At 51.9% G+C, this 57,671-nt stretch carries 50 protein-coding genes and 3 pseudogenes (2 of these 53 only partly in view); 9 read left to right on the forward strand and 44 right to left on the reverse strand.

The features are described 5' to 3' along the window. From F3I47_RS09510 to F3I47_RS09520, 3 genes and pseudogenes are all read left to right on the forward strand, one after another. Window positions 1-2,350: the 3' portion of an efflux RND transporter permease subunit gene (locus F3I47_RS09510; RefSeq protein ID WP_047063008.1), read on the forward strand. It extends 734 nt beyond the left edge of the window; only the last 2,350 of its 3,084 coding nucleotides appear in the window; its start codon lies off the left edge, out of view; it ends in the stop codon at window positions 2,348-2,350. Between the two features lie 402 nt (window positions 2,351-2,752). Beyond that, window positions 2,753-3,445: pseudogene (locus F3I47_RS09515) on the forward strand (MipA/OmpV family protein). Between the two features lie 171 nt (window positions 3,446-3,616). After that, entirely contained in the window at window positions 3,617-4,579 is a 963-nt protein-coding gene (locus tag F3I47_RS09520) for an MBL fold metallo-hydrolase (RefSeq protein ID WP_047955838.1), read from the forward strand. A 139-nt stretch (window positions 4,580-4,718) separates the two neighbouring features. On the opposite strand, the gene F3I47_RS09525 is transcribed toward F3I47_RS09520, so the two are convergent. From F3I47_RS09525 to F3I47_RS09560, 8 genes are all read right to left on the reverse strand, one after another. Continuing rightward, window positions 4,719-5,753, reverse strand: coding sequence for a hypothetical protein (locus F3I47_RS09525; RefSeq protein WP_047955837.1), 1,035 nt, complete (start codon window positions 5,751-5,753; stop codon window positions 4,719-4,721). 152 nt (window positions 5,754-5,905) lie between these two features. Then, entirely contained in the window at window positions 5,906-6,523 is a 618-nt protein-coding gene (locus F3I47_RS09530) for a membrane integrity-associated transporter subunit PqiC (RefSeq protein WP_047063014.1), read from the reverse strand. Continuing rightward, window positions 6,520-8,181: an intermembrane transport protein PqiB gene (locus tag F3I47_RS09535; RefSeq protein WP_047955836.1), complete on the reverse strand. Its 1,662-nt coding sequence runs from the start codon at window positions 8,179-8,181 to the stop codon at window positions 6,520-6,522. The genes F3I47_RS09530 and F3I47_RS09535 overlap by 4 nt, the downstream gene beginning before the upstream one ends. Then, window positions 8,178-8,801, reverse strand: a complete 624-nt coding sequence (locus F3I47_RS09540; protein ID WP_047063016.1) for a paraquat-inducible protein A — start codon at window positions 8,799-8,801, stop codon at window positions 8,178-8,180. The genes F3I47_RS09535 and F3I47_RS09540 overlap by 4 nt, the downstream gene beginning before the upstream one ends. Then, the gene (locus tag F3I47_RS09545; RefSeq protein ID WP_047955835.1) at window positions 8,798-9,457 is read right to left on the reverse strand and encodes a paraquat-inducible protein A; all 660 of its coding nucleotides are present in this window, start codon (window positions 9,455-9,457) and stop codon (window positions 8,798-8,800) included. The genes F3I47_RS09540 and F3I47_RS09545 overlap by 4 nt, the downstream gene beginning before the upstream one ends. Before the next feature lie 18 nt (window positions 9,458-9,475). After that, complete coding sequence (locus tag F3I47_RS09550) at window positions 9,476-11,023, reverse strand: DHA2 family efflux MFS transporter permease subunit (RefSeq protein WP_072208238.1); 1,548 nt, start codon at window positions 11,021-11,023, stop codon at window positions 9,476-9,478. 20 nt (window positions 11,024-11,043) lie between these two features. Beyond that, window positions 11,044-12,204 (reverse strand): HlyD family efflux transporter periplasmic adaptor subunit, encoded by a 1,161-nt coding sequence (locus tag F3I47_RS09555; protein WP_047063019.1) that lies wholly within the window; start codon window positions 12,202-12,204, stop codon window positions 11,044-11,046. A gap of 14 nt (window positions 12,205-12,218) precedes the next feature. Beyond that, entirely contained in the window at window positions 12,219-13,655 is a 1,437-nt protein-coding gene (locus F3I47_RS09560; protein ID WP_193067290.1) for an efflux transporter outer membrane subunit, read from the reverse strand. 60 nt (window positions 13,656-13,715) lie between these two features. Between F3I47_RS09560 and F3I47_RS09565 the strand changes: the two genes are divergently transcribed. Beyond that, window positions 13,716-14,366 carry a TetR/AcrR family transcriptional regulator gene (locus F3I47_RS09565; protein WP_052768068.1) on the forward strand — a complete coding sequence of 217 codons (651 nt, stop codon included), beginning with the start codon at window positions 13,716-13,718 and terminating at the stop codon, window positions 14,364-14,366. A gap of 371 nt (window positions 14,367-14,737) precedes the next feature. On the opposite strand, the gene F3I47_RS09570 is transcribed toward F3I47_RS09565, so the two are convergent. From F3I47_RS09570 to F3I47_RS09615, 10 genes are all read right to left on the reverse strand, one after another. Then, window positions 14,738-15,667: an NADP-dependent oxidoreductase gene (locus F3I47_RS09570; RefSeq protein WP_047063021.1), complete on the reverse strand. Its 930-nt coding sequence runs from the start codon at window positions 15,665-15,667 to the stop codon at window positions 14,738-14,740. Between the two features lie 25 nt (window positions 15,668-15,692). After that, complete coding sequence (locus F3I47_RS09575; protein WP_223812791.1) at window positions 15,693-17,042, reverse strand: alpha/beta fold hydrolase; 1,350 nt, start codon at window positions 17,040-17,042, stop codon at window positions 15,693-15,695. Continuing rightward, on the reverse strand, window positions 16,987-17,856 hold the full coding sequence (locus F3I47_RS09580; protein ID WP_047063023.1) for an aldo/keto reductase: 870 nt from the start codon (window positions 17,854-17,856) through the stop codon (window positions 16,987-16,989). Before F3I47_RS09580 ends, F3I47_RS09575 begins: the two co-directional genes overlap by 56 nt. Window positions 17,857-17,910: 54 nt before the next feature. Then, the gene (locus tag F3I47_RS09585) at window positions 17,911-19,155 is read right to left on the reverse strand and encodes a S9 family peptidase (RefSeq protein ID WP_080346974.1); all 1,245 of its coding nucleotides are present in this window, start codon (window positions 19,153-19,155) and stop codon (window positions 17,911-17,913) included. Between the two features lie 52 nt (window positions 19,156-19,207). Then, the gene (locus F3I47_RS09590) at window positions 19,208-19,882 is read right to left on the reverse strand and encodes a TetR/AcrR family transcriptional regulator (protein ID WP_047063024.1); all 675 of its coding nucleotides are present in this window, start codon (window positions 19,880-19,882) and stop codon (window positions 19,208-19,210) included. A 111-nt stretch (window positions 19,883-19,993) separates the two neighbouring features. After that, a complete protein-coding gene (locus F3I47_RS09595) occupies window positions 19,994-20,821 on the reverse strand; it encodes a biotin-dependent carboxyltransferase family protein (RefSeq protein WP_223812790.1) in 828 nt (275 codons plus the stop codon). After that, window positions 20,802-21,692 carry an allophanate hydrolase subunit 1 gene (locus F3I47_RS09600; RefSeq protein ID WP_047063026.1) on the reverse strand — a complete coding sequence of 297 codons (891 nt, stop codon included), beginning with the start codon at window positions 21,690-21,692 and terminating at the stop codon, window positions 20,802-20,804. Before F3I47_RS09600 ends, F3I47_RS09595 begins: the two co-directional genes overlap by 20 nt. Then, complete coding sequence (locus tag F3I47_RS09605) at window positions 21,682-23,079, reverse strand: acetyl-CoA carboxylase biotin carboxylase subunit (protein ID WP_047955834.1); 1,398 nt, start codon at window positions 23,077-23,079, stop codon at window positions 21,682-21,684. Before F3I47_RS09605 ends, F3I47_RS09600 begins: the two co-directional genes overlap by 11 nt. Window positions 23,080-23,095: 16 nt before the next feature. After that, a complete protein-coding gene (locus F3I47_RS09610; protein WP_047063028.1) occupies window positions 23,096-23,347 on the reverse strand; it encodes an acetyl-CoA carboxylase in 252 nt (83 codons plus the stop codon). A gap of 29 nt (window positions 23,348-23,376) precedes the next feature. Continuing rightward, the gene (locus F3I47_RS09615) at window positions 23,377-24,144 is read right to left on the reverse strand and encodes a 5-oxoprolinase subunit PxpA (protein ID WP_200900453.1); all 768 of its coding nucleotides are present in this window, start codon (window positions 24,142-24,144) and stop codon (window positions 23,377-23,379) included. A gap of 146 nt (window positions 24,145-24,290) precedes the next feature. Between F3I47_RS09615 and F3I47_RS09620 the strand changes: the two genes are divergently transcribed. Next, window positions 24,291-25,208 carry a LysR family transcriptional regulator gene (locus F3I47_RS09620; protein WP_047955833.1) on the forward strand — a complete coding sequence of 306 codons (918 nt, stop codon included), beginning with the start codon at window positions 24,291-24,293 and terminating at the stop codon, window positions 25,206-25,208. A 214-nt stretch (window positions 25,209-25,422) separates the two neighbouring features. On the opposite strand, the pseudogene F3I47_RS09625 reads toward F3I47_RS09620, so the two are convergent. Then, window positions 25,423-25,660, reverse strand: a pseudogene (locus tag F3I47_RS09625) (Arm DNA-binding domain-containing protein); the annotation flags it as partial. A 408-nt stretch (window positions 25,661-26,068) separates the two neighbouring features. After that, complete coding sequence (locus tag F3I47_RS09630) at window positions 26,069-27,904, reverse strand: CHAT domain-containing protein (protein WP_047955832.1); 1,836 nt, start codon at window positions 27,902-27,904, stop codon at window positions 26,069-26,071. 1,517 nt (window positions 27,905-29,421) lie between these two features. Between F3I47_RS09630 and F3I47_RS09635 the strand changes: the two genes are divergently transcribed. The 3 genes and pseudogenes from F3I47_RS09635 to F3I47_RS22710 all read left to right on the forward strand — a co-directional run. Beyond that, window positions 29,422-31,206 carry an ATP-dependent endonuclease gene (locus F3I47_RS09635; protein WP_021575214.1) on the forward strand — a complete coding sequence of 595 codons (1,785 nt, stop codon included), beginning with the start codon at window positions 29,422-29,424 and terminating at the stop codon, window positions 31,204-31,206. Then, window positions 31,193-33,010, forward strand: a complete 1,818-nt coding sequence (locus tag F3I47_RS09640; RefSeq protein WP_047955831.1) for an ATP-dependent helicase — start codon at window positions 31,193-31,195, stop codon at window positions 33,008-33,010. Before F3I47_RS09635 ends, F3I47_RS09640 begins: the two co-directional genes overlap by 14 nt. Window positions 33,011-33,184: 174 nt before the next feature. After that, window positions 33,185-33,274 (forward strand): annotated as a pseudogene (locus F3I47_RS22710) (hypothetical protein); the annotation flags it as partial. Window positions 33,275-33,442: 168 nt separating this feature from the next. On the opposite strand, the gene F3I47_RS09650 reads toward F3I47_RS22710, so the two are convergent. The 4 genes from F3I47_RS09650 to F3I47_RS09670 form a co-directional block, all read right to left on the reverse strand. Beyond that, on the reverse strand, window positions 33,443-33,745 hold the full coding sequence (locus tag F3I47_RS09650) for a hypothetical protein (RefSeq protein ID WP_126981310.1): 303 nt from the start codon (window positions 33,743-33,745) through the stop codon (window positions 33,443-33,445). A gap of 1,257 nt (window positions 33,746-35,002) precedes the next feature. Next, on the reverse strand, window positions 35,003-36,982 hold the full coding sequence (locus F3I47_RS09660; RefSeq protein WP_047955829.1) for an exonuclease SbcC: 1,980 nt from the start codon (window positions 36,980-36,982) through the stop codon (window positions 35,003-35,005). Then, on the reverse strand, window positions 36,979-37,485 hold the full coding sequence (locus F3I47_RS09665; RefSeq protein ID WP_047955828.1) for an ABC-three component system middle component 4: 507 nt from the start codon (window positions 37,483-37,485) through the stop codon (window positions 36,979-36,981). Before F3I47_RS09665 ends, F3I47_RS09660 begins: the two co-directional genes overlap by 4 nt. Beyond that, complete coding sequence (locus F3I47_RS09670; protein ID WP_047955827.1) at window positions 37,482-38,690, reverse strand: ABC-three component system protein; 1,209 nt, start codon at window positions 38,688-38,690, stop codon at window positions 37,482-37,484. Before F3I47_RS09670 ends, F3I47_RS09665 begins: the two co-directional genes overlap by 4 nt. Window positions 38,691-39,115: 425 nt before the next feature. On the opposite strand from F3I47_RS09670, the gene F3I47_RS09675 reads away from it, so the two are divergent. Continuing rightward, window positions 39,116-40,060 carry an ArdC family protein gene (locus F3I47_RS09675; RefSeq protein ID WP_047955826.1) on the forward strand — a complete coding sequence of 315 codons (945 nt, stop codon included), beginning with the start codon at window positions 39,116-39,118 and terminating at the stop codon, window positions 40,058-40,060. Between the two features lie 193 nt (window positions 40,061-40,253). Here the strand turns inward: F3I47_RS09675 and mobC are convergent, their stop codons facing one another. The 20 genes from mobC to F3I47_RS09770 all read right to left on the reverse strand — a co-directional run. Further along, entirely contained in the window at window positions 40,254-41,000 is a 747-nt protein-coding gene (mobC, locus tag F3I47_RS09680; protein WP_047955825.1) for a MobC family replication-relaxation protein, read from the reverse strand. Between the two features lie 9 nt (window positions 41,001-41,009). Further along, window positions 41,010-42,869 carry a type IV secretory system conjugative DNA transfer family protein gene (locus F3I47_RS09685; RefSeq protein WP_047955824.1) on the reverse strand — a complete coding sequence of 620 codons (1,860 nt, stop codon included), beginning with the start codon at window positions 42,867-42,869 and terminating at the stop codon, window positions 41,010-41,012. Window positions 42,870-43,568: 699 nt separating this feature from the next. Next, a complete protein-coding gene (locus F3I47_RS09690) occupies window positions 43,569-43,871 on the reverse strand; it encodes a TrbM/KikA/MpfK family conjugal transfer protein (protein WP_047955823.1) in 303 nt (100 codons plus the stop codon). A gap of 60 nt (window positions 43,872-43,931) precedes the next feature. Continuing rightward, on the reverse strand, window positions 43,932-44,951 hold the full coding sequence (gene virB11 / locus F3I47_RS09695; protein WP_047955822.1) for a P-type DNA transfer ATPase VirB11: 1,020 nt from the start codon (window positions 44,949-44,951) through the stop codon (window positions 43,932-43,934). Further along, window positions 44,941-46,248, reverse strand: a complete 1,308-nt coding sequence (gene virB10 / locus F3I47_RS09700) for a VirB10/TraB/TrbI family type IV secretion system protein (RefSeq protein WP_047955821.1) — start codon at window positions 46,246-46,248, stop codon at window positions 44,941-44,943. Before virB10 ends, virB11 begins: the two co-directional genes overlap by 11 nt. Then, entirely contained in the window at window positions 46,245-47,135 is an 891-nt protein-coding gene (gene virB9 / locus F3I47_RS09705) for a P-type conjugative transfer protein VirB9 (protein WP_185939365.1), read from the reverse strand. Before virB9 ends, virB10 begins: the two co-directional genes overlap by 4 nt. Next, a complete protein-coding gene (locus F3I47_RS09710; protein WP_047955819.1) occupies window positions 47,132-47,815 on the reverse strand; it encodes a virB8 family protein in 684 nt (227 codons plus the stop codon). Before F3I47_RS09710 ends, virB9 begins: the two co-directional genes overlap by 4 nt. Next, window positions 47,808-47,948: a hypothetical protein gene (locus tag F3I47_RS22335; protein WP_047955818.1), complete on the reverse strand. Its 141-nt coding sequence runs from the start codon at window positions 47,946-47,948 to the stop codon at window positions 47,808-47,810. The genes F3I47_RS09710 and F3I47_RS22335 overlap by 8 nt, the downstream gene beginning before the upstream one ends. 89 nt (window positions 47,949-48,037) lie before the next feature. Continuing rightward, entirely contained in the window at window positions 48,038-49,069 is a 1,032-nt protein-coding gene (locus tag F3I47_RS09715; RefSeq protein WP_047955817.1) for a type IV secretion system protein, read from the reverse strand. 71 nt (window positions 49,070-49,140) lie between these two features. Next, complete coding sequence (locus F3I47_RS09720) at window positions 49,141-49,416, reverse strand: EexN family lipoprotein (RefSeq protein WP_047955816.1); 276 nt, start codon at window positions 49,414-49,416, stop codon at window positions 49,141-49,143. Between the two features lie 11 nt (window positions 49,417-49,427). Further along, window positions 49,428-50,156 (reverse strand): type IV secretion system protein, encoded by a 729-nt coding sequence (locus F3I47_RS09725; protein WP_047955815.1) that lies wholly within the window; start codon window positions 50,154-50,156, stop codon window positions 49,428-49,430. Between the two features lie 22 nt (window positions 50,157-50,178). Next, window positions 50,179-52,926 (reverse strand): VirB3 family type IV secretion system protein, encoded by a 2,748-nt coding sequence (locus F3I47_RS09730; protein WP_047955814.1) that lies wholly within the window; start codon window positions 52,924-52,926, stop codon window positions 50,179-50,181. 11 nt (window positions 52,927-52,937) lie between these two features. Beyond that, window positions 52,938-53,216, reverse strand: a complete 279-nt coding sequence (locus F3I47_RS09735) for a TrbC/VirB2 family protein (protein ID WP_047955813.1) — start codon at window positions 53,214-53,216, stop codon at window positions 52,938-52,940. Then, complete coding sequence (locus F3I47_RS09740; protein WP_047955812.1) at window positions 53,213-53,857, reverse strand: lytic transglycosylase domain-containing protein; 645 nt, start codon at window positions 53,855-53,857, stop codon at window positions 53,213-53,215. The genes F3I47_RS09735 and F3I47_RS09740 overlap by 4 nt, the downstream gene beginning before the upstream one ends. 72 nt (window positions 53,858-53,929) lie before the next feature. Then, a complete protein-coding gene (locus tag F3I47_RS09745; protein ID WP_047955811.1) occupies window positions 53,930-54,151 on the reverse strand; it encodes a hypothetical protein in 222 nt (73 codons plus the stop codon). Window positions 54,152-54,546: 395 nt separating this feature from the next. Next, entirely contained in the window at window positions 54,547-54,756 is a 210-nt protein-coding gene (locus F3I47_RS09750) for a TraR/DksA family transcriptional regulator (RefSeq protein WP_047955810.1), read from the reverse strand. Continuing rightward, on the reverse strand, window positions 54,746-55,333 hold the full coding sequence (locus tag F3I47_RS09755) for a DUF2857 domain-containing protein (protein WP_047955809.1): 588 nt from the start codon (window positions 55,331-55,333) through the stop codon (window positions 54,746-54,748). The genes F3I47_RS09750 and F3I47_RS09755 overlap by 11 nt, the downstream gene beginning before the upstream one ends. 53 nt (window positions 55,334-55,386) lie before the next feature. Next, complete coding sequence (locus F3I47_RS09760; protein ID WP_041165340.1) at window positions 55,387-55,581, reverse strand: AlpA family transcriptional regulator; 195 nt, start codon at window positions 55,579-55,581, stop codon at window positions 55,387-55,389. A 349-nt stretch (window positions 55,582-55,930) separates the two neighbouring features. Next, window positions 55,931-56,848: a hypothetical protein gene (locus F3I47_RS09765; protein WP_047955808.1), complete on the reverse strand. Its 918-nt coding sequence runs from the start codon at window positions 56,846-56,848 to the stop codon at window positions 55,931-55,933. Between the two features lie 259 nt (window positions 56,849-57,107). After that, window positions 57,108-57,671: the 3' portion of an MFS transporter gene (locus F3I47_RS09770; protein ID WP_047955807.1), read on the reverse strand. 621 nt of this gene lie beyond the right edge of the window; only the last 564 of its 1,185 coding nucleotides appear in the window; the start codon falls outside the window, past its right edge; the stop codon is at window positions 57,108-57,110.

Here is a 57,671-nt window from a genome sequence, read left to right on the forward strand (position 1 = left end):
CGCGTTGTCCAACGGCAAGAGCTTCAGGTTGGACCAAATCGCGACCATCGTCGATGGTCAGGCCGACCCCACGCAGGCGGCCCTGCTCGATGGCGAGCATGTGGTCGGCTTCAGCGTGTACCGCGCCAGGGGCTTTGACGAGGTACGGCTGGCCGAGGGCGTTCGCGAGGCCCTGGCCGGCCTTCAACAGGCCGACCCGGCGCTCAGCCTGACTGAGATTTCGGGGTCGGTCGGCCAGACGCTTGAGCAGTATGAGGGCTCCATGGCGATGCTGTACGAGGGGGCCATCCTCGCGATGATCGTCGTCTGGCTGTTCCTGCGCGACTGGCGGGCGACGCTGATAGCCTCGACCGCTCTGCCGCTGTCCATCCTTCCGGCATTCGCGGCCATGGCCTGGCTGGGCTTCACGCTCAACACCGTGACGCTGCTGGCGCTGGCGGTGATCGTCGGCATCCTGGTCGATGACGCCATCGTGGAGATCGAGAACATCGAGCGCCACCGGCACAGGGGCAAGTCGGTCCGGGAAGCCGCAGAGGACGCCGTGACCGAAATTGCCCTGGCGGTGATGGCGACCACAATGAGCCTGGTGGTCGTCTTCCTACCGACGGCCATGATGAGTGGTATCGGCGGCCTGGTGTTCAAACAGTTTGGCTGGACCGCCGTGATCGCCGTGCTCGCTTCGCTGCTGGTGGCGCGCCTGCTCACACCCATGATGGCGGCCTACCTGCTCAAGCCCGAGCCGATCCCCGAGAAGGAAGATGGCCGGGTCATGCGCTGGTACATGGCAACGGCGCGCTGGTGCCTGAAGCATCGCAAGACGACCCTGAGCGGAGCGGTCATCTTTCTCGCGGCTTCGCTCGCCCTGGTGCCTTTCATCGAGACGGGCTTTATCCCCGCCTCTGATAGCGGCAGCACGACCCTGAGCATCGAATTGCCGCCAGCCAGCTCGCTGGAGGACACGTTGGCGGTCGCCGGGTCGGCCCGCAAAGCCATCGGCGATGTTGACGGCATCGCCCATGTTTTCGCCACGGTGGGCAAGGCGCAAAGTGCCGGCCCCGGTGGGGCGCAGGCGGGCGAAGTTCGGCGCGCGTCGCTCACGCTCACGCTGGGGCCGCGTAATGATCGCCCTTCGCAGCAGGTCATCGAGAAAGCCGTGCGGGAACGCTTGCTCGATGTTCCCGGGGCGCGCTTTGCCATCGGCGGCGGCGGGCCGGGCGAAAAGCTTACGATCATCCTCGCCAGCGACAATGCCGAGGCACTTAAGGCGAGCGCGGATGCGGTGGAAGCCGAACTGCGCGACGTCAAGGGCCTTACTGGCATTGCCTCGACGGCCAGCCTGGAGCGCCCGGAGATCATCATCCGTCCCGACCCGGAGCGCGCCGCCGAGCGCGGCGTGACGACCGAGGCGATCGGGGACGTAGTGCGGGTGGCAACCAGAGGCGATTTCGACGCTCAGGTGGCGCGCCTGAACCTCGACAACCGCCAGGTCTATATCCGCGCGCGCATTCCCGATGCCGCGCGGCAGGACATCGACACGCTCGGCAACATGCGCGTGCCGGGGCGCGACGGGTCGGTGCCGCTGGCAAGTGTCGCCAGCCTGACTGTGCAAAGTGGCCCCGCGCAGATCGACCGCCATGACCGTCTTCGCAACGTCACCATTTCGGCCGATTTGGGAGGTACCGCGCTCGGGACGGCGCAGGCGGCTGTGGCCAACCTGACTTCGATCAAGTCCCTTCCGTCCAGTGTGAAGGTGATTGAGGCCGGCGACGCGGAGATCGTTGCCGAACTCGGCGGGGGCTTTGCCATGGCGCTCGTGGTCGGTGTTTTGTGCATCTACTGCGTTCTGGTGCTGCTGTTCAGGGATTTCCTTCAGCCCATCACCATCCTCTCTGCCATTCCTCTGTCCATAGGTGGCGCGTTCCTCGCGCTTCTGGTCACGCGCAGCCAGTTGAGTGTGCCTTCGATGATCGGTCTGGTGATGCTTATGGGTATCGTCACCAAGAACTCCATCCTGCTCGTCGAGTACGCGGTTATCGGTATACGCGAGCGCGGATTGCCTGTTCACGAGGCGCTGCTGGATGCGTGCCACAAGCGTGCCCGTCCCATCGTGATGACCACCATCGCGATGATCGCCGGCATGTTGCCTATCGCGCTGGGGTTAGGTGCGGATTCTAGCTTCCGCCGGCCGATGGCCATGGCGGTTATCGGCGGCCTTATCACATCGACTGCCTTGAGCCTGCTGGTCGTGCCAGCCGTGTTCCTGTATGTGGACAGGATCGAGAAATGGCTGGCATCGCTTGGTTTTTTTCGACACACCGTACGCGCTACCGCTGACGAGGTTGAGCGATGACGCAACTAACCTCGTCACGACTCAACAGTCCTGCAATTCACTCGTCACATCGAAACTTGATGCGCAGCGCCTGCACTGACCCGTGCGGGACGACCCAGTGTCGTCCGGACGGTATGGAAATCAGGCAGACGGTGCAGTGCGGCCGTCTGCTGGTGATGGTCCGCGAACTCATCGAGATGGCCCGATGGCGTGGTCCGCGAGCTGCCATTCCCCAGTACAGGGGAGGCATTTTCACGTTTTCCTTAAAAGGGATCAATCATGTCATCTCGTCCTCAATGCGCAGTCCGCCTGCGCCGGCAGCCGTCTTACGCTGCGCTACCGATCCTGGTCGCTGGCATTTTTTCAACACCCGTTGCATGGGCTCAGACCGACGATACGAATAAGTCGGCGAGAGGTCAGGCGATGCCCGAAGCCGGACGCAGTGAACCGACGTGGGGGATTGGCGTTGCCGGTGGCATACAGTACCGCGTCTACCGCGACTTCGACGACCGCGTTCGAGGCTTGCCAATGATTACCTATGAGAACAAATGGATTCAGGTGGCCGGGCCTGTCCTGGACGTCAAGCTTCCGTCGGTCGGGCCGGTGTCATTCAGGCTGCGTGGTCGGTACATCGGGGAAGGCTTCGATTCGGGCGATTCCCCATATTTCGCGGGCATGCGCGATCGAGACTCCAGTTTCTGGCTCGGCGCCGCCGCCATCTGGCGTACCGGCATTGCCAATTTCTCTGCTGAAGTGCTCACGGATGCCATGAGCAACAGCGGGGGGATGCGGACGACGCTGCAGATCGACAGGCGATTTACCGCAGGCACAATCGGGCTGGCCCCGCGGCTGGCGGCCGAGTGGGTGGATGGCGAGTACGTGGACTATTAATACGGCGTAAGGTCAGACGAGGCACGGAGCTGGCGCCCGGCCTACGGCGGTAGTTCCGCGCTCAATACCGAAATCGGGCTTCGCGTGGACTGGCAGCCCGTGTCCAGTCACACCATGTTCCTCGACATGGGCGCCAAGCACATGGGCAGCTCGATCCGCAACAGCCCGCTGGTGGAAAAGAGCACGCAGTATGGCCTTGGTCTCGGCTACCTCTATCGGTTCTGAGAAGCGATTGATGGCATCGCCCGTTGTTGGCGTTTGCCGGGTATCGCATTCGACTCGAAATGAGGGGGATGCAACGTATTGGGAAGGTCTTCTGGAACACCGATTGGTGTGTTCATCGAGCGACTCATGCCATAGGCGTTCATCCTCATCGTCAATGTGGAAGGGGTGGCTATGGCAATTTTCGGCAAATCCAGACGTTTCAGGAATCTTGACGGGAGCGAAGCTCCCGGCACCGTGGTGCCGGCATTTCGGATGCTGGTCGTCGATAGTCTTGCAGGCCGGGGCCGTGGTGTACCGAGAAAGGCTTCGGTGCCGTGTGTGGTGCCCGATCTCGTCGCGATCGCCACTCCACCGGGCACGGGTGAAGGCGCGCGCCTGACCTGGATCGGGCATGCGAGCTGGCTGGTGCAGATCGAAGGGAAGTCGTTCCTCGTCGATCCGGTCTTCGGTGAGCTTGCCCTGGGGCCAGGGGGGCGGAATGTTCCGGCTGGCCTGCGCCCCGAGGATCTGCCATCCATCGACGCGGTGCTGATCAGTCACAACCACTACGACCATCTCGACCTTCCATCCGTGAAGAGCGTCGATGCCCCGGTGATCGCCGGCCTGGGCATGGCGTCGTTCCTCGCAAAAAAAGGGATTTCCGCAAGCGAGTTGGACTGGTGGCAGTCCATCGACATCGGCCCCGTGAGGGTGACTTTCGTGCCCGCCCAGCACTACAGCCGTCGCGGCTTGACCGACGTAAACGAAACGCTGTGGGGCGGATTCATTCTCGAGGGAGCTTCCGCCTGCATCTACCATTCGGGCGATACGGGCTACTTTGACGGGTTCCGGGAAATCGGCCGCCGTTTCCCGGTGATCGATGCTGCACTTTTGCCCATCGGCGCCTATGAGCCGTCCTGGTTCATGCGCCGCCAGCACATGAACCCCGAGGAGGCTGCCCGGGCCTACAGGGATCTTGGTGCCGGGTGCTTCTTCGCCATGCACTGGGGGACTTTCAAGCTGACCTACGAGCCGCTAGACGAACCGCCGGTTCGCCTGGCAGCAGAGTGGGAGCGCCTTGGACTTCCCGCATCGGAAAAGCGGGTTCTTGCCGTTGGCGAAACCGCGGACGTGTGGCGTTATCCGAATGACTAATCTCATACCCGCCGGGCAGTCAGCGCATTGTCGTACAGACAGAAAATGAGTAAGGCCTTGACGATTTCCGCTGGCAGCCCGGTCCCCACGCTTTCTTGGCGGAAGCCTGGGTGGATCCTGCAAGCCCTGGCGTCCCACGCTAGTCTGGCAATGCGGTATGCACCTGACGTAAATCCACCCGGCCGATTGTCCCCCTGATGCGTCCCAGCCACAGGGTGCCCTGAATTTCGACTGCGCCGCTCGCCAGAGGAAAATCCGCGCAGTCAACCAGCGGCTGCACGCTCATTGTTTGTGGGTCAATGCGTAGCACGCGCGCATTCCCGCACGCAGCACCTTCCTTCCCGGAGAAATACTCAACGATTTCCCGTAGGGTGCCTTGCTGGCCCGCGAGCAAAAGACTACCGTCCGGCGCCCAGTGTACATTGTCGCTGTGGAAACCGGTTTGAATTACATGTTTCTTCGCGGCACCGGCTCTGAACGAAAAGCGGTTAAAGGTCTGGCGGACAGAATCTGCGTAGTAGAGCCATTCTCCGTCAGCCGACGTTTCGATTCCGTTCGGCATCAGGTCGCCTCCGGTATCGACCTTGCTCCATCCGGAACGGGAACTCCAGGCCAGCACCTCACCGATGCTGCGCCCACCCTCGATTTCCTCGAAATTCAGCGCACGACCTCCCTTCTTGGGGATGGGCAGCGTGGTCTGCGTCATCACGAATCCGTCGGGCATTGGTGCGACCCCGTTGCCGGTCACAGAACCCGGTGTAAGCACGCAACCCCGCCAGTGGATGCGGGGCAGAACGTCACGGGTATCGACAGTGAAAATCTCCACGGATTCGCGGACGCCGTGATGCACGACGAGGAGCTGGTGGACACCGTTCGCGCCACGACGAATGGTGAGTCCGTGTGGATTGAAGCGCTCTGGCGGCCGGTCGGGCTGGCCGTGAAAGGTGTGCGCGTCGAAGCGTACCTGCGCCTCCGGAGAGGGATAAAGGGCACGGATTGCATGCGTGGATGTGTTCACCAAATCCAGTCGCCCTTCGCCATCGGGTGCCAACGCTCTCACGCTCACGATCAGCCAATGCGTGCCTGGAATTCCAGTCAGGTCTTCAGAGGCTTCGATTGATCCCACCGGCGCTACCTGCGTTGCACCGTTTGTCAGGTTCTTGGGTGTATCCATTGTCATTCAACCCTCAATGTTTATGGGGAGGTGGTTCAAGAAGGCGAGGTCCACCCTCTCGCGATTGCGGATGCTGTCTATCAATCTACTATCGTCGGACTCCCGATCACATCCTCCGTCGATCACGGGCAGGACGCGCAATACTCCCGGGGTTACTCCTGTGGGTCCACGCAAGCTGCCTGACGAGAATGTGCCCAGGCTCGTGCATCTGTCGCTATCCTCCTGGCTAACGCAGCGACCAGTCGTTGTTGGGCCTGAACCATTTCCGGATAGCCTCCTGGCGCGGGCTCATCCAGATAGCCCCGGCAGACCAGCCGTGGCTTTCCCGCCTCATTCGCGAATCCCAAACTCCAGTCGGCATCAAGCTGAACCCGTTGTCCGGGCCAGGCATCAAACCGACGCAACTGGAGTTTGATTCTGAGTACAGGCCTGGCAGAGGTCTGTGGCAGCCCGGCCACATCCTGGGTGGCCAACTCATGCGTCAGTACTGACGATAAGGCACTACGAATTTCGTCATCCAGCGGGCCAGTCCAGCGCTCGTTATCAAGGACAACGGCACCAGCGGCGCCCTGTCGTACGACCAGTTGTGACTGATCGTTCTGTGACGGGATACCGACCGGCAATACATCAACCATGAAGGGGGCCGGTGGCTTCGTCGTTATTGTTTCCCCGGACGGTGCGAGAAGTGAGTAGTAATGTACTGGCGGAGACGCGCAGGCATTCAGAAAGAAGACCGGCACGAGAAGCCCAGAAAAACGGTAACTTTTCATTGATGCGATTCCTGTTGACTTACTGTGTTGTCTTTTCCTGTGGCAGGAGGCGAGGGAGATTCCGGGCGTCCGCGCAACAGTGATTCAGGATGCCGGCCAAGCATGTCTGTCAGCACCCGTAGTGAGCGAGATACCCGCTGAACTTCCTGTAGCGTCTGGCCCAGGTTTTGCTGTAATGGCGCATCTTCGGCCAGCACACCTTGTGCCGCACCAAAGGCCTGCCGGGCCTGCAGCAGGGTCTGCGTGGTTTGCGGTAACGTCTGGCTGTTGACTTGCTTAAGGGTCTTGTCAAGTTCTGCTAATGTGCTGTCGAGGTTTCGCCCGATTGAGTCGAGGGGCATCTTCTCTATCTTGCCGACGATGCTGGCCACCTGCCCCTGCAACTGATCGAAACTGCCGTTGATTGTGGGAACGCTTAGTGGGCGTGCCGATATGTCTATGGTTCTTTTCGGTGCATCCGGAACAAATTCCAGCGAAACATAGAGCTGTCCGGTCAGCAGATTTCCTGATCTCGCCTGCGCGCGCAGGCCATGTTCGACCAGTTCTCTCAGAAATTGAGCGGCTTGTTGCTCTGTATTTGTACCAGGCAATTTATCCAACAGACGCCCAAGACGTTGTGGATACACCACGATGCCAACGGTTGTGGGGAATCGGAGCGTACTTGGATCGTAGTCGAGGTTTATTGATACCACCCTGCCCAGATCCATCCCCGAGAATTGAACCGGAGCACCTACAGATAAACCGCGTAGTGCCTGGTCGAAGCGTAGCTGGACGAACTGCTCCGGCCCGTCGGGTTCAGCCATGGCGCTGGCTTGATCCGGTGCAAGACTGAACTGGGTATTTTCAGGTGCCTTTTGCGTGTGATCTTTGCCGCGTGCAGAGGCGGCGAAAGCAATTCCTCCCGCCACAATTGTGGCCACGGATTGCGTTTTGAGCTTGAGTCCGTCAGCACCCAGCGAAACATCCATCCCACTGGCATTCCAGAATCGGGTATCGGTAGTGACAAAGCTGTCGTAGGGTTTGTCGATGAAGACCTGCAGGCTGACGTGATTACCATCATCATCAAGCTTGTAGGAGGCTACCCGGCCCACCTGGATACGCCGGAAGTAGACCGGCGAGCCAACATCCAGCGACCCCAGATCTTCGGTATGCAGGACAAATGACTTTCCGGGCATACCACCAATAACCGTTGGCGGCGTTTCAAGGCCAGTAAAGACTTTGCTGGATGCATGTTCCGATCCAGCATCCGCCGCAATATAGGCGCCGGAGAGAAGTGTGTCGATGCCTGATATACCGCCGGTGCCAATACGCGGGCGCACGACCCAGAACCGCGTGTCGCTGCGGGTCAGACTTTCCGCGCTCCTGGCCAACGAGACCGTGGCGGCAACGTGCGAGCCGTCGTCGCTGAGTGTGATTGCCGTTACTGTGCCCACGGTCACGTCCTTGTACTTGACCGGTGTTTTGCCTGCCTCCAGTCCTGCCGCTGTACGGAAAGCTATAGTGATTTCAGGACCAGCTGACAGCCAGGTATGCGCCAGCATTGACAGCCCGACCAGTGCAGCGATGGCTGGTACCAGCCATACCAGGGAAATACGCCAGCGACGGCGGGCCACTGCAGGATTGCCGGGCTGGTGGATATGTTCGGGTTCGTTATTCATTCCGGTTTATCATCCCATATCAGACGGGGGTCGAAGGTCATAGCTGAGAGCATGGTAAGGATCACCACCACGCCAAAGAAGAAGATGCCAACTCGTGGCTCGATATCACTCAGGCCCTGGAACTTGACCAGCGCGGCAACTACAGCCACCACCAGTACGTCGAGCATTGACCAGTAGCCGATCACCTCAACGAGCCGGTAGAGTCTGGCTCGCTCGCGTCTCGCCCAGTTACTGCGTCGTTGTGAAGTTATCAGCAGCAGTGTGAGGACAAGAAACTTGGTGCAGGGAACTGCCACGCTGGCAATGAAAATCACCAGAGCGATGCCATAAGACCCGGATTTCCAGAACTCGATAGCGCCGTTCATGATGGTGCTACCGCTGCCACTGCCGAGTAGGCTGGTATACATAACCGGCAGCACGTTGGCCGGAATGTAGAAAATCAAGCCAGCGATCAACAAGGCCCAGGCCCGCACAATGCTGTCGGGGCGCCGACGATGCAGTGATGCGCCGCAGCGAGGGCAGTGTACGTGCTTCGTTTCGTCGAGCTTGTCCTGGCAAACGAGTCTACAGATATGGCAGCCGATGACACCCAGGTGGCACGCGCGGGGAGGCAGATTCATGTGCGGCCCGCCTGCCGTTGCTGGTTGTATTCGGTCAGCTCCCACAGCCAGTGGATATCGCGGCTCGCGATCAGCGTAATCAGCAGCACTAACACGGCCGTGGCCCAGATCCCCGGTCCGGGTGCTACCTGGAGGAAACTTGACAGTTTGATGACCGCCACCAGAATGCCGAGCAGACCGACCTCAATCATGCTCCAGGGGCGCAACGCGACCAGCATCCGCATCGCCTGCGCGAAGCCTGGCGCACGCCGACCAGTGCGGGCAAAAGCCAGCACCCAGGCCAGCAGAGTGATCTGTAGAAGTGGTGCCACGATGATTGATATTGCAGTTGGTACTGCAATGGGAGCGCCAGGTCCGTAGGCGAGCGCCGCCGTCGACTGCCAGAGCGTGGTCTCGTTGTGCAACCCCTGCATACTGATGCGAACGACCGGGCAGACGTTGGCGATCACGAACACGATTGCTGCGGCGACGGTCAGCGCCAGCCAACGATCGACATCCAGACGGTTGGCGCGATAGAGGATGGCAGTACATTGCTCGCAGCGTGCAACCTCGCCCGGGGCCAGCGCGATGCGCCGGTACACCCTGTCGCAGTGCTCGCAGACAACGAGGTCTGGAAACACGATGAGTTTAGCGGAGAGACTCAGTTTCTTTGCCATGGTTTTATGCCCTGTTGTTTAGTGACCGCCGCTCATGTCGATGGGTCCCTTTGGTTTTGGAGAGAACCAGATTAATGCGGCGGCGAAGGCGAAGCAGAAAGCAATCGCAGCGAACATGTTGAGTGTTGCGAGCATGACGCTCTGGCCCTCAACGATGCTGCTCAGCGTAGATGTGGCAACCTCTCTCGACATTCCACTGGCCATCATGCTGTCGAGGGTGGTTTGTCCCTGAGTCATCGCGCTTGCCAGTTCAGTCTGGTTCTCACGTGTCGCGTTGGCCCACCCGGTCTGAACTATTGAAGTCGCAAACGCGCCGGCGAGCGTTCGCATGAAATTTGAGATCCCGGCCGCGTCGGCCTGTTCTGCTGTTGTGACGCTCGCCATACACAGACCGGTTACAGGGATGAAAAACATCATCAGGAATGGGCCCGTCAGCAGCATCGGCCAGGCCATCTGAATGAAGGTAATATCCGGCGTGAATCCCACCCGCCACGCAGATATGCCACCAAGTCCCAGCAATCCGACCGATACAATCAGCCGTGGATCGAGCCTTGCCGCTACCTGACCGATGATGGGGGAACTAATTACTGCGAGAATCCCCATGATCCCGGTGGCATATCCTGCCCACGTGGCGGTGTAGCCCATGTTCTGCTGCAGCCAGAGCGGGATCAGAACAATACTGGCGAAGAACGCACCAAACGCAACCGAGTAGGTAATGGAAGCCGCAACGAAGCCGCGATGGCGAAACACGTGCAGATTAACGATGGGATTCTTTTCGGTCAGTTCCCACATCAGGAAGGCGACAAAGCCGATTACTGCAATCACTGCAAGCACGCGGATTTCTGTTGCAGCGAACCAGTCATGGTTGCGGCCTTCATCAAGCATGATTTGGAGCGCACCGACCCACACAATAAGCAGGCCAAGACCCACTACATCAATCGGAGACCGGGTGACCGTTTCCTGCTGGCCTCGCATCAGGTACAGAAGTCCTAGGCCACCGGCGGCAGCAATTGGCACATTGATGAAGAATATCCACTCCCACCCGACGTTATCGGAGATCGTGCCGCCAAGAATGGGACCGGCGATCGGTGCGACTGTGGTTGTCATCGCCCATATGATTGTCGCGATTGTCGCCTTCTCAGGTGGGAAGATACGCAGCAGAAGGGTCTGCGAAAGGGGAATGATCGTGCCACCGGCCAAACCCAGGAATATGCGCCCGGCGACGAGCATGCCAAGCGTGCCCGACAGGCCACACACTAGCGAGAGCACGCCGAAGGCCAGATAAGAGGTAATGAACACACGATAACCACCGAAGCGGCGCATGAGCCACCCGGTAAGCGGCACAGTGATCGCTTCGGCCACTGCGTAGGAGGTGATAACCCAGCTTGCCTGGCTGGACGAGACCCCTAACCCGCCGGCGATATGGGGGATCGAGACGTTGGCGATAGTGGTATCCAGCACGACCAAAAAATTGCCCAGCCCGATCAGGATAGCGGCGAGGATGAGTTTCCCGCCCCTTAATGACCGGGCGGCTGGATTTTCATGCTGAGAGATGGAATCAACCATTATCGTCTGGTTCCTCACAATCAGTTGGAGACGTCGATATCGGCGGTCATAGACAGACCGACACGAAGAGGATGCTCTGCAAGCTGTTGGGGATCGAGTGCAATCCTTACTGGCAGGCGCTGGACGACCTTGATCCAGTTGCCGGTTGCGTTTTGCGCCGGCACTACAGAAAAGGCCGAGCCGGTACCGCCGGAGAAACCGACGACTTTGCCGTCATACTTAACGCTATTACCGTAGAGGTCTGAGGTGAGCTTAACCGACTGGCCTGGCTTAACCTTCCTGAGTTGACCCTCCTTGAAGTTGGCGTCCACATAGCTGGCGTGGATCGGGACCACGACCATCAGCATTGCGCCAGGCTGCACACGCTGACCAACCTGCACCTGGCGACGGGAGATGATCCCATCAACGGGTGCACGAAGAATGGTGCGTTCGAGGTCGACCTGAGCCTGCTCCCGTGCAGCACGTGCTGCCAGCACCTCGGGATTGGTGTCAGGTGTACTCTTGTCTATAAGTGCCCGGTTGGCGTCACGGCTCCCGATGGCAGTGGCACGATTGGCCGCGGCCTGCGTACGGGCTGCTTCAGCAACTCTCAGACTGGCGAGCGCAGTGCTGTAGGCATTGCGCGCTGTGGTCAACTCTTCGCCTGAGACGGAGCCCGACTCAGCCAGGGCGTTGCGGCGGTCAAGATCGATTTTCGCTCTGGCAAGATCAGCCTGTGCAGAAGAGACCTGCGCCTGGGCGCGCACTTCGTCGGCAGCCCGTGCCGCTATTTGCGCGTCAAGACCGCCATCCGTGGCGATAAGACCGCGCACGCGGCGTTCAGTCAACGCCAGCTCAGCTTCGGCGCGCTTTAGCGCTATCCTGGCATCCGTATCGTCCAGTCGAACGAGAACATCCCCCTGTTTCACGTGCAGCGCATCATCCACCAGGACTTCGCGCACAGGCCCCCCAATCAGAGGGGTCACCTGAGCGATATTAGCCCCGACGTAGGCATTGTCGGTTTCAGCATGGCGGGATGCGACGAAAAGATCATATGCGTAATAGCCACCCCCGAGCGTAGCGACGCTCGCCAGCAGGGCCAGAAATAGCCGCTTTCGCCTGGCGTTTTGCGCTCTGCTATCCGCAGCAGTATTGTTGGCAACGGGAACATCTTGTTCAATGGTATTGGTGGATTCAGACATGGCTCGGATTTCCTTTATGCGCGATAGCCGCCACCGAGCGCACGGATGAGGGCGATCTTGAGGACAAGGGCGCGGCTTTTCAGAGACGCGACCGTGCGGCGGGTGCTGATGAGGGCGTCTTCGGCAGCCAGCACATCAAGATAGGTCGCAAGGCCGCCGCGATAACGATTGCTGGCAACGAACCATGCGGCACTGGCAGAGCGCTCTGCTTCCTGTGCGTGTTCAAGCCGCAGGTCCAGCGCGCGTGTGCTTGTGGCTGCATCAGCCACATCTCGCAGCGCCTGCGTTAATGCGCCGTCATATTGGGCGACGGCCACCCGGTAATCGGCTTCGGCGGCACGGTACTGTCCGCGCAAACGCGCGCCGTCGAAGATCGGCAAGCTGATGGCCGGGCCGACTGTTCCAAAATCGGACCCTGACTCAAACACATTTCCGATGCCGAGAGCCTGCAGGCCAATCAGACCTGTCAGATTGACGTTTGGATAGAAGGCCGCCCTGGCTTCCTTGATCTGGCTCGCAGCAGCTTCTGCCCGGAGCCGTGCGGCAATGATGTCAGGGCGTCGTCCGATTAATTCGGCCGGTAGATTGGCTGGCAGGCCGAAGCTGCCAGTAATGGTCGCGCCCGGACGCGCTATAGTCAGTCCGCGATCAGGGCCAGCCCCAATCAGTGCTGCAATCCGGTGACGAGTGAGGGAGAGGGATTCATTCTGTTCAGCCAGATCGCCCTGAGCTGTGGCGAGTGCTGAACGGGCGCGCTCAACCGCACCTTTATTTTCCAGCCCTTGCTTATTACGACCCTCTATCAGTTCCAGTGTGCGCTTACGCACTTTAATAGCATGTTCGGCGGCATCATGTTCGGCGTAATCTCCGGCCAGATCTCCGTAGGCGCTGGCGATGCCTGCTGACACAGCCAGACGAGTGGCCGCAGCTTCGGCACCTGTTGCTTCGGCTTGTGAACGCGCTGCTGCTAATGCCGCCCGGTTGCGGCCCCAGAAGTCGAGCTCCCAGGTAAGATTGAGGGTTGTCTGACCATAATCACGCCAGCCCTCGGGCAGCCCACTTGCCGGGGAAAGATAGTTGTAGCTTTGCTTGGTCGATCCGACCTCACCATTTGCTGTGATGGCGGGAAGCAACCTGCTCCGGGTCTCCTGAACCAGTGCTTCGGCACGGGCAAAACGTGCTGAAGCCACGCGCAAATCGGTCGCTCCCTTCAACCCCTCGGTGATCAGTGCATTGAGCTGGGCGTCGCCAAATTCTTCCCACCAGCGATCCGAGGGCCAGGCCCTCCCGGGTGCGGAAAAGCTTGTAGCACTCGCGAAGCTTTCTGGTCCTGCAGGCACCACGTCATTTTTTTGTGGCAGGGGAGCACAGCTGCTTAGCATGAGCACAACCACAAAGGCGGTGACACCTCCCGACGCCGTGGTCCGCCATTGGAAATTTGATGACCCCATAACATGCCCTACATAACCATACTGTACGGTCATTTTAGATATATGTTCTTGCAGGTGTCAATGCAAAATCGTACAGTGCTGTATGAAAAAGTGAGGTTTCGAATGAGAGTAAAGACAGACGATCGGCGTAAGGCGATCCTTGATGTGGCAATCGAGGTATTTCGCGATGTCGGTTATGCGCGCGCCAGCATGGCGATGATCTCAGCGCGGATCGGAGGATCGAAAGGCACCCTGTATGGCTACTTCAAATCCAAGGAAGCGTTATTCGCTGCTGCCATGATGGCAGTGATGGAAGAACAAGCAGATGAGATTATGGGACTGCTTGATCTGTCCGAGCCGGATGTTTCACTGGCACTTCGGCGTTTTGGTGAGGCCCTGCTTGCTTTGCTGACTTCTGCAGATACGCTTGCCATCATGCGAGCTGCCATTGCCGAAGGCGCAAGTTCTACGCTGGGAGCCACGCTCTACGAGATGGGGGCCGGGCGGGCGTGGGAACATATGACAAACTATATTGCCCGTCAGCAGGAGAATGGTGTGATTCGTCCGGTAGACGCCCGCGTTGCCGCGGCGCATCTAAAGGGTTTGCTCGAAATCGGATTTATTGAACCGTTGTTATTTGGTGCTCAACCCTGGTTTACGCCAAAGGAAGCTGTAGCAACAGCGGTCGATGCGTTCCTTCGGGCTTATGTCAGCAACGGCGGGGGACAGTAACTATTGTTCTCGGTCTGACCTTCTCATCGCAAAGTCCAAATCCAGAGCGATGGAGCACAGGTCACCACCGGCAACATGCTGCCCGGCTCCTTCGTCACGGCAAAGCAGGAGGCACTGATACCTGTGTCGCTGTAAAACCCGTATTCTCGTGCACCACTGGCGATCCGTGTACCTTGCCGCCCGGGCTAGGCTGGAGTCGTTTCGTTGCTTCAGTCCATGCGATATTGCTGTGGCATAGCTATACATGAACAATCTTGTTTAACCAGAGTCGCCATGTCCCGTCATGATCGCCACTGAGTTTCAGTTGATATCATGTTCGGCAATGGCCGTTTTCTGCCATTGCCGGGTTCCTGAGACAGGTCCGTCGCTGATTACATGATCAGCACAATCCGCCCGGCAGGCCGCCGGCCGAGTTCTGCGTTCCTGATGACAGTCAGCGCGTCGGTGAACGGCGCTTCCAGTCCAATGGATACATGGATTTTGCCTTCACAGGCCAGTCGGGCTATCTCCCGCAGGTTCCTGAATCCCCCTGTTGCGAACACCATCCGGTAGCGCCCTGAAATAAAGCCGCGCAGCATTCTGCCAGGTGTCGGATTAATGTCGATGAAGCGTCCCCCGGACTTCAGCATCGCCAGACCCTCGGCGACGTCGAGCGTGCCGAGCGTGTCGAACACCGCGTCGTACGGGCCATAAGCGGCGAAGGACGTTTTGTCCGGGTAGGTAAAGGCCGGGCGGACACCGGCCAGCTCCACGCTTGCCAGCGAGGCTTCGCCGCAGGCGCCGGAAACCTGTGCTCCACAGGCCTGAGCCAGTTGCACAGCACTGCTGCCGACCGCGCCGCTGCAGCCGTGAATGAATATCCGCGACTCGCTGCCAGCACGCGCTGCGCCCACAATGGCCGCCCAGGCGGTGGCGAATGGAATGGGTAAGCACGCAGCTTCACTGAATGACAGCGCGGCGGGCTTGGGGGCAACCAGCCTCGCGTCAGCATCGACGACCTCGGCAAACGCACCCTGCCTTTTGATTTCTACCGTGCCGAACACCTCATCGCCAACCCGGACGTCTGTCACGGCGGTGCCAACCTCGTCGACAATGCCTGCAAAGTCAGAGCCCATGCCCTGGGGAAACCGGTTGCCAGTAACGAACTTCATGACGCCACGGCGAATCTTCCAGTCGAGCGGGTTGATTGCTGCGGCCTTTACGCGCACGCGGACTCGCCGGGGTTCAAGGGCTGGCAGCGAATATTCTGCAAGCGACATTTCTTCGGGGCCGCCGTAGCGGCTGAACTGGACTCTCTTCATGGATGCCTCGTAATGACAATGGGATTTAGAACGTCACCGCGTCGCGCGGCGGAGTATTGATGTCGATGTCTTTGACGCTGGCAGCCGCCGGCCTTTCGGCAGAGGCATCAGCTGTCTGCGACCTGCCCAGAACGGTCGCCATAACCGAGTTCTGCCAGTTGAAATAGGGATTGAAAGTCAGCCGCGCGTGGACTTTTCCCTGCTCACGGTGGCCCCAGTCCGAATACCAGACCGGTACGCCTTGCTCGCAGGCCTGCGTGTCTTTTGCACTAAAGCCATTCAGGCAGATACGAATAATTCCGCCTTCGCCATACACGGGGTTGGCCGGGGCAAATGTCAGGCTCATGTGCGAAAACTGACTGATGCGCCATGCGGGGAGCCTGTCGGGACGAACTAGAACGCGTTGCATATCCACCAGACTGTCCGGTGCCTTGCCGTACCAGATCAGGCGGCTGTCCGGGTGTGTGAAGCGCCGCTGGAAAACGTCGAGCAGATAACCAGTATCCAGCACCGAGTCATGCCCGGCGACCGCCATGAATACCGGCCTGTCATAGGCCCGCTCTCGCAATAGCCGGCGCGCGTTGGCGCTGGTCCGGTAGAATTGTGCGAAACCGTTGGCCGGTACATTGAAGTATTTGACGGCATTCTGCATCGGAACGTTGCCGTCCGGTGTGATGAGCCAGGGCCTGATACGGGCTGCCAGTGGCGCAAGCCAGTCGAATGGCATGCTCTTGAACCCTGGCGAAAACAGCACCAGCCCTGCGATTTCTGGATGGGAGTAAGCGTAGTCGAGAGCCAGATTGGCGCCCGTGGAGAAGCCCCCCAGGTAGACTGGTCCTTCGACATCCTTCTGCAGTGCGTTGGCCTGTTCCCACACGACCTGCTGCCATTGCTCTGCTGTGGTTTGCAACAGATCCTCGGGGCGGGTTCCGTGTCCGGGGAGAAGCACCGTTCGCACGAGAAACCCTTGCATTGCCAGCGGCTGGCCAAGGTCCCGGAATGACCACGGCGAGTCGCCCAGGCCATGCACGAGCAGGATCCCTTTGCGGGGATAACTTCCTTTCTCCGACGACGCGGGTCGCCACTCCTGAGGTGTATTCCACGTCAGTTCGGCATCGTGGTCGGCAAGCTGAAAATGGCGACCAGCCTGTATATGTTGGATTGTTTCGCGTCGATAGTCCTCGAAGCTCACTGCTGCAGCGGGCGGGGCGCTCAGTTTTACGCTGGCGCAGCCGGTCAATATGCCCGCTGTAACAAGGGTCGCTGCGATCAGTATAAAACGGTGCCTCGGGTGGCCCGGTATCGTGCGGCAAACCGCTTCACGCGAGTTCGGCATGATCTTCTTCAGTGAGCCGGATGCCGCCAGCGGCGACATTCTCTTCAAGATGCCTGACCGACCCTGTGCCAGGGATTGCCAGCATGGCCGGTGAGGACGCCAGTAACCAGGCCAGCGCGGCCTGAACAGGCGTGGCACCGTGCCGCTTTGCCACTCGGGTAAGCCGCCCGTCGTCGATCTCGCCCACACCTCCGCCAAGCGGGAAAAACGGGCAGAAGGCGATGCCGGATTCTTCGCAGGTCTGCAACAGGCTCCGATCCTCGCGCCGGGCGAAGTGAAAGTTGTTCTGCACGGCCACGACCGGAGCGATGGCGCGGGCCTCATTGAAATGCCCGATATCGACATTGCTGATGCCGAGGTGGCGAATCAGGCCTTCTTCGCGAAGTGCGGCCAACGCCCCGAAGCGCTCTGCAAGCGACTCGCCGTGCGGTACCGTCATCTCACCGATGCGCAGGTACACCAGGTCGAGGCGGTTCACGCCGAGGCTTGCCAGGTTCTCCTCGACAAGCTTACGCATGTCTCCGCCCGTGGCGGGCCGGTGGCTGCCATCCGGGTTGAATACAACACCGACCTTGGTTGCAATCACCAAATTTGAAGGATAGGGATGCAGCGCTTCACGAATGAGCGCATTGGCTCGTACTACACCATCGGAGCTTTGGTAGAAATCGGCCGTGTCGATCAGGTTGACGCCAAGTTCAACCACGCGGCGCAGCACCGCGCGGCCGGTCTCCGGATCGCGAGCCGGACCGCGGAAACCATTGCAAGGCAGGCGCATGGCGCCAAAGCCGAGCCGGTTGATCGACAGATCCCCGCCGAGACGGAATTCAGGGGAGGGGGTAGCGGATGAGTCCATGTCATGCTCCTGGGAAAATTTGAGAAGACCACAAGGTTCAGCGAGACGCGCGATTTACCCGCGCCCAAGCCGGTCTGCAATCCGGTCGAAGATGAATTCGGTGGCCGTGGCATAGCCTCCTATCTGGCAGTGCGACTGCGCCGTCGAAGACTCATCGAACAACAGATACTCCTTGGGGCAATTCAAGGCGTCGAAGAACGGCCTGGCACCGTGGAAGACCTCGCCGGTTCCATCCAGCACCAGCGTTTCACAGGTCACCTGGTCCAGGATGGCTGAGTTGTCATAGGGCTGGAGGGCCTGCACTACATCTTTGATCGAGTTGGGCACGCCATGCTTCCAGGCGTAATCACTCACCAGATTCCGTAACTGATCAGGAAGCTCGGCCAGCGGCCGGTCGGCGAAACGCTCCAGCTGCGCGATGATTTGACGTCCCCAACTGATGTTGCCCGGATCAGTGATGCAGAGCTTGATACGTTTGTCGAACGCAGCCACGCGAGGCACCAGATAGCCACCGAAGCTCAGGCCCATCAGCGCGATATTGGAGGCGTCTATCTCCGTAAACTTCTCCAGCGCGAAGTCAATCAGCGGGCTGACAACCTTCTCCCAGTCGGGGCGGAAGGTCAGGTTGTTCAGACGCAGCGCGAACCCCTGGCCAGGGCCATCGTAGGTCAGGCAGTGAATGCCCCGCTGAAGCGCACCTTCGCAAACCCACCGGGTGTCCTCGGCCCAGGTATCCCGGCCCGGTGTGACGATGAGTAGCGGGGCTTTCTCGTCAGCATGAGGTGATCTGTAGAAATAGCCGGGAAGGAAGCTGCCTTCGTAGGGGATTTCGATGCGTTCGGCGGGATAGCCGGACAGAGAGATGTGTCGCTCGTAGCACGATGCGCTGGCGACTGCGTACTCCTTCATACGCTTGTCCCCGAAGTCGCTGAAATAAAGCAACGCGCAGCGCCAGTACGTCGAAGCGCGAAGGTAGGCACTGGCCGCGGTGACAGACCTGTTATTTCTGTCCGCATCTTCGGCCCTGTCTTGCAGCCGGGTCGCCAGCGCGGCCCAGGCACTGACCCAGGTCTCTTCGTCGCTGCCCCTGAGCTGGTGCACCACGTCCATGACCTCGCCGAAGTCGGTCATGCCATAGGGCATCAGGCCCAGGATGTGCTTGATCAGCGCATCGAGCAGCACGTTGTCGTTAAAGAAACTCGGTTGTGCCCAGTGTTTTTTTTCCGGGCTGGCAACTTTTACATTGGCCGCATTCGTATTAGCCTGCTCTTTTCCGGACTGACTACTTTGAGTATTCATACATTTCTACCTCCATTCTTCTTGCTGGTTGCTACGTGGTTAAAAAAATGTTTCATTTCTTACTGTCTTCGTCCGTTTGCCCACCCGCTGCGCCATGAAGAAAAATTTGTACAGCATGACCAACGATTTCCTCGATTTCAGCATCAGTCAATGTTGGTGATCGAAGTCCAGACGCAGCCTGAAGCTTGGTGTTAGCGGCCACCAGACTGACAAAATGTTCCGCCAGCGCTTTGGCGGGGACGTCGCGGCCTAATCCTTTTCCCGGCTGCTGTTGAGCGGCAATCCAGACTGAAAGAATTTGGATGGCTTTACCGTAGCTGACGTCCCACATAGCTCTGGCAACGTCCGGAAAGCGCCGGCCTTCATTGACCAGAAGTCGATGCAACGCAAGGGTGCGTGAAGACAGGGCAGATCTCAGTAGTTGCCGGCCAAGAACTGGCAGCACCTCGCCTGGCTCTCCGTCCGCGATGTTCAGTTGCTCCAGCGGCCTGGCAACCTCGGTACAGAGGTCGATCATTGCATGCCTGAAAAGACCTTCTTTTCCTCCAAAGTGGCTGTAAATGGTGCTTCGTGATCCACCAACACGCGCAATCAAGTCATCAACAGCGACTGCATCAAAGCCCCGTTCAAGGAACAACTCGGCGGCGGCCTCAGTCAGGTCACGGACACGTTGGGCTCCTCTGGCAGTTCTGTGCTTAGGAGCGGAGGTTCTTTCGTCAGCTACCATTTTATTCTTCCGGTCTGGATAGATATTTGTACTGTACTATACAGTACAAATAGCAGCAGTTCAAATGGCAAAGCGCAAGATTTTGGAAGGAGTAAGAGCGCAATCAGACTGTCAGGCAGTGAATGCAATGCCCACCGCATCGCGCAGCAGGACAATTGGCTCAAGCCCACCCGGTGCCTGAACGGAACCAATGGGGTAGCAGGCATCGACAATATTGGAGGGATCAGAGCCTGCGCCAAACGGTGGCGTCCGTGGGTTAAACGCCAGCGGCTGCCCGCCTTTCAGACGGTAGCCCGTGCGGTCGGCTTCGGTACTGACATACCAGTCGTCGGCAAAGAAGGTATCGACCGCGGCATCCGTCAGTCGGTGGATATAGAGGCCCGGTACCAGTCGCAGAGTGACGGATTTCTCCAGCACCGGCAGTAATGCCTCAGGAACAGTGTTCCCCTCGCGGCGGAAGCGATCTGCGTTTACTGGATGCACGTTCAACACATCATCCGCTGCCAGTCGCCGCCCCTGAAAGCCCCCCAGCGCCCCCAGCGTATAGGTCGAGCCGCTTCCCAGGACGCGCGGCACATCAAGGCCGCCAGCAATCGCCAGATAGCCACGGCATCCCTGGCGGGCCGGGGCAAAGCGCAGATGTTGCCCGGCGTGGATATACAGCGCGCTGTGCGCAGCAGCAGGTTGATTGTCAACGATCGGCGTCATCGCCGCGCCGCACACCGCGATCAGCGCATCGGTGGAAAAATGTAACTCCGGGCCGAGCAGCGTCATCTCCAGCACCGCATCATCGGCTGCGTTACCCACCAGCAGGTTCGCCATCTGCATTGAATACGGATCCAATGCGCCGGAGGGGGGAATGCCCAGGTGGTAATAGCCTTCACGCCCTGCATCCTGTACCGTGGTGGCAAGGCCAGGCTTAATCACATTGATGGTCATACAACCCCCTTTTCAATAACTGAGGATAGCCCTGCGGATCGGCGACAAAGTCTGCAAGCACAAATGTCACATCGCGAATGCGCGGGGAAAATATGCCTTTTTTCACCTGTTCGCTGATGTCGTCATAAGTCTGATGATCGATGGCGCGGAACTGCACAATGTCGCCCGCTTTGAAGAACACCATTTCGCTTTGCAGATACGGCAGACGTTGCGCCGGATCATAGATCGGCATTGGCGTGATACCAAACAGCTGATAACCGCCAGCGCCACGCACCGAGTAGATACAGCCGAAGCAGCCGCCATGACCGAGGGATAACCCGGGCGTATCGGTACGCGGGCGCAGGTATTTCGGTACCTGGAGCTGTTTGTCATGCCCGACCATCTGGTACATAAACGGCAATCCGGCGACAAAACCCACCATCGACACGAACCACGGCGTACCGCTGTGCGCGGCAATAAAGTCGTCTTTATCCGCATAACCGTTGATGTGTGCGGCATAGTCGAGGTCGCTGCCTTCCGGTGCCTGATGGCGATCGCGAAAACGCATTAACGTCTCGTGTGTCCACGGATCGTTGTACAGCACCGGCACCTCAATAATGCGTGTCGCCAGCGTTGCGTCGGCTTCGCTATCGGCTTCCAGCGCCTGCAACTTGTCGAGCAGCGTTTGCGGTGCCAGCACGTCCGGGTTAAAGCGTACCTGGAAAGAGGCGTTCGCCAGGCAAATATCCAGCACACCGGGGAGCTGGCATGCCTCCAGTGCCCGTGTCAGTGTCAGGCCGTGGAAAAAAGCATTTAACGACATTGACTGGTCAATTTCGGCAAAAAGATGCTCATCTCCGCCAAACGAGTAGCGAATCGGATTATTGGCCATAGCGCCTCTCCTGTAGCGGCGGCGTGGCTGCACTGTCGCGCTCCGCCAGCCACTGCTCAAGGGTGGTGGTGGTAAATTCTCCCGCCTGCAATTGCGGGTGTTGCAGCAGCCATTGATGCAGCGGGGCGGTGGTTTTGATGCCACGTAGTTCAAGCCCGCCGAGTGCCTGGCGGGCGCGGGCCAGCGCGTCGGCGCGATCGGGGCCCCAGGCAATTACCTTCGCCAGCAAGGAGTCATACCACGGGGGAACGCTGTAACCGCTGAAGACATGGCTGTCGACACGGATCCCTTCGCCACCCGGCCACACCACTGCGTCTATCCGGCCAGGGCAAGGGAAGAAGTTCTTGTCGGGGTCTTCGGCGTTAATGCGCATTTCGCAAGCGCTGCCGCTCAGGTGCACATCCGACTGCGCCAACGTTAGCGGTTCACCGTTGGCAATGCGTAACATCCACTGCACCAGATCGATGCCCGTTACCATCTCGGTTACCGGGTGTTCCACCTGGATACGGGTATTCATTTCAATGAACCAGAACTCGCCGCGCGTTTCATCAAACAGGTATTCCAGCGTGCCTGCCCCGCGGTAGCGTAGGTGCCGCGCCAGTTGCACTGCGCTGTCGCAGAGCGCGGCCCGCTGGGCAGGACTCAGGGCAGGCGAGGGCGCTTCCTCAAAGATTTTCTGCCGACGGCGCTGTAACGAGCACTCGCGGTCGAACAGGTGGATCACCCGCTCGCCATCGCCGAGGATCTGCACTTCAACATGACGGGCGCGGGCGATAAAACGCTCGAGATAGACTGCGCTTGAGCCAAAAGCGGCTTTCGATTCGCTCTGGGCAACGGGGAATTCCCGCGCCAGTGCCTCATCATTTTCTACCACGCGGATACCACGACCACCGCCACCGGCTGCGGCTTTAATCAGGCAGGGATAACCGATCTGGCTGGCGCGAACTTGCGCTGCCTGTACCGTTTCCAGCACCCGGGAGCCGGGAACGACCGGCACACCGGCTTCTGCTGCTGTGCGGCGGGCTGCGGCTTTATCGCCCATCACGCGAATGGTTTGCGCGTCGGGGCCGACGAAAATATACCCGGCCTGTTCAACCCGCTCGGCGAACTGGGCATTTTCCGACAGAAAACCGTAGCCAGGGTGGATCGCATTTGCACCGGTTTGCGCGGCGGCATCCAGTAAGGCATTAATGTTGAGATAACTGCGCGCGGCAGGTGCCGGGCCGATAATGCACACCTCATCGGCCAGTTTTGCCGCAAGGCTTTCGCTGTCCGCCTCGCTGCATGCCGCCACCGTTGGGATCCCCAGTGTTTGCGCAGCACGAATAATACGCACCGCTATTTCCCCACGGTTAGCGACCAATAATTTTTTTATTTTCCCCGTCATAAATCCTCCGCAGTGATTATTCGTTATCGGTTTTTATTATGGCGATCACCTGTCCGGGTTCGACGGCATCACCATTTTGTATGGTGATGGCGCTTATTATGCCGCGAGTCTCGGCGAATATTTCACTGAACTGCTTCATCACTTCAATTAAACCAATAATGGTATCGGGTTCGACTTTATCGCCATCCTTAACAAAAGGTGCAGCCTCCGGTGAGGGTTGCCGGTAAAAAATACCTGGCAATGGCGAAAAAATTTCAATATCAGACATCGTATTTCTCTCCAGATAAGCGGGAATGATTAAACCATACCCGGTGAGCAGACGTTTATACCTGCATTAATGAGCGCCATTTTTACCGAGCTGATAATTTCCAGTGCGCCGGGCGTATCACTGTGGATACAAATAGAATCGAAACGAATCGGGATGGTATTGCCGGTAACGGTTTTGACTTTCCCCTCCAGACAGGCCATTAACACTTTCTCGGTGATCGCCTGCACATTAAGACGTCCGGTACTGCGGGTGAAGACAATAAGCCCTTGATCGTCATACTCTCTGTCGGCGTAAAACTCGGTGACTACCGGATGCTCCAGCCGCTGCGCTGCCTGCCAGACGGCGGAGCCCGCCATGCAGTAAAGATAGAGGCCGGCGTCGAGTTGATGCAGGGCGGCAACAAAACATTGCGCTGCCGTTTCATCCCGCGCCAGGTGCATATATAACGCGCCGTGCGGTTTAATATGCTGTAATGGCAAGGAGTATAAACGTGCGAATTCCCGCAATGCACCCAGTTGGTAAATAATGTCGTTAACCAGTTCGTCCATCGGAATAGATAAATGGCGGCGACCAAATCCTTGTAAATCATTAAATCCCGGATGTGCGCCAATGGCTACGCCATTTTTTCTGGCCGACTCGACAGTTTTTCGCATAATACTGGGATCACCAGCGTGAAACCCGGTGGCAATATTGTCGGAGCTGATTATCGTCATAAGTTCATTATCAACATCATCGCCAATTATCCATGAGCCAAAACTTTCTCCTATATCGGAGTTGATATCGACCGTTTTCATCATAATAATTTCTTATTTCCGTTGGGGACGTCAATTCACTATATGAAGATTTATTTGTATCCGAAAAGTATTATTTTTAGATAGTCTGATATCAGAAAAACAGAACGCTCATGGGCAAACATTTTGCTTAAATAAAAAGAGGGGCAGAGATGCTGACATTACGCCAGGTTCGTTATTTTGTTGCCACCGCCGAAATGGGGCAGATCTCGCTGGCGGCCTTGCATCTCAATATTTCTCAGTCGGCGGTCACCGGGGCGATTCAGGAGCTGGAGCAGCTATTGGGCAAGAAGCTGTTTACCCGCTCGGTGCACGGCATGATGCTGACCGACTACGGGAACCATTTTCTTAACCATGCCTATACCGTGTTACAGACCGTGGATAATGCCGTGCGTAGTATGCCGGTTAATGACACGGGTGTGCGAGGCACGCTGCGCCTGGCGGCAAGTTACACGGTGATTGGCTATTTTCTGCCGTTCCATCTGCAACGGCTGGCGCAGGATTACCCGCACATTGATATCCAGTTGTTTGAGTATGAGCGGCAGGATATTGAACAAGGATTGGTTGACCAGAAGCTGGATATGGCACTGGTGCTGACTGGCAATTTACGCCATCAGTCGATTTATGCCGAAACCCTGTTTAATTCTACGCGCCGCTTGTGGCTGCCATCGCGGCATCCGTTATGTGAAAAATCGCACGTGACGCTGGAGGATGTGGCCGGGGAACCTTTCATTATGCTCACGGTGGATGAAGCCGCAGACAGTGCCATGCGCTACTGGGAAGAGGCCGGAGCCAGCCCGAGCGTCATCCTGCGCACCAGTTCGGTCGAGGCGGTGCGCAGCATGGTGGCTAATGGTTCGGGGATTGCTATCTTATCGGACCTGGTTTATCGCCCGTGGTCGCTGGAAGGGCGGCGCATTGAGACCCGTTCGCTGGTGAACCATGTGCACCCGATGAGCGTCGGCCTGGCATGGCGTCATGACGCCCACTTAACCCCGGCGATGGCGGCGCTGCGCGAGTATTTCCGCAGCGCATTCGTGACGCAGCAAATCAATATGGTGCGACGTTAACACCTCTCTGCGCCCGACGTGAGTAAACCTTTCCCTATTAATAACCAAAAGTTTTGGCATTTGAGAAATGGACAAGACTGGAGCGCCCCGAGCCGTAGACAAATCTGCCCTGTAGTTTGAGCACTGAAGAAATCTATGGGTACACCGCGTTTTACTCCCGAATTAAGAAGAGGCTGTCCGCCAGATAATCGAACGTAGTTATTCCGTGGCCGAAAATGCGTTGTTGAGCGGGATTAATGTTCCGAGCCAGTAACTTACGGATCCCCTCGCGTTGCTGTCGGGCACCAGCCAGCGACATAACAGGGTAAGCACTTAAGCCAGGACGGGATGCTTTACCGTTGATACGGTATTTGGGATACCAAAGACGTGAACCGTCTGGATGGACACGCAGCTACAGACCAATCAGAGGCTTTACAAGAAGGTTTGAGGCTGCGGGTTTTCGTGTCGTTAAGGGGGGCATTTGGCGATCACTCCACAATCGAACTGAAATGACCCAGATTTGACGACCACTTTTTCCCGATGCGGGGGGTAAACTGAATACGAATCGGGAAGGCTTTTCACGCTAACTTATTGAATCAAAATCGTACAGGGATTCGCAAAGCGACATGAAAACAAGAATTTGACTCTCTGACTGGGATCGCCTTTGCCAGTAACTGGCTAATAATTAAGCTAATCCTGAATTTCCTTTTTGTCAAGACCACCAGAATGACCACCAATCGAAGCTGGTGATCATTTTTGTACATTTGGTTATCGCTATTTAATTTATGAAACTTGGGTTGTTGTACGGCCTGAACCTACCTCGTTTGGATTCTAAGATCTGCAGGTGATTTTTATCTGCAGATCCTATATCAGTAAGTTTTTTATTCTATGCTTAGATCTTCTGCATAAATTAAAACTTTTTCAGGAGAGCCTATTTGCACATAGTTCAGGCATTCAGCAAACAAGAAGTGATTATTAAGTTCATCACTAATTTGATTTTTAGATAGGTCTGTTAAATTTTCAAAGAAATAATAAACTCCATCTAAAAAATCGTGAGGGTGATTTTCTAATGCGATATTTATATAATTCCGTAACTCTATTAATATGGACTTATCATTAATTTTATATTTTCTGAAAATGTACATTAAAAAATAATCGAAATAAACTCGGCGGTTAAGTCCCGTAATGAACTCTGACCATCTTAAACTTGTTTTAGTGAATAAAATTCTTTCAGGTAGATAGTATCTTAGGCGTTTATATAATCGGCCTATATAGATAGCCGCATCTCTACTTAATATGGGGTATGTACTAGCCAGTACCGTTTTTGCTCCTGCACATAGAAAAGCATTTGCTGCATTAAAATGATTTCTATCGGCTGGGCTTGTATCACAAGCACTTAATACGACTATTGGTGGGATATTAGCTAAACCCATTAACTCATAAGGATACAAAATTTCACCTGATAGCTCAAGGAATCCATGCCCATCATAATCATGGCCACCGTGCATATCAAATATTACAAGAGCGAATTTAAATGAATTCAAAGAATCCACTAGCTCATTTTTATTTGTGACATCTTTAAATATTACTTCCATTTCAAAGTTCGGGATGTAAGACCCTTTTTTAGAAACTTTTTCATTTACTACTGAATTAATACTAGGGTCGTTGCATTCTTTTATTACCCGATGCAATTCATTTTTTATATCATTACTTATACGTTCCCCAGCTTTAAAGGAACTGATGACTAATATTTTTTTAAAACTATCTAGGCTTATTGAAACTTCGTTATTATTGAGAAGAATGTTTTGTTTTATAAATCCCGGGGTGTTGAATATACGACTTGTGTTATGCCTTATCATCAACGGTAGGCCATTTACATTAGTCCATTCCAAAGGGAAGTTTGATATTATTTTTATTTGCTTATTTGATGTTTTAGAAAAATAATCAAACATAGTGTCAGATTTATCAATTACTTTAGATGAGAAAATCTTCATCATTTTTTGTATTTTTGATATATTACTATTTCTAATGTTTTTACCTATGTCTGAAACCAGGCTAAAAAGATCATTATTACATATTCTTATTTTTATTTCAGGAGTTAAAGTCGATGAAGCATAAATGGATGATATTAGACTGTTGAAATATAACTCATTCCGATATTCAGCAATATGATTGTTATAATATGAACTATCAATGTCTGTTGATGTTTTAGCATATGAGATTGAGTCGGAAATCAGCTCGTAATCTATGGTTTGGTTTCTCATTAATGCATGCTTTGAGTATTTCTTTGCATTTATAGAATACTCTAGATCAATGGTAAAGTCAGTGATTAAATAGTCTACACTTGGTATCGATAATTCTATGTGCATGTTGCTTGTTATTTTATTCTTAATTTTATTTATAAGATTGATTGATGTTTCAATATTTTCATTTTTGTCTTTATTACAAATGACTTTAGGGTTAAAAAAGAGATTGATTGATTCTAATGTTTTTATATTGCAAAAGGTAGAAATATTCTCGTCTATTTTAATATCGGTTTCTATGTGTTCTCGTTTATAAGTATCAGGTAGGTCGGTATAAACAGAATCTTGTTCTTTAATTTTGGAGAAGAAAAAGTTCCTCAGTACATCAATATTAATTTCTTCATGTGAAAGGGTGTTCTCAATTGCAATATCTTTATTTATTGAGATATATAGTATAGTACCACATTTTTTCACTGCCTTGGTGAACCTTTCATCTATGAAAACAACTTTAAAAACATAAGGTAAGTTTTCAATTTCATTATAATCTTCAATGAAATGTATTATTCTTCCGGGATGTATGCCGCTAATTCTTATTTTTATCTTCTCTTCTTTCTCGCAAAGTAATTCTGGTATGCTTATTGGTAAGTTATTGATCTTTTCTAATAAGGGTGATAATTTAAGTAGATAATTAGAAGATCTTAAAAAAAAGACTCTCCCTCATTTTTATCTATTATAATATAACAAATGCTAAATTTGTTTTTCATTTAAGGACTCTTTCTGCTAGATTTTCCGTAAAAAATTTTTTTGGGTTGAATATTTCATTGTAAGTTAACAGACTGAAACTTTTAATTATTATGACATTTTGAAATGTATAAGTATAGGTTTTGTATTAAAAAATGAAATGTAGCCATGCAAGTGTCAAGACTCTATCCTGTGTGGGACAGTTTTTAAGTATTAGAAGTGGGCATCTTTGCACATATCTTGTTATTTGAAATCCTGATTCCCACTAGTGGTAATCTTTCGAGTACCATAAGTTACTGTCCCTTTACCCTGTGGCATTGATAAACCGCATCTTGCAGTTTTCCACTAAAGATATCATCATAGTTGGTATCTAACTGTTGATATTGAAGGCTGTTTTTGTATGGTCGAATAATATTTAGTGGACAAAGAAGGCGTATATCCCCAAGAGAATAATTTTTTTACGACATTAAGTAAGTAATATTTTCATTAGAAGAAAGTCACTCCCCGCCAAGCTGAGTCCCTAAAATATTCAGCAGTATAGGAGGCAGTTTGCACGCTATAGACATGAGGGTTTAGAATCATTATACCTAATGCCCTGAGAAAAATTGATCTGCTTCCAGTTGATATTGTGCCGTATCGCCAGGGTATGACCTGTCGTGCCAGCTCATTGTTCTCCAAATCCCAGGATGGCCCGTCCAATGTGAGCAATGCGTAGCTCAGGCTCATTAGGCCGGATACAAGTGTGCCGCGGGCAGTGACAGTGAATAGAGTCTGATAGCCGCTTCGCCTTAGCGCGCCTTGCAGACCGTCACCAACGGTAGCGCGGGAGTTTTCCGGCAATGCCACGCCGATTACCTGCAATATCAGGTCGTGCTGCGCTACATCAGGTGCTAGCTTTAAAGAGGGTAGCGCCCGGAATAAAACCGGGCTCAGCATTTTCAGGAACCGGAGAAATCTCTTTAATGGGCGAAGGCAAGAGAGGCGAGGAGGTTGTCGCGCAGCCACTGAGCAAGGCAGTGACGACAAAAAGCCACTTTGTGAGATGGATCATAGGCATGGTTTAGCTCTCTGTTACGATGAACTGTTACCTTCGTCGGACAAATAGATTTGATTAGCAAAAAATGTGCAATGACCAAAACCGTTTTGATCGCAACTGCACCCCTCAGCAGATTTGGTCGTGCTAGGCAGTCTCTTGCGGTTTGAGGGCTACTCTTATTTTGGAAGATAATCAAAAAGATAGGGAGGCAGTAATGCGGATTTCCCGAATCCGGTTAATTAATTTCGCCAACTTCTCCGACGTTGATGTTGAAACGGGTGAGAGTATTGTTATTGTTGGTGAAAACAAGGTTGGCAAGAGCAATTTTATTCGCGGCCTGCAACTGATTCTTGACCCAGCGTTGTCTGAGCGTGACCGTCAACTGGGTTTTGAACATTTTTGGGATGGATTGGGCGAAGACAAATTGGGGGAGACCATTGAAATTTCAGTAGATTTCACTGATTTCACTGACGATCCCCGATTGATGGCTCATCTGAATGACTGTGTCCTTAATCCGGGGCCTCCGATGGTGGCCCGCCTTACCTATCGCTTTCAGCCCAAAACCGAGTTAAATCGAGCTCCAGAATCGTTAAAAGATTATGAGTATGTGATCTTCGGTGGTGCTGATCCTGACATGCATATTGGTGGTGCGTTTCGTCGTATGTTGCCCATCGATGTTCAAGGCGCGTTGCGTGATGCTGAGAAGGATCTTTCAAGTTGGCGCAATTCACCCTTGAGGCCGCTTATTGAAGAACTTTCCGCATCTCTGGACGAGGAGGATCGTGAGGAGATTCAAACCCTGGTCGATGAGGCTCAGCGGGAACTGGCTGGGCATGATGAGGTGGTGGCGACAGCCGAACGAATTAGCGAACGGTTGATTGCTATAGCAGGTGAGCAACATGCCGTTCCGGTATCGCTCGGACTTGCACCGACTCGCGTTGATGCGCTGCTACGTAGCCTGCGTTTGCTGCTCGACAGTGGCATTCGGGGCATTGGCGATGCCAGCTTGGGGACAGCTAATCTGATTTTTCTGGCTCTGAAAAGCCTCGAACTTGATCGTCTTGTTGATGACGGAGAGCGAGACCATACGTTTTTCGTCGTCGAGGAGCCTGAGGCACATTTGCATCCGCACGTACAGCGCCTAGTCTACCGTTATTTCCTGGGTACTGACGGGGAGAATGGTGATGAAAGGGCACCGCTGACAACGATCCTGACCACCCATTCCCCACATATTGCCAGCGTCACGCCTGTCAGATCTATCGTTCTGCTGCGTCATGACGCAGAGGACGAGAAGACTATTGCTGTTTCAACGGCGAACGCACCGTTTACGCAGCGGGACGAAGATGATCTGCAGCGCTATATCGACGTCACCCGCGGCGAAATATTCTTTTCACGTGGGGTGATCCTAGTGGAAGGGGATGCTGAACGCTTTCTTGTCCCTGCATTCGCCGATGCTCTTGATATTCCCCTCGATATGCTTGGGATCACGGTGTGCTCGATCGGTGGAACAAATTTCACTCCGTATGTGAAGCTCCTGGGGCCACGGGGGCTTAATATTCCGCATGTGATTTTGACAGACCGCGATCCTATGGCGGTTGGAGAGCCGCTGGTTCGTAGGAGACTTATCAATATTTTAGACGTGCTTGAGGGAGATGTTGACCATGATGATATGGATACCGATGAAGTGATTGCACGTGCCGGGGTGTATGGATGCTTTGTCAATGAGATCACCTTGGAGCCTGAGCTGTTTACCGGTGGACTGGCCGAAGCCATGCAGTCGGTCATTGAGCGGGAACTATCTCTGGCGCAAGTTACCTTAGATCGGATACAGGCATGGGTGGATGACACGGACCAGCTTGATATAGCCCGGTTGTTGAAACTAATTGAGCGAATTGGCAAAGGGCGGTTCGCCCAGGCGCTGGCAACTTCGGTGTCGGAGGATGTTTGTCCGGATTACATTCGCGAAGCACTGGAGCATATCCGCGATGCCGTTGCGTAGTGTCAGTGCAGCCTATTTGGCTCAGGCTGCCGAGCTGGCCGGGAATCCGGGCCAGTTAGCCGCGTATGAATCCCGTGGGCATTGCGTGGTACTCGCCGGGCCAGGTAGTGGTAAGACCAAGACGCTCGTGCTGAAGCTGGCCCGAATCCTGGCCGAGGATGTTCAGGCTCCACGTGGCGCGGCATGTATCACATATAGCCAAGAATGTGCTCGCGAGCTGATCCGTCGTCTCGAAGCGCTGGGGCTCAGAGAAGCACCGAATCTCTTTATCGGAACCGTCCATGGGTTCTGTTTGCGCCATCTGTTGATGCCCTATGGACGACTGGCCGATTTGCCAATCCCATTTCCGCTTTCAGTAGCTTCTCAGCGTGCTAGCGAGCGGTTACTTCGACAATCTGGTGACCGTCTCTTTGGCCCAAACCATCCCTATAAGGCTATTGATCTCGGACGACATCGCCGTTCGGTGCTGAACCGCAACAGTGTTGCCTGGCGTGCAGAGGAGGAACTCGCTGCCTGGGCCGAGGCCTACGAAGCGGCATTGCGGCAGGAAGGGCTAATCGACTACGACGATATGGTGGTATTCGGCCAGCGTCTGATCGTCGAGCATGACTGGGTTCTACCCTTGGTACAGGCGAAATTTCCGATCCTTGCGGTTGATGAATATCAGGATTTGGGCGTTGCGCTCCACCGTATAGTCAAACGCCTGGCTTTCGAGGGTGGCGTACGCTTATTTGCTGTGGGTGATGCAGACCAATCGATCTACGGTTTCACTGGTGCCGATGGTGCGTTACTCATGGAACTGGCAAGCAGGAGAGACGTTGAAACAGTCAGGCTTCAGTTGAACTATAGATCAGGAACGGGCATCGTCAATGCATCTGAGATGGTGTTGGGTGAGGTTCGTGGTTATCGCGCAAGCGACCCGAACCGCCAGACAACCATTGCGTTCCAGCTGTGTCCGGATGGTCTGGAGGATCAGGCTGTCCATGCTGTCGCGCAGATTATTCCAACTGCGTTAGCTGCTAAGCCGGGTCGAACGCTGGGTGACATCGCCATTCTGTACAAGGACTACCGTGCCGGTGATGTGGTGGCCGATGCGGTGACCGCTGGCGGTTTTGATTACATTCGTGTGGACACCGCAGCACCTTATCGCAAGGTTGCCTTGACGAGCTGGGTGGAGGATTGCGCGGCATGGTGTGCTGGTGGTTGGCGTATTGGGCGCCCTCAACTGCGTGGATTGATAGACCGTTATCTGGCATTTCATCGGGCGAGACTGGATGATGCATGCGCCCGGCGCAAGGGACAGGAGTTAACTAGGCTGCTTTGGGCACTTCGCACCGACCAGCAACCTGCGTGCGATTTTGTCGTGTCGTTGCGCAACGGACTCGTTGATTCCCTGCTGGCTACTGAACCGGCACTTTCTGATCAGGCTGAGCAACTGGAACACATGACTGCAGCACTTGCCGAAGGCGGTGCGTTGGCGCTGCTGGACATAACGAGCCTAGGTGGTCGTGACGGCTCACCTGAACACCTCAATTTGCTGACGCTTCACTCAGCCAAAGGTTGCGAATATGACGTGGTCATCATGGTCGGTTTGGATCTGGGGAATTTGCCGTGGCGTAATGAGGCGCCAGAGAAGCTGCGCGAAAGCCGTCGTCTTTTCTATGTGGGGCTGACCCGCGCACGGGATGAGGTGCATATGCTGTATTCCGGTTTTGTTGATGGTCGCAACGGCCCTATGCGTCTAGGGCGTTCCCCATTTCTGGATGAACTGGAGGCGCGAATGCGAGGGGCCGGTTTATGGTAGTCGGGAATAAATGCGTGATCGAATCTGTGGACAGCCAGCAAAAGAAAACGCCGATAATTGCGCCACCTTCCAATGCTGAACCAAAGGCACAATGCATCTTCCATAATTTAGTCCACTGAACAGGTAAATCATCACCTGCGACTGAAACTGGACCGAAAGATGGTTTGCTACCCGTTAAAAGCGATGAAAAACGATAAACGCTCTAATTTCAAAGCCGCCAGCATGGCATCGAAAACGCATCGTTATTTGATGGATAAAATTTGAGTCTGTTAGCGATTCACCAATCAAACCAAAGCAAGAGCCCGCTCAGGTTTCCCTGAGCGGGCTCTTCAAATTGACTGGACTCGTACTTCATTTGTATCCCTTGTTACAAGGGATGATAATATTTTAATAAAACCACCCCTAATTCATAAGGGGTAGTTTTATTTTAAATTAACCTGTAATAAACAATTTTGACTTGTTGCTAGGCGTTTTAAAATTACTCAATCCTCTCTTTTGCCCTGCATCATGACAAACTAAATATATAGGATATCGTTTATTGTCCCCAATTGTTTCCATATCTATTTTCTTGTTTTTCCCTTCTGCATGGTATTCACCGAATAGATCAGGCTTTGGTTTCTTATTTGTTTTTTTAAAAACGGTATCAAAAGTCAATAAAAGATTGGTTCTTTCTAATGTCCTTTTTTTTACCTTGCAATAGTGGAAGTGATATCCAAAGTTATGGTTTTCAACCACAACACCTTCTTTTGTACCTGGGATTTGTAGGAGATAACATATATTGGGTATTGATTATTGAGGCACAAGCAGCTTATGTTCTTCAAGTAAGATAGCATCACTGTAAATAGGAATGATATCAATAACATCATGATAAAATGGTAACGGAGTTTTAAATTTATTTTAGTATTTTTTCCATTTATTAGTATTTCATTTTCTTGTCGTTGCAAGAGCGTTTCCAAATGAAATTCGATCATCGATTCAAGTTTAAATATTATTTCAAGATAAGATTCTATATTCTTTTCGTCAGGAAATTCTCTTAGAAAGTTCCAATGAAATCTTCTGTTCCAATCACCTATTATTTCTAGCTCATGGATGATTTTTCTAATAAAATCTATTGTTGACCTATCTACTGTTTCCATAGGTTGAACCTTTTTTTGTAGTCGATTTTATATTTTGTCATAACAATAAGGAAATTAATCGGATATATTTAAATTATTCTGTTGCCTTTAATTGCTTGCCCATTAAAATAGTCTAATTGTTATCGGTCAATCGATTTTCTTAATTATTTCATGCAATGCTTCCCCGGATGCTCATGTGCCGGAAGGCAAATGTTACACCATTGCGAATTACGATATCAGTTTTCCCGGTTTGATGAAACAGATCAGCAACTGGCGCAAGGGACCGGGTGTTTTATCCGGATAGACCTCAGCAGGACGGCCCCGGTCAGGGGTAATCCCGTTAAAGGCAGGATGACCATCAGTGATGCTCTCTGTACCGCACTCGCGGGGGCGGGGCTGAAAGTGACTGAACAGCAGGCTGATTCGATAACGGTCAGATGATGAGTGCGGAAAGAGGATAAAGTATGAGTAAGATATTGATTTTTTTATGCTGTATACCCTGGCATTTTCAGCATTGACTTATGCCGGGCAGAGTGACTCAAAGGACGGGTGCAAACTGTAGCGTACAAATGATGCCAACGGCGGAGCCAGACTTGCCGGGGAAAACGGTCTGCGGGGCATGAATGGTTGACCGGGAGGAACCAGACCCTCGCCTGATGGCAAATACTATCTCCCCGGCACATATGAGGAATGTTATTCCGGGCATTAAAGCTCCCTGCACCAGAACAGATATTCGTCCGGAGCGCAGGATTATGAGAGAGCCTGAGGTAGCCATATCCTCGAGCTGGGGTGCGGCAATGGAATGATGGCATCCCTGTGGTTTTCCTGTAAGTATCACAGTGAAAACCAAAGTTTAGCATCCCTCAATCTAAAGTAGTTAATGTTTGTAAATGACATCATCAATTAGTCCGACAGGTAACCCGTTTTCCTTATTTGCACTATAGTGAGCAACAGTTATAGCTTTTAATCTGTCAGAAAGCTTATCAGGGACATCATTGTCTACAACAATTATCTGACACGGGCTTCTTTTTTTCTGCGCATAATTGGTTATTTCTATGAGTGCATTATAGATGTTTTCATATTTTTCTGGATCAGAAATTCCTTCATCAATATCATCTATTATATTGGTCTCGGATGCATATTTCGTCTTCAAGTTTTTTCCGAGATACTTACCTATAGTATCAAGCATCAAAAAACGAGGATGGTTTATGTCTGAGTCAATAGAGCTCTTTAATATTGATGACATATACCCTATGGAAATAATAGTTCTTAAACCTCCAGATGTAATATTAAAATAGTCTCTATCTCTTACAATGGGCGAGAAATGTTTTTTACTTATACTTATCCCAGTTCTATTTTTTATTTTCACACCGGTTAAAAAAATCATCAAATCATCCCCTAAAGAAGATAATATACCATCTATGCTAGGAGCATTAACTCTTAAGTCGTTAAGTTTTTCTGTAAGAGTTTCTATATTATCTGTAAGGCTTTTTTGCTTGGTTAAAAGTTCCTCTTGACGGTTTCTAACTTTTAAGCTTGATACTAAAGCCTCTCTTTTTTTACTTACAGATGTTATTTCTTTTAATAAAGAATCACGTTGGGTGAGAAATGGAGTAATAAACTGTTTTGCTTCTGTATCTATCATTCCACTGACTTTGTTCAGATCAGCTTCAAGTTGAATTTTATCATCCAGCAAAATCCTATGTTCATGAGTCAGGTTAATAATTAGATCGCTAATGGATTTTTCTCTTTTTTCTAATGATAATAATTCTTCATCGAGAGACTCAGGTTTGGATTTGATAAATCCACCTTCACCGTTCTCAATGGTAATTATATTATCACAAATAGGGCAATTACATTTAATATCTTGGGTAAGGCCAATTTTTTCATTAGCCAAATGAATTGCTTTTATTTTCTTTATGTCATTAATATAATCGTTTTTAAGTCTAATGTATTGATCTTTTTTTAAATTTATTTCTTCAATGCTTCTTACGATCATTTTTATTTTTAGGTTGAATTCTGAATGGTACGATTTAAACTGATTGTAATTGTCAGAGTTTGCCATCATACTACTATTTAATGAGTGAAGCTCAATGTTCAACGAATCATAGATTAAATCACATTCTTCTATTGCATCATCAATTGATGGGATGCTTTCATAACCTGTCTCTCGCAAAAACTCCGAAACATGTTCATACTTTTTACGCAAGTTGTTTAATTCAGATCTTTTATCTGATATTTGTTGCTCAATATCGGATATGTCAGTGTCTAGTACGTTATATATATATTTGAAAACTTCTTTAGTATACGTATATTTAGCCCAGTCAGTCATTCCCAAGAGAGACTTGCTTCCCATATCATCTTGATTGACGTAGGAATATTTAATGATATTTCTGAAGCTTAACCGCTTAAATTGACTAGTCACCTGAGTGGGTGACACTTTTAATTTTAATTTGGGGAAATTTAATGCATCCATTAAGAAATCAGAAAAGAATCCATCTGGGGCATTGTTATTAGAGAAGTTAGGAGCATATTTTCTAGAAATGAATGCTTCTCTCCTCTCGAAAGGACACTGATAGACCTCAATGAAATTTTGTGGTTTGTAAATATCTCTAACTATGGTATAGGCAGAATCATTTATTATAACCTCTAACGCCGCATAATTAACAGATGATATAATCTCATCGGCCAACTCTATTTTACTGGCGCCAAGTAAATAGTTAATAAACTCTAAAATACTAGATTTTCCTGTGTCTGAATCACCATGTATAATATTTAATCCATCTTCAAACTTGACAATGTAATTCTTACGTACACCAACAAGGATTAATCGTTCAATTCTTAAATAGGATTTCATTTTGACACCTTGAATACTTCATTCAGAATGGAATTTAATTTACTGGAGGTTAGTGATTTTATTTTATCCAGTGATTTGGTATAAGCTTTCACTGAGTTAAAGTATTCGCCGCCAAACTGCTCGTAAGCGCGTTCACCCTCAGTTGTTAAACTAAAATAAGTTGCACCATCAGACTTTGTTACACGAAGCCATCCCAGTATCGACACTTTTTTCAAAAGTGTTTTTATTTTTGGAGTGCTGAAAAGAATATCAACGTTTAATGATAGACTTTTAATTGTATAAGTTTCTGTCATATCAATGGATGTGTTTTGTTTACCTGCCAAAATCATTACAGCCTCAAGTTTTGACGGGTTTTTAATCAAATATAAAAATATTTGAATTTTATTTCTATCCAACAATAGAACATCATTTCTATTCTTGCTTAGCGTATGAATTAAAATAATCAGAAGAGCAACATTCAAATTAAAATCTTCATCAAGAGGAATATAAGGTAATGAAATCATTTTTGCCCCCTTAAACTATTCAAAGAGTCAAGAGATGTGTCTGGGGACCAAATTATATCTCTATCTAGCTTATTAGCAAGCTGATGCAGCATTCCTTTCTTATGTACACTATCAAGTGTATCAAGAAGAGATGATAATTTAACCTTATCTTCATCTTCTATTTTTTTGTGTATTGCAGCTAAGAGTTGGTTTGCTGTATTATGATTTGCTATAGAGTCATGATACTGTGTTTGATATATCTCCCTTATTTTTCTATACAAAACACTTAAGGTTTCTCTATCTCGATCGCTAGTGAAAATATTTCTGGCCAATTCTGCATTATAATAATACTCCTTAGCATGTTTTGATATATCACTATGTACATCAGCGACTATCATTTTCAATACAAAAAATTCATTGTCATATTGCTTATCATCTTTAAATTCTGGTGAAGATGAAATTAGTTCCGTTTTGTTATGTATTTCAAGAGCTAGTTTCTTAACGATAAGATAAACATTAGAATCCCTATCCTTTGGTTTGCAAATTGTCGAATGATCCTCCTGAACAGCTATAGACTCTTTGGCAGAAACTTGAACAGGAATTGCACTGGCTTTAACTACAATACTATCGTAGCTTCCATACAAAAACTTTAACTCAGGGAGTTTAGACAATTTTACCCATCTGCGGTTTAGAGAATCTGTTTCTTTACTAAATACACTTAAATCACCAAGCTGGACATTTGATGAAACCATACTAGCCCATGAAGCAGTTTCTGACCCCGAATGAGGAACAGCAAGTGAAATAAATCCAGTTATATTGTGAGAAAGATCTCTTTCATGCATTTTAATAATGCATGATTTTGCTATTAAACCTCCCATGCTGTGAGCGACAAATATTATATTACTATAATCGGATAAATTTATTTGACATTCACCAACAAGTAACTCTGATAATTCATCAACAGGAAGATTGACTTCTTTTTTTGTTAGTGATGTGAACAACCTGGCAAGTAGATTTCTACTTTTACCGTAGGTATTCGTAAAATTAGTGAAATACTCAAAACAAGCTATATCAAAGGCATCACAAAAATCTTCATCCTCACATATAAGCTGTGGAAAGGATGTGATCTTATCAACTGCCCACGTATCACTTCCGCCTTTTAAGCCATGTATAAACAAGATTAAGTGTTTAGCATTATTTTTTTTCTTCCAGATTAACATACTCATTACTGTCTCTTTATTTTTTTCAGTAGGATTTCTGTGTGAATAATTACATTCTCTAACCAATTGTTTCACTAATCAATCAGAATTTTCACTCTCAAGGAGTGGCTTGAAAAATCTTTTAAATCAATAAATTATGATGGTTTTGATTGCATGCGTATTGCTACGGTGCAGTTATTCATTCAATAGTTCAAACCCTTTTCACCGCTGCATAGCAAGGGGCGCTGCGCCCGGCTATGCAGGGGCAAGTTTTTTTCTCTCGTGCGCTTTTCGTTCTCCGTATCTGCTTCCGGTTAATCTTTTCCCAACACAACCCGTCCCGTAAGGGTAAATGGCACGCATGCTGCGCCCTTGCTGGCCGGAACGATGCCGGGAAAGCGAACCGTCAGGCGATACGAAGACGAAAATCACACACTGACGGAGAAAAAACCATGAAGATTTCCCTGCATACCCAGACTAGAGCCCCTAACGCCGCAGCGACGACCAGCGTATCCCCGCTGGACCCGTCAGGCTCCTCAAAAACGAAATTTTCTAAAACCAGAACAGATAATTATCAGACCATTACCGACAACATCATCACAGCACTGGAAGCCGGTGTAAAACCGTGGTCCTGCCCGTGGCAGCGCGTATCGGGCATGTCTGGTCTGCCATCCAATTATGCCACCGGCGTACCCTACAGCGGCATGAATATCATGTTGCTGTGGTGCAGTGCGTCAAAACAGGGTTTCAGTGATTCCCGCTGGATGACCTACAAACAGTCTCAGACAGCAGGTGGACAGGTTCGCAAGGGCGAACATGGTACGACGGCCATTTTCTACACCACGCTGGAGAAGGAAAACGACGCAGGAGAAATTGACCATATCCCGATGCTTAAAACTTTCACCGTGTTTAACGTTCAGCAAATCGACGGCTTGGCCCTGACAACTGAAACAGTCAGCCCGGAAGCAACCTTTGACCCGTTGCCGCATGCTGAAAATCTGTTCAGGAAGAGCGGCGCAAGCATCATCGAGAAAGGACAAAATGCCTTTTTCAGTCCATCCTCTGATGAAGTCTGGTTACCAGCGCGCCATCTGTTTTCGGATGCGGCTAACTTCTACGCTACTGGCCTGCATGAGCTGGTTCACTGGAGTGGTGGTAAAAAACGCCTGAACCGTGAAATGAAAGGGAAGTTTGGCAGTGCAGATTATGCAGAGGAAGAATTGGTGGCGGAGCTGGGAAGTGCTTTTCTGATGGCGGAACTGGGGATTGAGGGAGAGGTACAACATGAAAGCTATATTGCTTCCTGGCTGAAAGCGCTGAAAAACGACAAGCGTTATATTTTTAAAGCGGCCAGCGCCGCCTCCAAAGCGCATCGTTATCTGATGGATAAACTCTGAGGCCGGAGCCGGACAACCGCAAGGGAATGCGGTTACATGGTTTTAACCGGCAACGCTGCAGGGCGCAGACTGAGGCGGAACGCAGCACAGCGAGTACCGGACAGTCTGCGCCTCGCAGTGGAATAAAAAAAATTCCGGCCTGGCGGTATCGCCGCCAGGCCGGTGAGGCCATCACGATGACCTGAATAAAAGCTTACGTATAGCTGCCTAATGAAAGGTGTTTCAGTTCATCAAAGGTATAAATGCGAAACACCCGACGGTGGCGTTCTTCCAGCGGGACGTGCTGATGGTTGATGATGACGTGTCTGATGCTGTCAAACAGCAGTTCAAGTGCCCGTTTTTTCTGTGGGTCAGGCATGACATAAAAAACATAAATCCAGTTCTTGCGGGTACGGGCCAGCAGGTGACTGGCAATTATCGACTGATAACGGGCCCGGGTTTTCAGGCGGCGCTCGGTTTCAATGGCAATAACTTTTCCGTCAGGCAGGGTCAGTAACCCATCTGGGCGATGTTTTACCTGATACTTGCTGATAAAAGTGGTCCGGTCGCCGTTAATCCATCCCGAAGCACCTTTTTTCTCCAGAATAAGTCTGGCGGCCTGATTATCAAGATGATGCTCCAGCGTCCAGCCGGTAATTCTGGACGGTTCAAACCTCGCGGGAAAGATTTTATCATCCGGAGTTAACACCACCGCCAGCCCGTCGCTGGTGATCCCCCATAATGAAATCTTCATTGTCCGTGATTCAAGCACATGCTTCTGGATTAACCCCATTTGCTCAGTTTTTGCCAACAGCGAATAAAGCGATTTATGATCCCGGAAACCAAATAGCAGCATCAGCGTTTTGAAATCGCTGTAGGTTTCTTCTTTCAGGAAGTTCAGCAGTTGTTTTATTTTTTCTCTGTTGCGTGTCTGGCGCTCTTGATATGTAGAAATCAGCATAACCGCTCCTTAAAAATCCAGCGGGGACAGGTGTTCTCCTTCATCAGGTTGGGGCTCTGCCGGTTTGACTTCGCTTTCGTTGAAGAAAAGATCCGGGTGCGTTGTCATCACATCCTGTATGGATGGTTTATCATCCTCGTCAAAATCCAGTGCGATTTTCACCGGTGCCGCCGATGCGGCAATATCAGGGGAAACCGAGAAGATTTTTAGCTGACTCTTTCTGATCTTTATCGGTGAAATCAGTGAGGCAGAAGGTAGCGTTTTTGTCGTAAAGATAAAGCTGACAAAATCGTGCAGGTTCAGGATCATGTTACTGTCAATAAAGTAACGTTCGGCCTGGCGGATTGTGCGCTCACTGTCGATGGTCTCTGTCAGCATATTATCCGTTTTAGCCTTACGGAGTTCATCATCCACCAGAATAGTGCCTGACATTCTTGCCACCCATTCCGCCGTATCCGGGTCCATGACGCGATAAACCAGTTTGAATTTGGCATTTTCAACGACCGCACCGACAACGGCATCACCTTTCAAATCTGCCGGGCAGTCTTTTAAATCGGCAATGGACTGGTGGTCCATAATAATATGCACGCCTTTATCCCGCGCCGCACCTAAACCTTCCAGCGCTGGCCGGGATAAATGATATTTCAGTTCGGAAAGATAAATAGCTATGGAGCGGGGAACGTTTGTTACACGGTCGCGCCTTTCTGCTAACTGGTACAGGCGAACCAGTAACATGCGCTGGGTTGTAATAATTTTGCTGTTTCGCATGGAGCCGATAACATAGCAACAGCCGCCTTCATCAAACATTTGTTGAAGTGAAAAACCTTCCGGTGAATTAATGGCATTTAATAATGCCAGCTCTTCAATCTTACCGAAAAATGCTTTGATTTTTTCGGCAATGCTCTGAACGTAGTCACCGTTATAAACATCACGGAGAGTTGCCGATGGGTTATCACTGACAAATTGCGCGGCCATACGTGCGGCTTTTCGGTCATCAATGCGATAAAAATCCGATTCCTGCCCTTTTTCCGCCAGGCTGAAACCGGCAACAAACAATTCTTCCAGTTCATCGGGCGTGATATCTTCAATCAGATTTAACTGGTATTGCTGTTTTCGCAGGTCGATTAAGGCAAAGGGTTTGCCTGCATCCTCGCAGGCTTTGCGGTAAAGATGCGGTGCCCATTCATCATCCTTGGGGTCCATAACAAACACACCTTCACCGGCCAGAATGCTTTGATAAAGCAATATACCAGCAGCAACCCCTTTACCGGCTCCTGTGGTGCCGATAATATCCGCGTGTTGTTTCTGCCAGTCCTTTAACGGGAGATACAACGGCTCCTTCTCGCTGTCCATACCAGTAAAAATACCTTTATTCAGGTCGATATAATCCAGCGGGTTATAATGCAGTGTTTCCGGCAGCAGGGATTTTACGGTGCGGACATCGGTGCGCAATTCCCGTTCAAGGGTGGTTTTTTTAACAAGGCGTTTCTTTATTCTGTCCAGTTCAGGCGTGAATACCCGGCGAAGCATAATATGAAAAATAATCCCGGTCACAGTGAAAGTGATCCGTACTGCCCACGCCAGTACCGTATTATCACTGGTGAGTCTGATTTTATACAGCCACTGAAAGGATCCGATAACTATCGGGGCCATTGTGCCAGATATAAAACACAACAGCGAAAAAGCAATAATCAGCTTTTTCCATAACGGGGCCTTCTGCCGTTCATCGCTTTTCATCGACGTAAAAAACGGCATCGTCAGCCCCGCTAATAACGCCAGTATCAGTTGTTGCTGTTGCACAAAAGCGAGCAGTGCCAGCATCCCGTTCACTATCGGCGACAGTGAAGCGGTAAGCTTATTTAAAATCATCGTGCCTCCTTCGTCAGCGATTCGCCCCATGACATCGCCCCATCAGTTCGCCCCACGGTGTCGGGCGAAAAGGCGGGGCGAACGTATGGGGTAAAGAAGGTGGTCGCTGTGCGGCCATGTGCAGGAAAGCATGCTTCCCTGCACGAAACGGCGTGCGCCAGTACATGCGGGCTGGACGCCCTTATTGCCTGTCACATGGGGGCAATGTCGTGGCTGGACGCCGCGCCAAAACCCCCAGGGTCAAAGGCAGCACACCGTCGCCCGCTACGCGCGACCACCCCCTTTAAGACGGTCGCTTTCGCCTTTTTCTTCCCTTTACTCGTTCCTCGTAGCGGGAATAAAAGGGAAGCTGACCTTTAAAGAGGGTGGTCGCGCCACGCTACCGGCTTTTGGCCGGAGACTTAGCTGCGACGGTGTGCGGGGCGATGCCCCCCAAATAAACCGCTGTCGTGGGCGACAGCTTTTCGCTCGCTGGGGCGGCGAAATTTATCCGGCTCCCCCCAGCCTGCAAAATCCGCGTGGGCGCGGCTGTTTGCAGGTGAGGCGCGGTGCCTGAATTATTTTCGCTCCTTAACCCGCGAAAATATTTCTGTCCGCTGCCTCATTTTTACGGCCCCTGTTTCTTCGCTCCTTAATCCGCGAAAAACAGAAGCCGTAAAAACCTGAAAACCGTCACGCTCTGTGCCCGTCTCGCCAGTATTAACCACGAACGCGGCCATATTTACTGATGACCTGACTGATAGCCGCCGGGTCTGCCGAATCACATTCAAGTAAAAACGATTTTCTGGCATCGGCCGTATGGTCAGGAAGAAAACCGTGTTTATTCTCTTTCACGATATTAAAGAATGCCCGTTCAGCGGAATGACATTCACTGCTGCCACTGTTTCCCGTTGTTTTACCGTACATGCATAAAACCACTTCGCAGGCATCAGCGGCCATTGCGGATGTTGAACATGACGCCATAACGCCGAGAAATAATAAGGAGAGTATGACTTTCTTCATTTCAGTTACCGGTATGATTAATGAAAGGTTGCGTATTTAGGGTAATGTTATTTGCCAGAGTTATTGTCTGAATGCCTCTTTCATGCTGTTTAAATGAACTGGCTTAAAGTAAATATCACTCATCCGGCGCACATCGCCGTGTATGTCAATACTGACGATGACATCAATGCTTTTAAGTACCTTGCGTAACAGCACATCAAAAGGAATATTCCGGCAGTCGGGGTTTTCATAGCAGCGGTCAATGATCCCTTCAATACATTCTTCCGGGCTGCCCGCGTGCATGGAGGTGATTAGTCCTTCATGTCCCGAGCCGACAATTTTCAGCGCGTCCCACGCTTCACGCCCACGAATTTCCGCCAGTAATATCCGGTCAGGGTTCATCCGATAATTAGCACGAATCAGCCTGCCAGGCGTGACAATAGCGTTATCCCCGGCATCCGCCGGGTAAAAAAGATGAACATAATTGGCATGGTGATAAAAACGGATTTCAGGATTATCCTCAATGGTGGTTAGCCGGAGATGCAACGGAATATAATGCAGTAGCGTTTTCATATAGGTGGTTTTACCGGAGCCGGTTTCACCCACAATAAAAATCGTTTTGCCATATTCCACCGCTTTTTCCATAAAGCGGGGAATATTCCCGCTGTTATATAACTGAATCAGTGCATCATCCTGACTTTCCGTTTTCTCCTGACCGGCCACACGCTGATAAAATCCCGCATCAATCCATGACTGATGTGTTTTCTGCTCAAACGAGGGCTTGCGCAGCGTAATGGATACCGTATTACGCTCACAGGCCGGAGGAATAATCGCCTGAATACGTTCGCCGGATCTTAATGTTGCAGAAAGGATGGGTGATGTATCGTCAATATTATCGTCATGCCAGGATGCCAGCGCCCTGGCAAAGGCATGACACTGACGCAGCGTGATCGGGGATGCCTGTTTTTGCCAATTCCCCCGGATTTTCGTATACAGTTCGCCCGGCCGGTTAACGGCAATTTCTGTCAGGCCATCCTGCGCAAGAAAATCACCAAAGAGCCGGTTTTTCATAAAGTCCAGTGACAGGTTTTCAGCGTTCATACCATTTCTTTTTTAGTCGAAGTTGATAAACAGAGGAAAAATCAATATCCGTGCCGGTCATGATGCCGAGCACATCACCCTGGTTCAGGTACATGGTGGGCGGGATACTGATGCTGTTTTCCAGCGTCGTTTTTGCCATTTCAGCCGTGGCGGCACGGGTGTTTTCGGTATAGTCGGTATTGCGGTCTTTACCCGGCGCGGCATCTGATGCCGCTGCCGCCACGTCCTGCACGGTACTCAGCATCAGGGCGTTGCCGAAACGCTCCCAGAAATGGCTGTCGATCCAGCCTGCGATCCCCGCCTCACCAAGCGGGCCGGTAGCCTGCGTATCGGTGAGCGGGATTTGCAGGCTGCCGGGCTCCGGTGTGCGCAGCTCCGTCCACAGCACAAACATCCGGCTGCGTCCGTGATGCAGTGCCCCGGTGCGGTAGAAACCACGGGCAACTGTTCCCGCTGGGATCAGCCTTACATGGTTGCTGGCGCTCCAGACATCCTCATTGATAAGGCAGGAGATATGGCCGCCAACATCCGACACGAAGCGCCGCATCATCGAACAGGGAATATATCGATCCACCGGGATATAGAGATCAGGATCGAGGCCCAGCCGCCTGACACCGGTGACGCTGGCGAGGCCCGGATCGTCGCTGTTACTGCTGGCTGCCGATGTGACCCCATCCGGGCAGTGCAGGCGGCCATCCTTCCCCCTGACCAGTACCAACTGACAAGATGTGTACGCCGTGGATGATGCCGGACTGCCCGACGTTCCCGTGCCGCTGTGCGGTTCGCTACGGGACGTGCGGGTATTGCCGCCAGCTGTTGTACTGCCGTTGTTCAGCCCATCGGCCAGTGCTGCCGCCTTGTTCAGGGCGGGTGGTTCCGGCGGTAATAAGGGAGGAGCAGTGTCGCTCTGACTGGCAGGGCCTGCGCTTTCCTGCCTCCCTGGCCCGAACAGGCCAAACGGGTTACTGTCCATGCCCAGATTCTTACGCTCCTGCTGCACCGCCCCGGAGGAGGGCGGCGGCGCGGTGTCAGATTTTTTCTCATCATCCCTTTTCAGGGCGCTGAGAAGACGATCGCCACCGGATGCCAGCGCGATGACCAGGACCAGACTCAGCAGGCTGACGATCAGCGTGCGGCGACCGGACGCCTTACGGAAACGGGTCACTTCCGGCTGGCCGGGCGGCGTTTTCTGCTCCGGCTCCTGATATGTCATTGCCGCGCGGGCGCGTTCACGGGCTTCCGCTTCCCGTTCTGCGGTGGTTTTTTCCGGTTCGTCCGGGAAAGATTTGTCGGTCATTTTGCCTCCAGCGTAACGGACGGCGAAACGGTGTCACTGTTGGTCAGCGGGAAACGCCCGAATCCGTCGTTTTCGATCCCCACCACCGAGGTGCCGTAACGCAGTACCAGCTGCGGCGATGCCGGAACCACCATCACGGTGTAGTTGCCCTGTTGAACTGTCTGCGGCGTGACCGCCTGCTCCTGACCATTAACCACCCGGAAGACAGAAGGCAGGGTTTTCGTGGGGGAAAAACCGATATACGCAAAACGGCCGTCATCCCAGGTAAAGTCCGGGGCGATGAAGGCTGAGCCTGCTGCCACCCGTTTTGTATAGCGCCAGTTGCGCGGAGTGGTAGCCTTCCCGAATGCCGCCGCTATCCGCTTGCGGTCCAGTGTTTCCTGCTGTCGTTGCTGACGGGGGGCGCTGGCGGCGGCTGACTTTTCCCTCTGCTCATCGGGATAGCGGTAGCGGATAACAAATGCCTGAGCGGGCGAGTCTTTATCCAGGACGTTCAGCTCCAGGCTGTAATCGCGCTTCGATGTCACCACGAACAGATTGGTTTTCCAGTCTTTTGCTGTCGGCAGAAATACCTGGCTGACGGTGTTGCCGCTGGCATCCGTGACCGGCTGGGTAATCGGGTTCGGACTGACGCCCACCCGGTTGTCGCTTTTCGTCACGGTCCAGCCTCTGGGAAAACCCGCCTGCGCATCGATAACGGTTTCATCGTCATCAAACACCAGCATGGTAACGTAGCCGGGGCGGGTACTGACGACCGTGGCGTTCTGGCTGTTGTATGTGACGTTCTGCATCCGGCTGTCATACGCGCTGCCGCGCGGTGTCGCTGCGCTCCATGCCACGCATGACGCCAGTAAGCCAGAGAGGAGCAGGGTATGTCTAAGCATCATTCCCCCCTCAGCTCTTTATCGCGCTGGTAGCTGGTGACGATAAAGCCCAGCGGGTTCACTTCGCGCTGGCTGTCGGTCAGTTGCCGGTGCGGGACGTAGCGGTATGTGAGACGGATATTCCAGACATCCGTTTTCACGGAATTATCAGCAATACGGCGGATAGTGCGTTTGATACGCAGGGTTGCCAGATTATCCGGCCTAGTGGCAGGCGCATGCACATTGGAAATAATGTCGATATAAACGACATATTCCGCCTTGTTAAAAATAACGTCCGGTGCCTGGTCGCCGTTAAACCCGTACAGATAGTCCCGGTTTACGCTGTCGCTGTTGAATAACTGTACGTCGTCATAATCACGCTGGAGGGAGAAATAATTATATCCCTCGCGGAGTTTGACATAGTGTGCTGCCAGTGAATGCGCCAGTGCCTTTTCAGACGAAATATCCCGTTCCTTCACGCGGGTCATATATTCATAGCGCCCGGTCTGTTTATCCACTGACCATAATTCAGTGTCGGTGGTTTTCAGCGGCAGCAGAATAATAATGGCCGTAATCGCCATTGCGGCCAGAATCAGTCCGGCAGTGGCCACCCGCCAGGCGGTTCTTCGGGAACGCTCTTCCTTTTCCAGCAGGATGGATTCAAAAGAGCGGGAAACATTAACAATGTTCTGAATATCAGACATGGTTAGTCAGCTCCTGAATGATGGCGGGGGAATTCACCGGCTCGAGTTCGCCGGATACCGGCGGGAGGTCGCCCTGATGCCGTGCGCAGCCCGTGAGCGCGCACAGCATCAGAAGGAAGATGCTGAATTTCATGGAAGCCCCTTATCGTATGGATGCAGGAATGCCGCACCGGTGGCGCAGGCCACGGCGTGACGGGGAAAGGAAATTAAGAGACGGGAGGATTAACGGTGACGTTGCCGGTTCAGGCGTTTCATACTTTCGATGGCGGCGGCGCGTTTCTGCCAGGCGCTCACGGTTTTACCCGCGCCTGCGCCAGTGAGTGTGCCGGTCGCCGCTGCGACGGCCATACCGCCTTTCGCAGCCAGGCGGGCACCACCCTTTATCCCCGGCCCGGCAAGGTCGGCGGATTTGTTCGCCAGTCCGGTCAGACCACTCATGGCCGCCCCCTGTAACACCGCCTGTACAGCGGCTCCGCTGAGGGCGCTGGCGAGCTTCGCCGAGAACCAGACCACCACACCGGCTGCAATCCCGGCCAGCAGGCACTGTGCCGCCAGCGTCACCATGTTGCTGACATTGGATGTCCGGGTCGCTGCATCAAGGATTTTATTCAGGTAATTGATGGCGATACGGATGGATAAGGCGGAAAACATGATCGTTAATATTGCCGCGAAAATCGTTTTCAGCCAGTTATCAAACATCGGCTTAAGAAAACCGTACAGCAGGCAGAAAATAAAGAGCGGCGCGGTGGTCGTCATTAACAGGATGACAATTTCAGCGAGCAGGTTGACAAAGGTGGCAGCCAGTAACAGAACGATCGCGCCGCCCCATACCAGCACTTCGGCAAAGCCACCATTCAGTTTGACGTAAGTCGAGGTGTCCATACTGAACAGTGTCTGCCCCAGTGTCTGTGCCTTTTCCCAGACGGTATCAAGCAGCGCCCAGACGTTATCATTGCCGCTGACACCGTCTTTGAGTCCCTGGATAGCCGCTACCGCCATATCCAGCCAGCCATCCCGGTTTAACGCAAAGGTGGTGATCAGCAACATTCGCCCCACATCCCAGACGACATCTTCAACCGGGGCCCGGAGTTTGCCAGCCAGCGTCTGATAACCGCGATACAGTATAAATAAGGTAAAAGAGCTGACGATGATGACACTGATCATCGTACCGTAACTGGAAGACTGACCTTCCAGTACGGCATTAAGTCCATCCATGATGTTTTTGTCCATACCCACAAAAATACCACCGGACATGGTGCCTCACCTGATATATAAAGAAAGGAAATAGAAAACAGGGAGAATTCCCTGTTTTGCTGGAGGAGATATTACTGTGTGACGGATTTTCTCTTTTCGGCTTCCTGCTGAAAGATTATCTCAAATTTTTCTTTTATTCTGGGCTTGCCAATTTGAGCGAACATAATGGCAGCCCGTTGAGCAAACTCGCAGTTATCGCTTGCCTCGCCATCCTTCAGGCATTGCGTATAAACCGCATAAGTTTCGTCAGGATGTTGCTTATACCAGGCTTCGGATTTGGTTTCCTTGCAGCCGGACAGTAATATCACGCCTGAGAGTGTGCATAAGGTGAATAAGGATCTGAGCACGGATAACCTCCTTATAAATTATTAAGGTCAGCAACAGGTGCCGTTAGCTGCTGCTGTTCAAAGGCTTTCTGTCTTTGCTGTTCCAGCAATGTCGTTCGCTGTTGAGCCTGTCTGACAGACATCTCCCACTGATTCGTCAGCGCATTTAACTGTACGCTTTTCGCCGCGATGGCGTTAGCCAGATCCTGAGACTCTTTCGAGTCCTGCGCATTCGATATACGGTCAGATAAGTCTGATATATCGCTGAGTGTGCTGTTGATCCTGTTTTCAACGTCAGTGGTATTCTCGATCGCCATTGCCTGATTGAGGATTATCTGTTTGCAACTGTCGGCCAGGGCCTGATATTTTATTCCTTCCTGTTCCTCGCTGCATACGCTGAACGATTTGTATTTACTGTAAAGGTGTTGCAGTTCAGAAGAATATGAACTGTTCTGCGTGGTCAGCAGATCATCCAGTGAAATACCGTTCTTACGGAGATTATCAATATCGGTTTTCAGGCTTCGGGCATCACTGAGAAAACTCTGAATATCCCGCACGCCGGTTGCGGTAGCCAGTTGCTTCTTATATGCATCAAGTTCACTTTTATAATGGGTAACTGTATTCTCCCATTGCTGTAATTTCTGCATCCACTGGTTAATGGATTCGGTATTCTGCACGGCGTCGAAAACCGGTATTCCGGCGCTGAAAGCCTGCGTCGAGAAAAATAACGATAATGCCAGAAGGTGATCCCGGGTACGCATTAATATTACCTCCGGTTGGCTTTCAGATTGCCCGCTCAAGGAAAGCGTCTTTCCATTCATCAGGTCGCATACCGTCCTGATAAATGGCATCGAATATTTTCAGGTTGTCCTCACTGCCGCTGAGAAGCCGGGTGAGTTTACCCAGTCCGGACAGATCCATTTTCGCCATTGCCACAAACGGGCGGGTTTCTCCGGCCTGCAACGGTGTTTTCAGGATGACCATATAATGCTCGCCCGGATCAAGGTTTCTGACCGTCTCATAAACGCTGTCCGGCACTTTCATTTTCTCCACGTAATCCGCATGGCTGGCTTTTGGATTGGCGAGGAAAATCTGGGTACCGCATTGCTCAATAATCGCCGGGGCGATGGGGTGTCTGACGATTTCATCCGGTGACTGTGTTGCCGGGATGAAGATACCGTTCAGCTTGCGGATGACCTTCAGCATATTGAGCGAGAAGCGGGAAAATTCGACATCGGCCAGCCAGCGCCAGAACTCATCCATAAACATCACCAGGCGGCGACCATCCAGCAGGCTGGTCACGCGATACAGCAGGTAAAAGGTCACGGGGCCGCGAATATCGTCATCATCCAGAAATTCGGTGCCGTCGATACCAAAGTTATCGACATCGCTGATGGTGAAAGTATCAGCCTCGTTATCAAACACCCAGCCGAACTCGCCCCCCTGCGCCCACTGTTTCAGGCGAATACGCAGCCCGTTTGTGCGGGCATCTGCAGTCGGCGGCTCTGGCAGCATTTCCAGCAGCCGGGTGATCCCGAACCGGCGGTACTCCGGCGGGTAGTCCAGCATGATGGTGTCAACGGCGGCATTGATCCGCTCCTCATCGCGCGGATCGAGCGGCTTACCGTTGCGGCGGCACAGCATGCGCACCAGACGTTTAATGAAACTGATGTTCCGGCGGGTTGGCTCCAGCGTAAACGGGTTGAAGCCGGTGGGCTCGCCGGTACGGATGCGGAAATAACGCCCGCCCGCCTGGCGGATCGCCATCTCCGCCGCCCGATCCTTATCGAAATACACTGTGGTCAGCCGTTTGATGGTGGCAGAAGGCGCAAACGTCGCCGGGTTGCGGTACTTCTGCATCAGTTGTTGCATGACCGTCATCAGCAGGGTTTTGCCGGAGCCGGTTTTCCCGATAATCGCCGTATTCCCTGGCGTTTTCTCACCGGTATCATCCCGCCCGGCCTGGCTGTCGTGAAGGTTCAGGTAATACCCGCCACCGCCGGGAGATGTGAGGATGGCGATGGCTTCCCCCCACGGATTGCCGCTGCGTTTGTGGGGATGGAAGTTATGCAGGCAGGCCATATCGGCAAAATTCTGGCTGCTGACGGCCACCAGTCGGGGACGCAGCGTATAGACGCCCGGCAGTTGCGCCAGATATGCGGCGGGCAGTGACAGGGTGGAGAGCGTCGTCATAATACCCAGATCGGCGAAGGGCTGGGCCAGAACGTTAGTGTCCTTCACCACCTGTCCGGGACTTTCTGAGGAGATCAGCAGGGAAAAGTGGAATTTACCGCACGACACATGCCCGGACTGCAGCAGGTCGCGCAGGACAATCAGCTCTTCGCGCTGGGAAATCGCGTCGTCGTCCGCTGAGTTCAGCCGTTTTTCCGCCAGCCGGATATGATGCTGCGCCTCATCCCGTGCCATGCAGGTAAAGGACTGCGTCAGAACATACTCGCTTTCGGCGTACAGCAGCGCATCCAGCATACCGGTATGGGTTTCCGGGGAATAATCCTTAATCTCAAGGCTGCGGAAGAAGCGGGAACCGCTGACCGTCTGGCATTCACCGGTGTCGGTGGTGAAAAACACGTCCGGCGTGCTTAACGTTTCATAAAACGGCGAGCGCGTTACGGCCACTTTCTGCCACTGGCCGGTGATCAGGCGGTGGAAGAACGCCATTTGCGAGGAATATACCCGCCCGTTTTCTTCATATATCCCCAGCGGCATTGCCATATAGCGGGATAATGAAGATTCCAGTGCTTCGCGGTATTCCAGCATGATTTTGAGCGCGTCATCCAGTGCTGCCAGGCGTTTACCGTGCGACTGCGCTTTCATGGTTTTCTTCTCAATCTGAGAGAACGGCGCGTAGCAGACGGTGAAAAAGAGCCGGTGCCGCCAGAACGGTTTTTCTTTTACCGGCTGGTAATACCGACGTGTTACCTCATCGGAAAAGGGAATGCCGGAATCCGCCTCAAAGACATCATGATATTTTTCACGGAGCCGGTGAATATAGAATGTTACCGGCAGCCCCTCATACGAACGAATAACGTTATTCAGGTGCGTGGCCATCAGGGTCAGGAGATGTTCGTCTTCACATTCAAAGACTGTGCCGCCCAGCTCCCAGGTGGCAACCAAATCACGGTGACGATTTCTGATGACGTAGGGGTGAATATGGGAGGAATACGGAATATATTTATCCAGCGTAATACGCTCGTTTAATTTCATTTTCTGAATAAACTCCGAGACATCAACGTTATCGTACTGGTTTGCCAGCAGGGCATTCGCGCCAAAATGGGTATTGGTGAAAAGTCGTCCACGGGTTTTAAACGCCAGCCAGAGCAGACTGAAATAATGAATATCCTTTCGGGCTTTGTTTTTCATTTCCGCCCAGGCAGGAATGAGCAGAACCGCCAGGTAATAGCTGACATAGACCGCCAGCAGGACGATGGCCCCGCTGACGAGAACGAACGGCACCAGAGGAATACCCATAATGGCGGCAGGCCGCGTCAGTGCTTTATTCAGCGTAGCCATCGTTGCCTCTCTTATGACGCCCAGTAGGCACCGAAGCCGGACGCGCCGACAATCAGGATCGCGCCGATGATGACGTTACGCATGTCGTGCAGGCTCTTGCCGTCGAACAGCACCTTGTAGCCCACCCACATGGTCGCCAGCGTGATGGTGACGGCGGCCAGTCCCAGCAGGCCGGTCGAGGTATTGCTCAGTGTTTCATTGGCCTTGTTAAAACCACTGTCCGCCGCCAGCACCGGGGAAGACAGCAGCACGGAAACAACAGCGTAGTAACGGCGTTTATGCATGATCATTTCTCCTCATCAGGGATAACAGGGATAGCGCCGCGAATGACGGAACCGGGATAATGCAGGGAAGTCAGGATCGGCGCAGTGGCACCGGCTGGCTCGTCGCGCAGCACAACGGCGGGATAGCGGACAGGCGGTTGCGCGTTCCGGTCAGGGTCACGCTGCCGGTCTTCCCGGGTGGACGGGACGACATAGCCAATGCGCTGCACGTAGCTGGTCTGGTTAAAGGCCGATTCCGGTCGCTGGCCGGTTTCAAAGTTGCCGGAGTAGTAACAACTGAGCGCCCGTTTCAGTGTTCCGCCGCGCCGGTAACAGTCGGCGAGAATGCGCTCAAATACCGACAGATTGATGCAAGGGTTAAGCAGGTCGCTGGCCGTGACGCCGTAATGGCGGAAATTGGTGCTGGTGATTTGCATCAGGCCGACCGAATAGCGTCGGCCCTGTGCAGCCAGCTGTCTGGTGAGGTGGATCGCCTCCGGCAGGCTCGTGGGGAAATGTGAAATCACGCCCCGGCTGTCTGGCAGAGTTTCAGCAATGGCGTAAGGGTGGAAACCGGATTCGACCCGTGCGACATCAAGTGACGTGGCCGGGTGAATACTGGCGGCGCACTGCACCGCCAGTGCCAGAAAGGCAGTGGTGGAAAGCATGCTGGCCTCGTAACAGAGAGAACGGCGGCTTATAGAAAAGTACGCCGCCGGTGGAGAAGAAGAGAAAATGGATTAAGCGGCAGAGGCATCCTGTGAAATGTCGCTTTCTTCTCTCGGTTCGAGCAGCACCAGCCTGCCGGAAACCGCAATACCGGGTATCAACACGATATTCAGGCCGGGCTTGCAGTTATGCGCGAAGGCAACGCCAACTTTTGTCCAGTACGTGTTTTTTTCACCCTGTGCATCGGGCTGACTTTCCTGGGTGACAAATACGTGATAAATGGGTTTTCGCATGAAGTCTCCTCTAATAAAAACATCGATGAGTTAAATAAATGTCACATCCCAATTCTGCATTCCGGTTTTAACGGGGCAGCGAGAACATTCAGCGGCACCCTGAATTGTGGTCACGTGACAGCCCGATCCATTTTTTTAAAGAGCAATACCCGGCCCGGACGAATTAACGTCTATCTTGGCAACCATGCTGTAATGGCAATTTCAGGATCGGATATTTATCGCAGGATATAAACGACAAACTCAAAATAAAAAGAAGAGAGATTAATAAGTGGGGAATTTAAGATGCTATGAGAAGGATAAAAGTATAAAAAAGAAAATAGAGACTCATTTAAATTTAATGAGAATGATAAGGACGTGCAGAGAAATAATATCTTCGCACGTCATTGTTGCCATGATTAACGTCTACGGCGCTCAAGTTTTTCCTGACATTCCGTACAGGTGGTTACGCCCGGCAATGTCTGTCGTCGCTTTTCAGGAATGGGTTTACCGCATACACGACAGTGGAGTAATGACGGTTCTAACCCAGGTTTAAAACGATTCTGTTCAATCATCTCCTCTAGTCGCTGTTCATTAAATTCCTGATCGCGATCAATCTCATCCGGCATGGGGCACCCTCCTGTTAGCGACGACCTCCTGTTCGCACAGCGTAATACGCTTCCAGACCGTTGTGAGTGACAGTCCTTCGGTCCTTGGCAGCAGGGATTCAGTCACCTTCATCATTGCTATCAGCGCGTCGGGCGATTCCAGGTTGTCCACCCGGCATCGTTGCCATTGCCGCCAGATCTCGGTATCCGTCTCTTCATCTGGCTCAGGTGTGCGCCCATATGGCACGCTGATACCCAGTAACCGTCGGCGAAGGCTGACCTCATTTGACGTCAGGCCAAAATAGCGGTTGAGCAAAGCGATAGAACCACCCAGGCGGATAGCGCGTTTAATCTGCTGTTGTCGCCGATATTCCTGACGTGCCTGTGTCAGTAAATGAGACAGAACATCATGGCTGACAGTAATCGAAATGAAGGGTGCCGCCGTCCGGCTGACAGTAAACAGTTCATCAAGAGATAACTGATCGAGAGCATTTATTTCGTCGAAAGTAAATCCCAGAGCTTCGCAGTGGCGAATATTGCCTTGTTTTAGTGCATGCAGTGCATCGGTCATGATGGCGTAATTAATTGATGGGATCATTCTGTTATCTCCTCAATTTGTTGGGAGGAAAGTTGAGTACATAAACGGATGTTTTAACTACTCTCACGTCTGGATAATTTCCGGTTGATCCATTCATCAAGTTCCGATTCGAGCCATGCCACACTGGCAGGGCCGATTTTAATGGAACGAGGAAAGTCGCCATTTTTCATATATAGGTAGATCTGCGAGCGTTTCAGGCCGGTTTTTTCTTCGACCTGTTTTAAACGTAATAACTGGTGTGTTGTCATTGTCTGCTCCTGCATCAAAATTAACCGAGGTATCCGACAATCATAAAAAACACAGGTAAGAGCGGAGGGAAAGTTTCTGAACCCTTATTAAGGGTTACAATACCCTTATTACGAGTTTTTAGGATGAATGAAATGTCTTAACTTTTGCGTTTAATTGCCAGAGTAGTGGCTTGTCCTTTTTAGTAGATAATCGATTTGATAGTTTGATTATTCTATTAGGTGAGAGATAAGGCAGGTTTGATATGAAAAGAAATGGGATTCGACAGGGAATGAAAAAAATTAGTGGGAGTGTGAGCACGTATTATGAATGGTTTTACAATTGATATGGATATTATTCGGGTATGCCATATTATTTTGAACTCTGATTCGGGGATCCGCGTTCAAGCGCTCTTTTCAGCGTGTCCGCGCTCAGATGATCGGTAATACCATCGACTGATGCCCATTCTTCAAAAATGGGAAGAAGTTTATAGGGATGCCTGAGCAGTGGACTGATCGAATCATTATGTTTGCATGCTAACCAGAATAAGCGTGAGAGAGGTGTGGAAAGCCTACTGGATGAAGTGTGGGTAAAGCGATCTGCATGTGTACCGAGTAATTTATCAAGTTCCTCTTGTCGTATTACAAAGCAGGCATCTTCCGGGAGTTCATAAACAGGAAAATATCCTTTACCGGAAAAATTCATGAATCTGTTTACTGATTCATCCTCATAAATATCTGCAATGATATGCGCCGGTAATCGCGTGATTTGCTGATTAATTCTGTCCTGCCATGTCTTTTTTTCAAAAATCTGATATGATTGGCCTGCCAAAGCAATTGTAATACCATAATTGGCATTATTTGCACCTGTAATAGGTAACGGCATATTTAGAGAATGTGCAAGTAGTCGCTGAATGAGAACGAATTCATGTCCCAGCATACCTATGTTCATGACTAATTGAGCAGGTGAGATATATTCCCCCTCTGTACTGAGAATTAAACCTTTACCATTTAAAAATACATTTCGTTCAAGCATGCAAAGCCGATATGGTAGAGAATCGCCTACTGGGCGTAGTTTTATTTTGTTCACTGAGGAACGAATTTTTCTCAGTATAACAGGTGACTGAAAGTATATCGAAAGTGAAATGTTACCATATAAGGCATGTCGATAAATATCATATTCTGCTATTTTTATATCCCTAAGTTTATTGGTTATTTTTACTGCTTCACGGATGGTAACCCAGGCTGGCTTAGGGAAAAAGGTATTGACTTTACTAACATCATTTTGCATAAAATAAACTCCTTGAATATCACAGAGTAAACATGATATTACTTGCTATGCTTAATAATTTTACTCTTGTAATCTTTGATGTATTTTAAAAAATCGTGTGCCACTGCCTACGGATAAATCAGATTATATACTCAGAAAGTTTTAAGATTGTCATGCATGATGTTCGTAAAGTTAATGATGCCGTTTTCCGCAGCATTCACATACGTTGCGGTAACAACTGTTACCACAATCATTATGTTATAGTGTTGGCCTCGTCTGATTATGAAGAGTCTGCGAAATTTTTATCCGTATCAATACCGATTAAAGGTCGTTTCTGGAGTATTGATAACCATGCTCCAGCTGCTGCAATAAAACAGGTCAAAACTCCCAACAGGAAGGAAATAACACTCAGCTTTCCTGCAATAAGTAACAGCCCTGCTACTGTAGCAGTGGCTTCAGCAGCGCCCCAGACACAGGTCTGTATTGCCATTACAACAGATCGACGTCCTCGCCAGATTCTAACTGCCTGCGCCTGATACAACGGACCACAAATCATTTCTCCGGTTACTATCAGGACGACAACGATATACAGAACGGCTTGCTGCTCAGATGAGAATATTAATAATGCACATCCTGAACCGATACATAAGTTTGAAATAACAACCCGCCATAGTCGGCTTATCCTCTGTGAGAATGAAGTGATATAAACCTGTCCGATAATGATGATAATACTTGATAGAAGAAATAGAGTGCCTACCAGTTCACTGGAAAACTTTTCCACCGCATAGGTCGGCAATACATAATAAAACTGGGCATAGCCAACCATCGTCAGGAAATTAATCAC

The organism is Pantoea sp. M_10, assembly GCF_008631515.1.
GTDB lineage: Bacteria > Pseudomonadota > Gammaproteobacteria > Enterobacterales > Enterobacteriaceae > Pantoea > Pantoea anthophila.

Bases quoted from the DNA above. Each gene is read 5' to 3' on its own strand.
- F3I47_RS09520 (WP_047955838.1), top strand. From the start codon at position 3,617: ATGGCAATTTTCGGCAAATCCAGACGTTTCAGGAATCTTGACGGGAGC.
- F3I47_RS09525 (WP_047955837.1), bottom strand. From the start codon at position 5,753: ATGGATACACCCAAGAACCTGACAAACGGTGCAACGCAGGTAGCGCCG.
- F3I47_RS09530 (WP_047063014.1), bottom strand. From the start codon at position 6,523: ATGAAAAGTTACCGTTTTTCTGGGCTTCTCGTGCCGGTCTTCTTTCTG.
- F3I47_RS09535 (WP_047955836.1), bottom strand. From the start codon at position 8,181: ATGAATAACGAACCCGAACATATCCACCAGCCCGGCAATCCTGCAGTG.
- F3I47_RS09540 (WP_047063016.1), bottom strand. From the start codon at position 8,801: ATGAATCTGCCTCCCCGCGCGTGCCACCTGGGTGTCATCGGCTGCCAT.
- F3I47_RS09545 (WP_047955835.1), bottom strand. From the start codon at position 9,457: ATGGCAAAGAAACTGAGTCTCTCCGCTAAACTCATCGTGTTTCCAGAC.
- F3I47_RS09550 (WP_072208238.1), bottom strand. From the start codon at position 11,023: ATGGTTGATTCCATCTCTCAGCATGAAAATCCAGCCGCCCGGTCATTA.
- F3I47_RS09555 (WP_047063019.1), bottom strand. From the start codon at position 12,204: ATGTCTGAATCCACCAATACCATTGAACAAGATGTTCCCGTTGCCAAC.
- F3I47_RS09560 (WP_193067290.1), bottom strand. From the start codon at position 13,655: ATGGGGTCATCAAATTTCCAATGGCGGACCACGGCGTCGGGAGGTGTC.
- F3I47_RS09565 (WP_052768068.1), top strand. From the start codon at position 13,716: ATGCAAAATCGTACAGTGCTGTATGAAAAAGTGAGGTTTCGAATGAGA.
- F3I47_RS09570 (WP_047063021.1), bottom strand. From the start codon at position 15,667: ATGAAGAGAGTCCAGTTCAGCCGCTACGGCGGCCCCGAAGAAATGTCG.
- F3I47_RS09575 (WP_223812791.1), bottom strand. From the start codon at position 17,042: ATGTCGCCGCTGGCGGCATCCGGCTCACTGAAGAAGATCATGCCGAAC.
- F3I47_RS09580 (WP_047063023.1), bottom strand. From the start codon at position 17,856: ATGGACTCATCCGCTACCCCCTCCCCTGAATTCCGTCTCGGCGGGGAT.
- F3I47_RS09585 (WP_080346974.1), bottom strand. From the start codon at position 19,155: ATGAATACTCAAAGTAGTCAGTCCGGAAAAGAGCAGGCTAATACGAAT.
- F3I47_RS09590 (WP_047063024.1), bottom strand. From the start codon at position 19,882: ATGGTAGCTGACGAAAGAACCTCCGCTCCTAAGCACAGAACTGCCAGA.
- F3I47_RS09595 (WP_223812790.1), bottom strand. From the start codon at position 20,821: ATGACCATCAATGTGATTAAGCCTGGCCTTGCCACCACGGTACAGGAT.
- F3I47_RS09600 (WP_047063026.1), bottom strand. From the start codon at position 21,692: ATGGCCAATAATCCGATTCGCTACTCGTTTGGCGGAGATGAGCATCTT.
- F3I47_RS09605 (WP_047955834.1), bottom strand. From the start codon at position 23,079: ATGACGGGGAAAATAAAAAAATTATTGGTCGCTAACCGTGGGGAAATA.
- F3I47_RS09610 (WP_047063028.1), bottom strand. From the start codon at position 23,347: ATGTCTGATATTGAAATTTTTTCGCCATTGCCAGGTATTTTTTACCGG.
- F3I47_RS09615 (WP_200900453.1), bottom strand. From the start codon at position 24,144: ATGATGAAAACGGTCGATATCAACTCCGATATAGGAGAAAGTTTTGGC.
- F3I47_RS09620 (WP_047955833.1), top strand. From the start codon at position 24,291: ATGCTGACATTACGCCAGGTTCGTTATTTTGTTGCCACCGCCGAAATG.
- F3I47_RS09635 (WP_021575214.1), top strand. From the start codon at position 29,422: ATGCGGATTTCCCGAATCCGGTTAATTAATTTCGCCAACTTCTCCGAC.
- F3I47_RS09640 (WP_047955831.1), top strand. From the start codon at position 31,193: ATGCCGTTGCGTAGTGTCAGTGCAGCCTATTTGGCTCAGGCTGCCGAG.
- F3I47_RS09660 (WP_047955829.1), bottom strand. From the start codon at position 36,982: ATGAAATCCTATTTAAGAATTGAACGATTAATCCTTGTTGGTGTACGT.
- F3I47_RS09665 (WP_047955828.1), bottom strand. From the start codon at position 37,485: ATGATTTCATTACCTTATATTCCTCTTGATGAAGATTTTAATTTGAAT.
- F3I47_RS09670 (WP_047955827.1), bottom strand. From the start codon at position 38,690: ATGAGTATGTTAATCTGGAAGAAAAAAAATAATGCTAAACACTTAATC.
- F3I47_RS09675 (WP_047955826.1), top strand. From the start codon at position 39,116: ATGAAGATTTCCCTGCATACCCAGACTAGAGCCCCTAACGCCGCAGCG.
- mobC (WP_047955825.1), bottom strand. From the start codon at position 41,000: ATGCTGATTTCTACATATCAAGAGCGCCAGACACGCAACAGAGAAAAA.
- F3I47_RS09685 (WP_047955824.1), bottom strand. From the start codon at position 42,869: ATGATTTTAAATAAGCTTACCGCTTCACTGTCGCCGATAGTGAACGGG.
- F3I47_RS09690 (WP_047955823.1), bottom strand. From the start codon at position 43,871: ATGAAGAAAGTCATACTCTCCTTATTATTTCTCGGCGTTATGGCGTCA.
- virB11 (WP_047955822.1), bottom strand. From the start codon at position 44,951: ATGAACGCTGAAAACCTGTCACTGGACTTTATGAAAAACCGGCTCTTT.
- virB10 (WP_047955821.1), bottom strand. From the start codon at position 46,248: ATGACCGACAAATCTTTCCCGGACGAACCGGAAAAAACCACCGCAGAA.
- virB9 (WP_185939365.1), bottom strand. From the start codon at position 47,135: ATGATGCTTAGACATACCCTGCTCCTCTCTGGCTTACTGGCGTCATGC.
- F3I47_RS09710 (WP_047955819.1), bottom strand. From the start codon at position 47,815: ATGTCTGATATTCAGAACATTGTTAATGTTTCCCGCTCTTTTGAATCC.
- F3I47_RS22335 (WP_047955818.1), bottom strand. From the start codon at position 47,948: ATGAAATTCAGCATCTTCCTTCTGATGCTGTGCGCGCTCACGGGCTGC.
- F3I47_RS09715 (WP_047955817.1), bottom strand. From the start codon at position 49,069: ATGTCCGGTGGTATTTTTGTGGGTATGGACAAAAACATCATGGATGGA.
- F3I47_RS09725 (WP_047955815.1), bottom strand. From the start codon at position 50,156: ATGCGTACCCGGGATCACCTTCTGGCATTATCGTTATTTTTCTCGACG.
- F3I47_RS09730 (WP_047955814.1), bottom strand. From the start codon at position 52,926: ATGGCTACGCTGAATAAAGCACTGACGCGGCCTGCCGCCATTATGGGT.
- F3I47_RS09735 (WP_047955813.1), bottom strand. From the start codon at position 53,216: ATGATCATGCATAAACGCCGTTACTACGCTGTTGTTTCCGTGCTGCTG.
- F3I47_RS09740 (WP_047955812.1), bottom strand. From the start codon at position 53,857: ATGCTTTCCACCACTGCCTTTCTGGCACTGGCGGTGCAGTGCGCCGCC.
- F3I47_RS09745 (WP_047955811.1), bottom strand. From the start codon at position 54,151: ATGCGAAAACCCATTTATCACGTATTTGTCACCCAGGAAAGTCAGCCC.
- F3I47_RS09750 (WP_047955810.1), bottom strand. From the start codon at position 54,756: ATGCCGGATGAGATTGATCGCGATCAGGAATTTAATGAACAGCGACTA.
- F3I47_RS09755 (WP_047955809.1), bottom strand. From the start codon at position 55,333: ATGATCCCATCAATTAATTACGCCATCATGACCGATGCACTGCATGCA.
- F3I47_RS09760 (WP_041165340.1), bottom strand. From the start codon at position 55,581: ATGACAACACACCAGTTATTACGTTTAAAACAGGTCGAAGAAAAAACC.
- F3I47_RS09765 (WP_047955808.1), bottom strand. From the start codon at position 56,848: ATGCAAAATGATGTTAGTAAAGTCAATACCTTTTTCCCTAAGCCAGCC.